Below are 43,866 nucleotides of genomic sequence, written 5' to 3' on the forward strand. Positions count from 1 at the left end.
GCCCCCGACCTCAGGACACCGTGAACCCTCAGGACACCGCGAAAGCCCCCGCCTTCCCCTGGATCGGCCTGCTCACGCTCGCCGGCGCCGTCTTCGTCTCCGTGACGAGCGAGTTCCTCCCGACCGGGCTCATCCCCGACATGTCGCGCGACCTCGGGGTGAGCATCTCGCTCACCGGCCAGCTCGTCACGATCTTCGCCGCGACCGTCGTCGTCGCGACGACTCCGCTGACCCTGGTGACCCAGCGCTTCTCGCGCAAGAGCCTCCTCCTCGTGGCGCTGTGCACCATCGCGGTCGCCAACGTCCTCGCCGCGCTCGCCCCCACCTTCGGGCTGCTCATCGGCGCGCGCATCCTCGGCGGGCTCGCCCACGGCCTCTTCTGGGCGATCGTCGCCGCCTACTCCGCGCACCTCGTCGCTCCGGAGCAGCTCGGCCGCGCGACCGCGATCACGGCGGGCGGCGGATCCGCGGCCTTCGTCCTCGGCGTCCCCCTGGGCACGGCGCTCGGGCACGCGTTCGGCTGGCGGCCCACCTTCGCGATCCTCGGCGGCGTCGTGCTCGTGCTCGCGCTGATCGTGGTGAAGTTCCTGCCCGCGGTCGACCACCACATCCCGCTGCGGACCGGCGAGATCCGCCTGCCGGCGCGGAAGGACCGGACGCTCCCCCGCATCATCGGGGTCTGCGTCGTCATCCTGCTGGTGCTGATCGGCCAGAACACCCTCTCGACCTACATCACGCCCTGGCTCGAGAACGCCTCCTTCGCCCCCGACACGGTGCCGCTCGTGCTCTTCGCGTTCGGCGGCGCGGGGGCGGTCGGACTCGTCCTGGCCGGCTTCGCGACCGACCGGTTCCCCCGCTCGGGCTTCGTGGTCGCCGCGATCGCGGTCGTGCTGGCGCTCGCGGGCCTGGCCGTCGCCGCGGGCACCGGCGCCGCCACGGCCGTGGTCGTCGCCGCCGTGGTCTGGAACATCGCGTTCGGCGGCATCCCGGCGATGCTGCAGACCCGGATGCTGCGCACCTCCTCCTTCCAGCTGCGGAGCCTCGCCGCGGCGCTCCAGACGACGGCGTTCAACATCGGCATCGGCGGCGGCGCGGTCGTCGGCGGACTGGCGATCGACGCGAGCGGGCTCGACGTGCTGCCGTGGGTCGCGATCGTCATCGTCGCGGTGGGGCTCGTCGTCAGCCTGATCGTCGACGCCCGGGCGACGGCGGCGGTGCGGGCGGAGGCGGTTCCTACCCGCTGATCGTGTTGATGACGGAGGAAGAAAGTGCTCCGGCGCATGCCGATCCGCGCGTTCACGCTCGAGCTGGAACGATCTTCCTCCGTTGTGAAGACGGCGGCCTCCGGCTTCGTGGACACGGCGGCGTTCCTCCGGCGCGAACACCGGGATGTCGTCCGCACGGCCGACGCGGCGGCGCGGGGAGCAGGGGATACGGTCGAGGGATGAGAGACGGAACCCGATGAGCCCGAGCACCCTCGAGCCGCCGCTGACCCTCCCCTACTACGGGGCTCCGCCGATGGCGGCGCTCCGCCGCTTCTTCGGCAACTACCTCCGCTTCCGCGGGAGGGCGAGCCGGGCCGAGTACTGGTGGATCATCCTCCTCGGCAGCGTCCTCACAGGGCTGCTGCAGCTGGCCGACGGCGGTCCGTGGCGCCTCGACTTCACACTGACGCCGTACCCGAGCGGCGCGCCGTTCCAGACCTTCTGGGTGTCGCTCGCCGCAAGCGCGATCGCCCTGGCGACGTTCCTCCCGTCGCTCTCGCTGATCTGGCGGCGACTGCACGACGTGAACCGCAGCGGGCTGTGGATCCTCGCGATCCTCGTGCCGATCGCCGGCTACGTGTTCTTGCTGATCCTGTTCGTGCTGCCGCCGCGGCCGGAGGGCGCGCGGTTCGACTGAGCGGCGGACGCCTCGGCGGTGGAGTGCCGGACCCGGCCGACGAGTCGGCAGTGCGGCTCGCCTGCCGCCCGCAGGACGACGCCCGTTCTCGCATCAACCGCAGGAACCGTGATGCGCCCGAGCCCCAGGGTCGTGTAACCGGCTTCCTTCTCACCGGTGACCCTGGACGTGCCGATCGCGAGACAGATCACTGACCAAGCGAGAGCGGCGAAGAACAGCACCAGCTGCACGAAAAGGGGCAGACGCGATCCCGGAGGAAGGACCGCGAACCCGACGAAGAGCCAGATACAGGCGATCGCCTGGGCGAGAGTTCCCCACCCGGTGCTGAGAACACGTGTAAGCGCAGACCAACCGGGCAGCACTTCCACCCTCTCCGGCACCAGCGCAGGTACCCTCTCCGCCCCCGACATCATGCGCCCTCCGTCGGCGGCGCCAGGGCGACAGCGCCAGCGGCGCGCGCATCAGCCCGCTGCACCGCCCGATAGACCGTCGACCGCGCGACCTTGAACTCCGCCGCGAACTCGGCGACGGTGCAGTTCCCGGCACGATGCTCTGCGACCAGATGCGCCTCGATCTTCGGCGACAGCTTCGGCTGACGGCCACGCAGACGCCCCTTGGCCTTCGCGACCTTCATCCCCTCACGAGTGCGGGCACGAATCAGATCCCCCTCGAACTCCGCGACCATCGCGAGCACGTCGAACAGCAGCCGGCCGATCGGATCCTCCGGATCGTGGACCAATCCCCCGATGCTGAGCTTCACCCCGCGGCGGGTCAGCTCATCAACGATGTCGCGAGGGTCTGTGATGGACCGCGCGAGCCGGTCGAGCTTCGTCACGAGCAGAGTCGATCCGGCGTTACACGCAGCCAGCGCCTCTCGTAGCGCGGGACGCTCGCGGTTCCGGCCGGTCAGACCCAAGTCGACGTAGATCCGATCGGATGGGACGCCGGCCGCCCGGAGCGCGTCGCGCTACGCGGTCGCATCCTGCTTGTCGGTTGAGACGCGGGCGTATCCCACGAGCGACCGTGCGCTCAGTGTGTCAGTTGACGCCCCACCATCGGGCATCTCATCGGGCGGGTCTATTGCGACAAACAGCGCCGCGAGATTCCGGTCTCATGCGCAGCCATCCTGGGCGGCCGGATGACGACCCCTCATCGGACGCCGGACGCATCGACGCACTAGCCCTCCGAGGCTCGCGCCGCACTACCGTCGAATGCGCCCGCCCAAGGCACCCCTAATCCAGTAAGGGGGTGTCCTGCCCGCAGCACGGTGAGGGTGGCAGCCCGTTCGAGCCGGGCCGGGTCAGAGGAGCCTCGCGCTGCGGGCGCGAGGCTCCCGCTCGACGCGGAGAGCGATTCCCTATCGGTACGCATGTCCAAATCCTCGCGCATCGAACAGGGGCCGGAGAGGCTCCTCGACGCCGGAGCGGCTGTCCTCATCTACTCCGGAGGTGTCCGTTAGGGGGACTTGGGTTCAGCCGGTCGTTGCAATACCACCGTGAGTCGGAGTGTTGGCGATGGGATCGAAGTTGAAGCAGCGTGCCCGGGGTGGCGCGGTTCTGGGAGCTGCCGAGGGAAGGGTCGAGTCGGTCGGCGGCCCGTGATGCTGTCGGCGTGCCGGTGAAGAGCCGCTCAACGGAGCAATCAGCTGCTTTCCGTCCGTCGCCTCGCAGGGGGTGTCTGCTCGGATCTTATGCTTGATTCGTCACATTGTTTAGTGGTTCAGTATCGCGTCGACGTTTTCGGTCGTTCCGTATCCCACCATTCGATGAGGTTGGCGTGCAAGATTAGCGCGAAGGCTTCGACTGCAAGGTCGCCTCCGGTGGTCAGGGAATCGATTGCGGCAGGGTCCCACTGGTCGAGATTCACTACCTCGTCAGTGGAGGTGGGTGTAGCTCGAATGGTTGTGTCAACGCTCCATCCGTTTGAGCTGTGGGTTGCGGTAGCCGCGATGACGTCGTACGGGGTGGAGTAGTGGCGGCGCATCCACCCCACGACGTCGGCGAGGTCGCGGGTGTCGGTCAATCGTTCTCGATCGGGGTGTAGACGGGGCATCCGGTCCCGTAGGGCGGTTGGATGATGGGTGCGGCGGTGGTGCTGCTGGTAGATCGGGTGATTATGGTGCTGTCGATTTTGTAGGCGTTGACGATGCCGATGGGGTTAGCGAGGGGATCGGAGCCGTTGTAGGCGTTATATCCGAAGAGAACGAAGTAGACGGGTGTGCAGTTCGCGTCGTAGAGCGTCTTAGAGCCTGAGCTCCCGGGTGCGTAGAGGCCGTAGCTGAGTGTCTGCTGAATATCGAAGTTGGTGTCCGCGTCAAAGTGGCCGCGAGCGATGATGTGATTCAGTCCGAACCGGGAATTTCCGCAACGCATCGGCAAGTCCCCCTGGTCGTTGCTGTAGCTGCCGAGCGAGTGGTCGTACGTCTGTCCGTCGCAGGAATGAGTGTTCAGTCCTGGTACGTCAGCCTGAGCGGCAGGTGCGACAACCGTACCCAGGACGAGCGCAACGAACACCGTGGCGATTTTGCCAGCGGACCGATTTCGTGAGGTGTGCATGACTATTACGACCTTCATCCAAGTCCCCGCGCTCACCCCTTGTGAGCGGTCGTCGTGCACGTCTAGGTCTACTCCGCATAGCTCGGCAATACAACCCTGGGTGTTGCCGACACCCGGGCTTGGCAGCGGGACACGCATGCCCTTCGAAGATCATCAGTGGGACAGTGTTCGTGGCAGCGAGCTGCAAGTTGGCGTCTGCGGGAGGGCCGTTCCCCGCACCAGCCCGGCGCGCGGGATGCGCCGCGCGCGGGCGCGGGCGGCAGCGTTCCGCAGGACAGCCGCTCGCGGCCATCACTGCTACTGCAGCGACCAGCGCCAGTTCCGAGCGCAGTAGGAACATCCCGCGCTGATGTCCTCCGGCCCGAACGTCGGAGTAATGATCGACGGTGCGAGCTTCACCGCCACAGGCTTCGCGGGACGATACCGCTGCCCGCAGACGTCTAGGCGCCCGGCCAACCATCCCCATGCGGGACGGTTGGATTACCGGGGTTGATCCGCCCCTCCGAGCCGCGGAAGCACGCCCTCTACGCGCGTGTCCCGTCAAGCAGTCTTATGTGCTCCTCCTCGCTGGCCCTCCGCCAGCCGTAGGGCGCGACAACCAGGTACGTCACGCCGCCCTCCTCAACTCGGAGTCGTCCGCCGGAAAGCCCACCGGTCCCCACCTCTTCATCGATCCACACGAGCAGCTGCGAAGTCCAGTCCGCAGCATCTCGCGGGGTGGCATAGATCCAGGGCTGATCATTTCCCGACGACGGCAACGCGATCCTGATCCGAGCCGTGTGACCGCCGACCTGCACAAGCCGAAAGTCGAGCAGACCAGCGACCAGCCGCACGTCATCGATCCGGTAGTCGTACTCCGAAACCGGATGACGCCGCCGCATCCCGACAGCCTCGAGCGCTGCGGCAAGCTCGGCGTCCAGCAACATGCGCTGATCCTCCCAGACGCCCGGCCAGCGATCCCAAACGGAACACCAGAGGCGGAGCGGATAAGGCGCCGCGCGCGACTACTTGCTGGCGCGCTCGCTACGCTCACGGGATGGTCGGCCTTCCGCGGTGGCACCGGCGAGCTGACGCTCGCCGTTCGCGCCGCGCCCGGTTCCGGGTCTTACTCGCTGAGGCCTGCGGTGAGTGCTCGCACCCCTGGGTAGAGCACCTCGCGGACGCCGGCGCGGTCGGCAGCTCCGTCTGCTCGGAGTGCGTCTACGAGCTCGAGCATGAGTTCAGTAGCGGGCCGATTTGTCATCGACCGATTCCGATCGACGTGTTGAGTCGCGCTGACGCCGCTGCCCCGAACGTCTGACCAGCCGCCCGTTCTGCGATCTCTCAGTGAGACGCTTGATCGGCAGCAACGATACTCTGCAAAATAGAGTATGGTGCCACCGTGGAGGAAATACGAGAGCCGAGACTATGGATCATGACGGTCCTGGCGCAGGGGCGAGCGCATGGCTATGGAATTGTCTCCGAGGTGCAACGCCTGTCAGACGGCACCATGCTCTTGAAGATCCCCACTCTCTATGCCGCACTAGACCGCTTGGAGCGCCAGGGACTCGTTCGTCCAGACGGGGATGAGGAAGTGAACGGTCGTACGCGGCGCTACTTCCGACTCACCGATGCCGGTTCCGCGCGACTCGCCATAGATGCGGAGCGGCTCGCCGTGATGGAGAGAGCCGCCGCTCGCGCCGTGCGCGGTCTCGGGCGAAGCGCGACCGCATGAATGGCGCAACCGCCTACCGGCGTTCCCTGCGCTGGTATCGGTCTGAGTGGCGGGAACGGAACGCAGAGTCGGCGATCAGCGCCTACCTCGACCGAGACGACGCGTTGGGTCGATTCGGCCCTTCTCGAGTCGACCGCGCAACGCTCGCATGGTCCGGCGTCCTCGAGACGGCCGTCGCGCCGTTCCGACGAGCGCGCCTGCCGACCACAGCGACCGGCATCACATTCGCCATCGCGGCAGTTCTGTACATTGCCGTGCTCGACGTGCCAGCACGCTTCGCATTGCTGGCGGCCCGAACAGGCAACGTCGCAACCATCGCGCTGGGTTGGTCAGGAGCTGTCGCTTTCGTCGGTGTGATCGTCGCCATCGGATGGATCGTCGCCGCGGCGATCGCGCTGCGCCGCGGGCATCGCGTCGCTTCTCTCGCCCTCATCGCCGTTGCGTGCGGAGCGTCGGTAACGACGTATCTCCTGTCATGGCCAAAAGTGCAGGTCTTCACTCCTACGACACTCGCGCTCATAGTCCTGATTGCCGCTACCGCAGGACCGTTCGCCGGTGCGATTGCCGCTACGCGCGCAGGACTCCTCCGACAATCTGCCCTGTGGATCATCGGAGTATCGCTCCTCGCGCAGCTCCTCGGGGCCGCGATAATCGCTGAACTCGCTGATACGCCGACGCGCGCGGAAATCGTCGCCATCGTCGCCTGTGCCTACTTGCCACCCCTCGCGCAGGTTGCTTCCGCCATCTGCTTCGTCTTCCAAGGACGCGGCACCCAGTCACGAACGACGTCAGCCCCGTCCCAGCCGAGTGCCCTCACGGGCTTCCATCACCGCTCGCGGACGTCTCGCTGAACGATCCCCTACCGGACACCACATCCTCTCAGGCCGCTGTTCTGGGAGAGTGGACTGAATCGTGAGGGGCACCAATGATTGATGCGCGGCGGACCGTAGAGATGGATCGGCTGCCCGGAGGGTTCCGATGAACGGTCCGCGCGAAGGGCTCGGCCTTCCGCCCTTCGCGCTGTTCTGGAGCGCAACGACCATCCGCTCTTTCGGCAGTGCGATCGCGGGTGTCGCGTTCCAGGTGCTGATCGTCTCGGTACTGAACGCAACGCCTGCGGAGATCAGCATTCTCGCGGCGCTCGGCGTAGTGCCGTACCTGCTGTTCGGTCTGATCGTGGGCGCGCTCATGGATCGGTGGCGGCGCCAGCGGACGTTGGTCGTCACCAGCATCGGGCGTGCGCTGATTCTGGGAATGATCCCCGTCCTTCTCCTTCTCGATGCGCTCACCTTCTGGTCACTCGCCGCGGCAGTCCTGCTGCTCGGTGTCCTGACCTTGTTCGCGGACTCCGCCGCGCAGCCGTTCCTCCCGCAGATCGTTCCCCGGTCGTCCTTGGTGATGGCCAACGCGCGACTGGGCCAGAGCGAGACCCTGGCGGGAACGGCAGGACCCGCGCTCGGCGGAGCACTGCTCAACCTGATCGGCTCACCACTCCTGCTCGCCTTCGACGCTGCCATCAACGCGGTGTCGGCGGTGCTGCAATCACGCATCAAGGTGGAGGAGCGCCGGCCCGATCGCCGCGCACCAGGCCGTCACATCGGTCACGACATCCTCGACGGAATGCGATTCACCTACCGGCACCGCACCCTCCGGCCGCTCGCGCTCTCCGTCCACGCCTGGTTCCTCGGCAACAGCATCGTGACGACGGTGTTCGCGGTGTTCGTTCTCCGAGAGCTGTCCCTGCCCGCTTGGGCGTTCGGCGTCTCGCTCGCGTTCGGCGGCGTCGGTGGCCTCCTCGGAGCTCTCGTCGCACCTGCTGTCGGGGCGCGGGTCGGAGCGGGTCGTGCGATCCTGCTGGGCCGTGCGCTCGTCATCCTGCCCTGGCTGGCACTCGCCGTTCTTCCCCTCGACGTGGACAGCGGCCTCGGTCTCCTGCTTCCCGTCGTCTGCGCCGTGCAGTTCGTCTACGGGCTGTCGATGGGTATTGAGGATGCCAACGACACGGGATACCGGCAAGCGATCGCGCCCGACGAGATCCAGGGCCGCATGAACTCCACCATCCGCACAGCGAATCGCGTCGTGTTTCTCTTCGGTGCGCTGTTGACCGGCGTCCTCGTAACGGCTTGGGGCTACAACCTGACGATCGGAGCGGCGGCGATCGCCTTCACCGCAGCCGCGCTCATCGTCGCACTCTCCCCCCTGCGCAATGCCCGCCACGAAGACGCAGAGATCTCTCCCGAGCAGGCTCCCGACTCGATGGACGAGACAACTCGCTAAGCGAGCCCGCCTGACGCCAAGTTGAGGTGTGCTCCAAACGAGCGCTCTCTGCCGCCATAATGCGATCGCAGAACACCGCCACAGAGCGATCATCTCTACATTTCGCGGCGGTCGGTGTCGCTCATGCGTGTACCGGTGAACGATCCCCATACGGGACGTCGGCCGCGCGGCGGAAGCCAACCATTTAGAACTTGGACGGCGTTCCTGAGACGTTCCGCGCCCGACCGGCCATGTCCATAGTGAAGAGCAAGGTCTGCTCGAGGAGGAAACGATGGACGACGACGGATTCGATGAGTTCCTGGCCCGCTCGGGACGTAGTCCGATAGGTGGGCTCGCGTCTCGCACTGTTATTGAGGACCTGGTGTCCGCCACCGCGGAGAGCGCGACACCACGGCGTCCGTGGTGGCGTCGCCCGCTTCTAATCCTCCCCGTGATCGGTGTCCTCGCCGCGACGACAGCCGGGGCCGTCGTCTTCACCGTGGGATTCGATGCGGACGCGATCGTCCCGATCAACTACACGACCGACTCGGGTCGACAGGTCAGCTGTCACTACGCGGTCGAGGCCGGCATCGGCGGCACGAGCGACCCGGCAGCGGTAAAGGACTTCATCGCTGAGCACGACTGGTCAGGGATCGGCCAGCGCGTCTACGAAGAAGCCCTCGCACATCCCTACATCCCACGGAACAGCGAAGAGGCCGCCGGCCTCACGCAGGCCAACCTCGACAAGTTCTCGTTCGGGGCGGCTCTGACCACGGTGATCTGGGCCGAAGTCCCCGACGAACTGGTGCCCGAGGACCTGCTGAGCGGAGCCGAATCCGACTGCGAAGGAGAACTGCGGTGACCCTGGACGACCAGCTGTCATCGAAAGCCTCCTCGACGCGGCGAGGCGACGACGAGCGCGCCAGACGGGTGGAGCTCCTGCTTCTCGCCCAGGCGGAACCGCTACTGCGCTACTTCTCCCGCCGAGCTCCCCTGGATGACGCCCCCGACCTCCTCAGCGAGACCATGCTCACCGTCTGGCGCCGCGCGAAAGACGTACCCGCCGGCAACGAAGGGACGCTCTGGATCTACGGGGTCGCACGCCGAGTCCTCGCTACTCACCACCGCTCGAATCGCCGCCGAACCAGCCTCGTTGACCGCCTCCGAGACCAGATTGTCGTTCACAACCCGGCCCACGACCAGCTGGACGACATCAGCGCGCACCTCCACCACCTCATCGAGAGGTTGCCCGCCGTTGATCGCGACATCATCGGCTTGGTCCACTGGGAAGGCTTCACCCTCGAAGAAGCCGCACGCATCCTCGAGAAAAACCCCTCCACGATCCGGACCCGATACGCGCGACTTCGACAACAGCTGAAGTCGGAACTCCAAGCCGAGGTCTAGCTCCGTCAGATGGCCATCCCCTTACGGGACAGACTCTCGACTGATTCCATCGTCGCGTCGTCAATTCGGGGTCCTGCCGGACATGTACAGAGTGAAGGCCACTCGAGCGCACAGGAGCAGATCATGACCACCGAACCTCACGACGCGGGCAGCGATCGGGCGATGAACGCGCTCCTGGACGAATCGGCGCCGCCGACCCCACTGGCGGAAGCCGTCTCCGACTCCTCTCTTCGAGAGATGATTCGCGGAGCGGAGTGGAACGCGCGACGCGGCAGGCGACAGGCGACGCCTCGTGCGCTCGTGATCGGGACCGTCGTCGCTCTCACGCTGGGCGGCACGGGTGCAGCAGCGGCAGCGACGCTCTCGGGGTGGGAGCCGTGGGTGGCGAATCCGGATTCCGTTGTCCACTTCACCCTGCCCAGCGGAAGAGAATGCGAGCTCCGAAGCGTCGCCAAGGAAGGCGACCCGGAGGACATCAAGGAGATGCAGGACGTGCTTCGCACCACCGACGTGCTCGCCCTCGCGGACGTCGACGGCGAGCTTGCTCGGATCGTCGCCCGGGACGTGACCGTCCGCGGCGACGACGGCGACACCGTGGTGCCCGCGACCGAGTTGTACTCCGAAGATGAGCTGTACCGCCAAGCCGTGGAGGGCGCGATCATCAACGTCGTCTGGGACGAGCTCGAAGATCGAGGAGTGGTCGATCCCGTCACCGGATCGGATCTCTCCTTCGGAAGCCAGGACGACTGCGCAGACCTCACCCAGGCAGACCGCACCCAGTGAGCCGCCGCGACACCCGAGCCGATCGCGTGGTCACGATCCTCGACGCCACAGCCCGTGACCTTCTGAACTACCTCGAACGCCGAGTCGGCGCCGACGACGCTCCCGACGCGCTCTCCGAGACAATGACGATCGCGTGGCGCCGATCGTCATCCATGCCCCTGCCAGACGAGGACGCCCGCCTCTGGCTGTTCGGGGTCGCGCGGAACGTCGTCCTGAACACCAGCAGGACCCGCCGGCGCCAAGACCTCCTCGCCGAGAAGCTCCGCGGCACCATCGACCCCACCGTCGTGATCGCAGAACCCTCCGACATCGCCCTCGACGTACGGGCAGCTCTGGACAAGCTCGCTCCAGAGCTCGCAGAGCTCGTGCGACTGGTGCACTGGGACGGCTTCTCTCTCAGCGAGGCAGCTCAGATCGTCTCCGTCCCGCCGTCAACGGCGCGCAGTCGGTACCAGAAGGCGAAGCGCGAGCTCGGTGACCTGCTGTCCCCGCAGCCCTCGGAACGAGCACTTAGGTCTGCAGAGAAACGCTGGGTCTGACGCGCTAGCCCATCGGCTATCGAGACAAGTTCCGGCAGCGGCGGGGGTGTCGGACCACGCGGCCGTTGGCGAGAACCGCACATTGCGAGCCGTATTTCCTGAGTCCGACGACCCACGTCTGAGCGATCCGTCCGACCAGGCTGTGACCATGACTGAATCGCCCATCACTCGATCAACTCTTCTCCACCAGTCGCTTGCAGGCGGCATGGACGTGTCCCACGTCGAGGTGCGCCGAATCTCAATCGCAGCTGGCACGAAGGGCGGTGCTCACGTTCACAACGGCCCTGTCTTCGGAGCCATCGAAAGGGGGTCGGTCACCTTCCAGATCGGTGAGGAGGCCGAGACCACCCTTCGCGCGGGCGACGTCTTCTACGAGCCTGCCGGGGTCATCGTCTCCAAGTTCGACACCACGAGCGAAGACGTCGTGTTCATCGGCTACTTCCTCCTGGCGGACGGGGCAGCACCCGAGATCGAGTTCACTGCGCAGGACTGACCGCTAGCCCGTCCCCGTACGGGCGGCCTCCCGCGACGGATCGCACGCGCACATAACGCTGGTCGAGTGGTCGGAACGTGGAATCCTCGTCCCATGATCGTGAGCGACGGACAGGCCTGCGCCCCAGGGGACCTCGACGTGCTCACCGACCGACTCCGACTGTGCCGGCCCGCCGAAACCGACCTCCACGAGCTGTCCCGCCTCTACACCGATCCGCGGATCGCGGAAGAAGATCCGCTCCTCCTCCATCTCTCCGCCGATCAGACCCGGGCCGTCATCGCGTACCGGAGGACCCAGTGGACACAAGACGGACTCAGCAGCTGGGTGATCCGCCGGCGCGACTCCCCCACCGACAACCATGATCTGATCGGAATGGGCGGATGCACCCTCCTCTCCGACGCGGCCTGGAACGTGGCGTTCACCCTCCACCCCGACCACTGGGGAAAGGGCTACGCGCAGGAAGTCGCCCTCACCGGCATCGAACTCGCCCACTTACTCCGACCGGAGCTGCCCGTCACCGCGGTCGTCGCAGAACGCAACGCACGCTCCCGCCGCACGATTGAGCGACTCGGCCTCCAGCGGAGGTGGGAAGGTCCGGATGCGCACAGCCCAGACCCGACCGCTCGAATCGTCCTCTACGCCGACCGCCAGCTCTCCATCGAACAAGTCCGCCAACTCACCAGCTAAATCCGGCCACAGCACGACCTCATCAGCCGGCCAGGGATCCCTCACGGGACCGTCAATGGTGATGAGGCGATGAGTGAGCACGTTCGTGCCTGCGTCAAGACAGTGGATCTGTCGCGGTGGAGCATCCCCTACCGGACGCATGGTTGACGGTCCCATGGAGGGCGGCCGCCTCCACTAGACCTCTTTATCCGACTGGGGTAGCTACCCTCGAGCCCATGACCGACCAGCAGAACGATGCACGGTTGCGCGCGAGGCGGATCGCCGGTGCGACGGCGATTGTTCTCACCGTTGTCGCCGCGCTTCTCGTTCAGGCCGGCGCGAGCTTGCTGACCCTCGCCTCACCAGCCATGACGGACTGCCGGCCGCGCGAGATCCCGCTGAGCGCAGCAGCCTGGTACCTCGGCGCCCTGCTCGTTATCGGAGGATCCGTCTATGCGGCGGCGAAGACCGCGCGTGCGCTCACATCGACCGCGCTCCCCTACGCCCTCCTCCTCACAGCGATCCTCGGAATCGTGACGTTCTCGGGACTAGCGATCCTCATCGCCGGGCTGATGGGCTTCGCGGAGATGGATGACCCTGGACCGCCTCCGACAGGCGGACCCGTCCTGCTCCTCATCGCCGCACTCAGCACACCTGCCTGGGCGCTCGGCGCATCCAGCATCCTCATGCTGTCCAAGAGACGCAGAGTGCCGTCTCGTCCGGCGGCGTCGCTCATCGCGTTCGCTGCCATCACTGCGACGAGCGTTGGTCTCCAGCTCGTCAGGTTCACCCTGACCTGCTGACGGTGATCACAGAGGTCCTCTACGAAAGGGGCAACGACGGTACCGCCACACGGCACCGATCATCGGCACCGCGGGACTCGAGAAGTTCCTGCTCAGCGACCCCCTTACGGGACGCCAGAAGCGATGGAAGCACGGCGGAGCGCGCGACGGCGTGGCGATGCGCTCGCTACGCTCACGGGATGTTCGGCCTCTCGCGTTGGCGCCCGCGAGCTGACGCGCGCCGTTCGCGCCGCGCTCGGTTCCGCTCCCTGCTCGCTGAGGCCTGTTGCGCGTGCTCTCACCCGTGGGTGGAGCACGTCGCGGATGCCGGACCGGCCGGCGGTCACGTCTGCTCGGAATGCGTCTACGAGCTCGAGCACGGGTTCAGCCACGGGCCGACCTGTCACCGACCGGTTCCGATCGACGTGTCGAGTCGCGCTGACGCCGCCGCCGCGACAGCAGCGCGGGGCGGCAGCGAGCGACTGGTCGGAGGAGGTCGGATGCGAGACGATGCAGAAGACCGTGATGACCCTTCGATCCCGACCCTGCGCGAAACGACAGCCGCTCTCTTCTTCGGGCTGGTCCAGCCCCGAGACGTGATCGCTCTGGCAGCGAATCTCGTCGCAGCAGGGAGTGACAGCGAGTCCCTTGTCGCTCTCGCGTCCCTCTACTCCAGCGCCACTCCCGCCGACGTCTTCGACCTCAGCTCGGCGGCACTCATCGAAGCGGGCGCGCGGCCATTGGATCGGGACGGTGAGGAGATCCCGCTTCTCGCGCTGCGCGTCGCATGCCGTCGTTTCCTCACCGGCGACTGGGATCTCCGCTCCTTCTCATCCTGGGTGCACGACCGGATCGGTCACGACGGACCGGCAGCTGCGCAGCCGCTTGTCGAGGTCGATGACGAGCTCGACGCGCGAGGCATCGGAGCCGGCGAGCGATACCGCCAGAAGGTCGCTCGACTCGCCGCCGCCTTCCTCGCTGACACAGAAGGGCCGGCGAGCGAGAACCCCTAACGAATCCGTCCGGTGCACGATCGGCTATCGAGACTGAAACTCCTACCGCCTTGGTACGGGACTGGTTCCCCCGCATCGACCGCGACGCCTGCTGACATGATCGTGGTCATGCCCTCAATTCGTTCGGCAAAGTTTCGGGCAGAGTCGTCGGTGGACGCTGTGCTCCTGCGGGCACTCGCCGGGCACGAGTCGAAACAGGTGCGCATCGCTGTTGCCGAGAACGCCGCTGCGGATGACCTGACGATCGGGCGTCTCCTCGCTGATGACGTCGACGCCGTGCGCCTCGCCGCCGCCAGCAGCCTTCGTGAACGCCCGCAACTCCACGAGATCGCGGCGAAATCAACGGACAAGTGGGTCCGTGCGATCCTTGCCCACCTGTACGCGGACGACGACCAAAGGTCGCTCGCCCTTGCGGTACAGAGAACACTCGCGGCGGATCCCTTCGGGGAGACTCGTGGCCGGACGGCTCAGACCACCGACGACTTGGAGATCTTCGAGTCGCTTCTCACCGACCCGTCACCGGTTGTCCGCGGCATGTGCGCGCGCAACCCCCGCATCTCCCTGACACAGATGGAGCGTCTCATCACCGACCGCGATCGCGCCGTCCGCGCCGGAGCCGCAGAGGGCGGACTCCAGTACCCCAATGACGAGCAGTTGCTCCGGCTGGCGCGCGACCGGTCGGTCGAGGTGCGCTGGGCAGTACTATTCCGCGCCGACCGACCCAGACGAGCAATCGAACTCATCGCAGAGGACAGCGACGAGATTAACCGACACCACGCGCGGATCGCCCTCCACGACGAGCACGACATCATCGCGCCAGCGGTGACGCACCGTGCACGCGCAGAACGTCGACGGGCACAGCTTGTTCGCTCATTCGGTGAGTGAACGGCGGGGAGTGAAGAGCGCCTTGTACGGCACGCGGTCTCGTTAGCCGATCCCCATATGGGACGGAGCTGAGCGGGTAGCGTCACCGGCATGACCTCGGGTTCGCGTCACCGCATTCGAGTTGCTGCCGCACTCACAACCGGAGCGGCGCTGCTCACCGCCGCCGGCTGCGCGCCGGCGGTGCAGACGTCGGGATGCCCGGGCTGGGCGTATTTTGGATCCGCGGAAGCCCGCTACGAGGTCGCCGAAGCGGTCATCACGACCGCCTCCCCTCGCGCCTCGGGAACTCAGAGCGTCTTCAGCGTCGCAGCATCCGCATACATGGTCACCGTGGATGAGACAGAGAAGGGACCGTTCATTGCAGGAGAGACAATCCGCGTCGTGTCGATGCCTGATGCGTGCAGCGGCACCGACCTCTACCCGGACGGAGACCCGATGGACACCGACCAGCCCCTCCGCCTGTACCTCAGTTCCGGGAACGGATTCTGGGCGACGCTGACTCCGCTCGAGGGCGCTGAACCGATCGAGGAATAGCCCGCCAGTCGATCCTCTTACGGGACGTAACGCCTTCCGTGGGATGGCTCAGTCGGCAGATGCCGCGAGTGCCGGCGCTGCCAGGCCGAGTCCTTCGCAGAAGGGGCCAGTGGGCTGGCCCGCTCTGTTCGGGAAGACGCCGAGCCTGGTGTCCGCGAGGACGCAGACCGTCGGGTTAGGTACGTTGATGGGTCCGCTTCCCGGGTAGGGCTCGTCGGGGACGGCGCTCCAGCTCGCTTCGCATCGTTCGAGGGCGGCGGCGACCCGCTCGGACAGTGGAAGCAGCTCGAATGCGTTGCGGTCGTCGTCCACGAGGATGCTCGTGGTGTGGTCCGCGCGGACGTCGGCGACGGAGTAGCAGTCGAAACTCGTGTTGGCTTCGTCGTTGCTAGCCTGCGTTACGGTGATCGCGGCGGCGCTGGTGCCGATCGCGACGACGGCCGCGAGGCCGAGCCCGACGAGGCGGCGGCGCTTGGTGGAGCGGTGGCGGGCAGCGATGTCGGTGAGGATGGTGGCGCGCATCCTGGTGAGCTGTCCCGTGGTCGGGCCGAGGTCGTGGGTCATCAGTTCTCCCTTTCAAAGGGGCGCAGGGTGGTGCGGAGCGCGGTCCGCAGCCGGCTGAGCCGGTTGCGGATAACGCCGTGGGTGGAGCCGAGTGCTTTCGCGGCGTCGGCGTAGCTGCTGCCCTGCTCGATACACAGGTAGTACAGCGCTTGATCGGTGTCGGAGAGCTCGGAGACGGCTTCCTCGATCGCCGCGGCGAGCTGGCGCCTCGCAACTTCTTCGTCAGGGGTGCCACGTCGATCCGGGTGCAGGGACAGGTCCGCGTCCTCGGTGCGGTTCCGTGCACGGGTCTTGGTTCGGACGAGGTTCAGCGCGGTGAACCGGGCGGTGGTGAGCAGCCACGGAAGGGCGGATGCGTCCACGATCGCGACGTCGTTGATCCGCGTCCACGTGGTGAGGAATACGTCTTGCACGACGTCTTCGGCGTCGCTGGGCGTGCGAACGATGCTGAGGGCGTAGCGGTAGGTCGTCGCCGCGTGCCGGTCGTAGAGCCGGCCGAACGCAGCCCGGTCGCCTCGCCTCGCGCCGTCCATCAGGGCGGCGTCATCAGTGCGCGCCGCAGCGTCTCGCGCGGGTGCTGCTGCTTCCGGTGGCGTGCTCATGCCTAGTGGTGTCCGATCCGAGCCGATCGTCTCAGACGAGATCCGCTTTGCAACTCTCCGCTCGAGGATCCCCAAACGGGACTGGCTGACGTCTCCTCAACGCCCTGCCGGTTTCACGTCGAGTTGTATCACTTGAGTTTGATTTGGAACCAACTCGATCAAGCGGACACTTCTAGGCATGGGTGTGGGATGGGAGACGGATCGCGAGGTCTGGCGGCGCGCGACGGGGGCTGATCCGCGGGCATTCGCGCTGATCTTCGACCGGTATCACCTGCGCGTTCGGGCCTACTGCCGTCAACTGCTCGGGGAGTCCGTCGACGCGGAGGATGCCGCGGCCGTCGTGTTCCTTGAGGCGTGGCGTAAGCGCGCCGACGTCCGCTTCGTCAACGACTCGCTCGCCGCGTGGCTGCTCGTCGTCGCCCTGAACGTCACCCGGAACATCGGTCGCGGTCGACGCCGATACGAGCGGATGCTGCGCACTCTTCCACCTCCTGTCAACGCGCCCGATCCAGCAGTGACGGTGGCAGCCGCAGCGGCATCCGCCGAACGCAGCCGCACCATCAGAGCTGCACTGACGATGCTGCGGCCGGCGGATCAGCAGATCCTCGCGCTCTGCGTCATTGAGCAGCTCACCCTCGAGGAAGCAGCCGCCGTGCTGCGCATTCCGGTCGGGACGGTGAAGTCCCGACTGTCCCGCGCCCGAGGTCGCCTACGCGATGAGTTCACACGCAGGCGGACACTTCCCCACACCTTCCGACCCGCGGAGTACTGACATGACAGCACCAGAGCACGACCGTACCCTCGCCCTCCGAACGGTGATCGCGCAGGCCGCAGAGAATGACCCAGGCAGCGGGCGCCACCGACGTCACCGGATCGCGATCGCCGCGGTTCCCGCGGCCGTCATCCTCGCCGCGGTCTCGGGCGGACTCTTCTTCGCCCAAGCGCCGGTGTCCGACACCATGACGGTCGCTTGCTTCGCGCGAGCAGAACGCAATGGGTCCGAGTTCCCCGGCACCACAGGAGCCCTCGCAACACCAGACGGAATACCCGGAAGCGGCGATCAGGTGCCGATCCCGGACGCGATCGCGTTCTGCTCCGACCTGTGGAGGCAGGGCGCACTTGACGTCGGCACGGCGAATGGCTCACCATTCGACCTTCGACCAGGACAGATTCCTTCCGAACTGACCGTCTGCGTCATGCCCGACGGCATTGCAGCTGTCATTCCCGGTACCTCCGACGTCTGCGGGCAGCTCGGCCTCGCCAACCGCGTCAAGTGACTACCAGCGCACCCGATGAACCATCCCGTTACGGGACGCGCACAAGGGGCTCGGGTTCCGACACTAGACCGGTGTCGAAGCAGAAGAAGATCCGGGAAGTGCTGCTCTCAGCTTGGGCCGGTACGACACGTGGGAGCACCGCTTCTCTCGAACACGGCCCGAGTGGCCGCCGCGGCCGCCGTCAGGGATGCCGGCGATCGATCTGGACAGCACCTCAGGCATGTTGGCGACCTTCCTCGAGCCGGGCGTCCTGCTCTCCATCGAACGCAGGAAGCCGCGGAACGTGCTCTGGGTGGGCGTGCCGAACGAGCTCACCCGGAACTGGTTCTACCTCTGGGAGGTCAACTCGAAAGCCGTGTGGGACCCTGCACCAAAGGGCTACAGACCTCGAACCATCACACTCGTCCGAACCGGCGACCGCTACCTCCAGGGACTAACCGTTGTCGCGGACCCTCCTCCGTCCGAGGATCTCCCCCACCACTGGACAGCCCGTTCGAAGACCGGGAGTCGGCAGCAGTGAAGTGGCCCGCTCAGCGATTCCATACGGGGCAGGGATCTTCGCACCGCTATGGCGGGCAGCGCCCCAGGCGAGCGAGGGCGTTCTGACGACGGCGGTCCCGGTGGGATGATCGGCGCATGGCGCCGATTTTGAGGGAAGTGCATCTCTGGCCGCACACGGGTCACCCGGATGTCCGATGGTCTCCACCGCGCCCCCCGGACGAATCGGGCTGGCCCCTGCTCGAGATGGACGCCATTCTTCGAGGGTCGAGGAAGATCTCCGAACCGCTCGGAGAACGCCTGGCGGAGCAGCGCATAGAGATGCCGCGGGCGAGCATCCGACTTCTCCCAGGAGGAGCATCCGCGAGTACCGATCTCGAGGTCGAGATCTCTCGCATCGTGATCGACGGTGAGAACTCGGTCCACTTCGCGGTACCGGCGGGATTCCACAACCTCGATGTGCGGGCGCGGGACGAACTGGTGCTGACGATGTGGACGGAGACGCTGCGAAGGCTGGTGAGCAACCATGGCGGCGATCCGGCCGCGGTGAGTCGAGCGACTGACGCTCTGAAAGGAATCGACTACGAGGAACCGCGTCGCGGGCCCTGTAAGCAGAACCCGGCTCGATCGCATCGCATGCGGCTGATCGGCGTACTCAAGGACGACGGCTACTTCCGTCTACGTGTCGAAGTCGAGCACCTGGACGGAGGTCGGCCGCCGGTGCTGTCCGAGACGATAGTCGGCGACTCCACCTTCTGGTCGTTCGATCGCGCTGCATGAGACCTGCGGTGGACGTCGAGCTCCTCCGTTGAAGGCGTATCGATTCCCGGCATCCTGCTCGGCGACCGAGGACGGTTCACCCTCGACGTCGCCACCGGTGCGGTCCACCCAGCGGAGGATTCAAGACGCCGCTGCCGATCGAGTCGACCGGTCCCGCCGTCGGGGCGGGCTTCCGTTTCATCGAGCAGCCCGCTGACGACGTCTACGTCGGGTGGGGAGGAGGAGGCCCGGTGAACGATGTTCCCGCGGAATATCTCGCCGAGGTCGACCAGCTTGCTGACCGGCTCTGCTCACCCGAGTGGAAACCGTGGTGGCGCCTCGTCGGCGTGGACCACGTGAGTGGGTACGTCAACTACGAGCCACCGCGCGAGACGCCGATCATCCGACTCGTGAACAAGACACTGACGATGATCGTCAGGCGTTCTGTCGCAACGATTCCCACCGGACCGGAAGCAGAACAGCTAGCTCGGCAAGACGTAGAAGCCGCCCTCACCCGTCTGGCCGCACGCAAGAACGTCGAGCTTCCTCCGCTCTGAACCAGCCGCGAAAGGCGCGCACACATCCCCACCTCAGCCGCCGAACACAGCTGGGCGCTGCAAGCACACCGCTACGGAAGACGTCGACCGCGACCGTCGCATCTCGTGACCGGTCAACCATCCCCCGTACGGGTACCTAGCCGCACAACACGGGGAGGCGTGGCTTGTTTCGTAGGCTGAGCCCATGAGGTCAGCACTTCGGAGCGCAGCCGGCGGTGCCCTCATGCTGATGGCCCTCGCCGGAGGTCTGGTCTCGCTCGGTGCCGGGTGGATCATCGATGGACGTGAGCCTCCAGCCGTTCAGTGCGAGAGCGGCCCGTACCCGCGAACAGGCGGACCGTTCCACGAAACGACCCGTATCACCGGATCGGTGACGATCTTGCCCCTCGGGGTGGACTGCACCTACGACGTCGACGGAGACGAGGTCGGCCCGCAGACAGTCCGGCACCCGAACATGCCCGCCACTGCAGGTTTCCTGGGCAGTGCGCTCACTTTCGCTGCTGGAGCAGCGCTCCTCGTCGTCCGGTCCGGTCGGGCAGGACCCGTCTCTGCCGACTGATGCGCCCGACCCCGGCGACTCGCTCAGCCATCCCCCGCCGGGACGTGCGTGGTGGGTAGCGTCCGCCCTACTCTGACGGGATGGAACTGCGGACCGCGAAGACCCTCGGCATCCTCGCGATGGTGATCGGCACCCCAGTCGCCCTCCTCACCCACACGATCGGCTGGATCCAGACCGGCTGGGAACCCGCCGCCGTGCAGTGCCAGCACAGCGACTACCCCGACGGGATCGACCTCTACTCCAGCCGCGTATCGGGCGAGAAGATCCTCTACCCGCTCGGCCTGTCCTGCACCTACGCAGCCAGCGAGACCTCACCAGGCATCACCATCCGTCACCACAGGTGGGACGCCACCGCCCTCTTCACCGCAGCCGCCGCACTCGCTCTCGCGGGAACCGTCGTCGCGCTCAGAGCCGAACGCAAGCAGGAGCTCATCACCGAGTCGAAGGAAGAACGAGCGACGACATAGCGCAGCGCCCCTCTGCCGGTCAACGATCCCCTTACGGGACGGCCGGTACGCCGACTCTCTCCCCGACAGAATCGTGCATCCGTGTCATGCCATCAGGGGTGCAGGGTTGAGCCAGACTGGCCGAGTGTCAGCACTGCGCCATTGGGCGCCATTCCCCTTCGTCGCAGTCGCCATCGTCGCAACGGTAATTCTCACCGCTCTCCACCTGGTCGAGCTGTATGTGCTGACTACCCAGCAGCTCGCGCAGGTCGGGACTGGGCAAAATACCGCGGGAATAGTCGCGTTCTTCGCGGTCTACCTCATTCCGTCCGCCCTGATCGAAGGTGTGCTCATCGGGCTTGCTGCGTTCGCTGCCGCTCGGCTCCTGAAGCGCGGACGTCGAGTCTCGCAACGCGCGATCGCACCGCTCGTCGGTCTGGTCGCGGCGGTCGTCGCCCTCTGCCTAATGGTGGTGCCGTTGATCGGGTACGCCACAGGTGGGCTTCTCCAGCTGGGCGCCGGGATCGCGGCCCTCCTCTCGGGCGAAGCCGGAAGCGGCCCGGCGAACCTGATGGAAGCCATCGCGCTCGCCCTCCTCCTATACGTCGGAGCCTTCACCCTGAGTGCACGCCGCCTCTTCAATACCGCTGCGGCCGCGGACGCTCACGCCCGCTGACATCTACAGCTCCTCGGATGGACCCGCTGGACGATCCCCGTACGGGACAGCAGGGCCGAGACGCGCTTGAGGACAACACCGACCGAGCGCGTCGAGAAGTCCCGCCGATGTCAGGAGGGGGCGCGGTCTCCGCGCACTGTGAGGAACCAGGCGGTGTCATTGTCCGCGTTCGATGCGATGGCGTCGACACTCGATATCGGCTTCTCGCCAAGCGACGCGGGATCGATCTCGTGTGGGCCATCGGCGCAGTCGATCGCGTCGAGGGTGGTCGTCGTCCTCGTCGCCGGTCCCCCAGCCGTGGAAAGCGATCCGATTTCGAGGTCGATCACTCCTTCGCCGAGGCAATCGAAGGTGATCGCGGTCGGCAGCGCCGGCCTCTCGAGGGTGACTTCGACGCGGCCGCCGTCATCGTCGGCCTCGACGTTCAGCGAGAGGACCGCTACGACGTCGCGATCCGTTGCCACGTCCGCCTGGCGCTCTTCGCGCCACTGCGTGATTCGAGGATCTTCACCGGGTACCGGTGTGCAGCCGGCGAGAGCCGCCACAAGAACAAGACCAGCTGCTGTGTGGATCGGACGGGGCCTCATTGCTACACAGTAGAGGCACAGGACGCCGAAGAAGACCCATCATCACAGCGCCAGCGCTCGTCTCCTTCGCAGCGCGATACGGTGTGCTGACGAGGCACAGGGGGATGCGGTGGAATCGACGACGCGCCTGAGGCGGGTGGCCGGAGCGGCAGTGGCGGCGCTCACGATGACGCTCATGGCCGGGTGTTCCGGCCCCGACACCGAGGCGTACACCGATTTCGAGCGGGCGCAGGACGAGCGGGACACTCTTCCCGACGTCGGCACCGTAGGAGACGGCTACGACCCCGCCTCGATCCGTTACGTCGGCTCAGCCGACGGACTGGACGTCTGGATCGGGTCGCAGACCACGACCGGAGGCCGGTGCGTCATCGTGGACGGAGACGGCGACAACGAAGACGGAAGCGGCTGCGGGGATGAGCTGTCGCTGAACGGAGCATGGGCCGTCCAGATTCACACCGATGGCGCCGGTCCAGACGACCCCACTGGCCTCGACTGGACGAGCCTCGGCGAGAACGTGTCCATCCGCCGGTACTAACCACCCTGTTCCTCACGTCGACCGCGCGGACGAGCACGTGCGAACGACCCCTACCGGCCGCCCGGTCGACCATCCCCATACGGGACGCCGCGCTCGGAGCATCTCGCCTTGCTCGCGCAGCGTCGTGCGGAGGATCATCTCGAAGGTGGCAGATGATTGGTACCGCGATCCTGGGTGGGATGCCGCTGACCGTGACGAGTTCGAGCGTCGTCTCAGCCGAGCACGACCGCACAACCGTCAGCAGTACCTCAAGCTCAAGGCCATAGCTCTTCGTGACGCGGGCCTGATCGACGCCGCTCGATCCCTGCTCATCCGCGCAGTGGACTACCCCGAGCCGGATCTCGCCGTTGAACGCGCGCATAGTCGCGAGTTGCTCGGAAACATTGCTGTGCAGACCGGCGACGTGGAGGAGGCCCTGCACCAGTACCGGACGGTGATCCAGGAGAATCCGACCTTGAACGGCACATCGGGGTCGATACGCATCGCTGCCGCCGAGGTGCTCCTCACCCGAAAGGGGCCAGGAGACGTCGAGGAGGCCATCGCCCACCTCGACTCGTGGCCGGCTGAAGTCGGCTTCCAACTCTCGTCCGAGATCTTCCGGTGGCATCTAGCGCGCATCAGCGCGGCCACGATCAAGCGCGACGTCGACGCCGTACGAGAGTCTGCACGCGCTGCTCTGCAACTGGTCGAGGCCCCACCTCAATTCCGGTTCCACCCGACCGTCGGCCTCGTTCACACGGACCGCAAGACGCTGCGCCAGCTGCGTCGCTGGGCGAGGTGAACCCAAGCCACCTGCTCCAACAGCAGATGATGCTCTCAGCATCTCTCTAAGCCATCCCCCGACGGAACGCCCATGCGCTCTCTTCGGCACTGCTCTGGTAAGCGCCGAACTACAGCTGGGGAGAGACTTGGGGCATGTGGTTAGAGGGAATCGCGCTTGAGCGGCGGTTACGCGAGCTGGACACCCCTGGGCCCGGCGATGAGCCGGTTGACTTCGACGGTCAGCGACTGGCAGCAAAGGTGGACGCCCTCGTCGCACTGCTCGATGAGAGCTTTCCCAGGGCTGTAACGGCGGATCGTCCCTGGGAATGGCAGGACTCCGCGACCTTCACGCACGTCACGGTCGACGGTGCAGCAAACCGCACTTCGGCGAACCTCGTCATCTGCATCAGCCGACACGGAGACCTTTGCTTCATTGCCCTCGAAGCCCAGGAAGCGTATACACGCGAGGAGTTCGATGCGCTGGTCGAACCAGAGGACTTGTCATCGATACTGGCAGCCCTCGACACCGTGAACTTCACAGTCACTGCCGAAGAAACGCTCTGGGCCCGATACGACGGACCGCGCGTGATGAGCAACTCGAGCTGGATCGAACGCTACTTCGGGTATCCGATTTGAGCGCGCCCGGCGAGCAGGTCCGCGCGCCGAAGCTGCGTTGAGCGGTAACCCATCCCCTTACGGGACGAACCAGCTTGCCCCGCGGGAGCCGACATGAGCAGTGAACCGTCAGGGCGTGCTCTGCGCCCCACGTACGGTCAGGAACCAAGCCGTGTCGCGATCGGCGTCAGTTGTAGCCGCGCCGACGAGATTGATGGGGTCGGTGCCGAGGGAGGCCGGATCGATGTCGAGCGGGCCATCGCCGCAGTCCACGGTCCGGACAGTGGTCTTGCCTGTCGTGACCGTGCCGGTCTTGGAGTCGGAGTCGAGCTGCAGTTCGACTGTGCCATCCCCGAAGCATTCGAAGGTAATGGCGCCGGGCAGCACCGGTTGGTCGAAGGCAGATACCAGCCGATCCCCCTCCCGTCCCGCGCTCGAATCGGACGACAGCACAGCGAGGAAGGGACCTCCCGCGTCGATGTCAGCCTGACGATCCGAGCGCCACTGGGTGAGCTGTGCGCGATCAACGGGCTCCGGCGCGCATGCGGTCATGGTGCCCACGACAGCCAGTAGGAGTGTGAGTGCAACAGAACGACGACTCATCTGCCCACCCTAGGTCCGACCGGATTAGGTCGAGCGAGTCTCATCGTCCGGCATGGCGGAAAGTGTCGCACTGGGCGATCCCCTTACGGGACGCTCTCGGTCGCGAGTCGGTTGCTCCTCGTGGTGAGAGCCGCGTCACGCCTACTGTTCTCCCGTGGGAGAACTCAAGGGAACGAGCGCGGCGGCGGTCGAGGCCGCTTCTCGTCGCGCCGAGGGGTGGATACGCCGTGGTTGAACGTCTGGACAGTTGGGATCCGAGTGGACTCTCGCCGGACCGGCAGACATCACCCCGCCAACGACGGTTGTTAAGACTGTCGCTCGTGCTGGGCGCTCTAGCCGTCGTGGCGGCCGCGGTTCTGTGGGTGGGTGATCTGCTGTTCGGAGTGCATGGCCCTTCGCACTACGTCAGCATCACCAACGACACCGCAGCCTCACTCACCTGGTCCTGCTCCTGGTCCGATCTTCACCTCGCCGCCGGGGAGACAGGTCAGCTGCGCATCCTCGACCAGCCCGACCAGGACTACGGCTGCGTCCCACAAGCAGCCACCCCCTTCGTGTCGGCACACAACAACGACATCTGCCCGTCGCTGAACTCGATGACCGAGGGAAGGCAGTTCACGGCAACCGACTTCGCGAAGACCTACCGCTGCCCATAGCTGCATACGCGACCGGTGAACGATCCCCAAACGGGACGCCTGTAAGACGGTCCGTCAAATGGGTCGAGTGCAGGCTTCGTCAATCGCTTCTTGCTCGTCGTCGGTCAGCCACGCTTCGCTCGTGCTGGGGAACCATCCCTGGTTCGGCCACTGGTCGATGAAGTCGGTGCGGCTGGGCGCGTCGGGGTTCTCGATGCCGTTCGCTTCGTAGCAGGGCACGAGGTACTCGGTCAGGTAGCTGTAGAGGTAGTCGATCTGCTCGGACGTCATGGGCACCACGGGGGTCGTGGGATAGCTCGACCAGCAGGTGAACGCGGCGACCGATTCGGCTTCCGTCGAGGCGGACGTCATGATGCTGACGGGTCCGCCGCCGGCGGCGTTCGAGCCGAGGTCGACCGTTAGGCCGGCCGCGGTGAGGCAGCCCAGGAGTGCTGTCGAATCGTTCGGGTCGCGGTATTCCTGGAACGGGTCGGCGGGTCTCGTCGCGTCAGGGAAGCCTGCCAGGACTCCTTCCCATTGGCGGTCCTGCTCCTGGATGCGCAGCTGCTCCTGCTCGTCGGGCGCGAGAGGTGTTGGGGCGGGAGAGGGACCAAGATCGGGCATCGGGTAGGCGACGACAGAGGAACTGGTCGCCTCAGGGGTGGGGCCAGGTGCGAGAGCCCACGTCGAAACCAGGGCGACCGCGAGGACGATGACGGCTCCGGCGGCGACGATCCAGATCACCCTCGCGCGGCCGGCTGGCGTGGGGTGGGTGCGGCTCTCGCCCAGGGCGGCGGCCGCGATGGATTCCGGTTCGTCGAAGGACCGCACGCGCTCGATGGCTTCTGCCGGCTCGAGGCCGGCCAGCTCCTCATCTATCCCGTCTCGGATCGCGGAGGCGACGTCACGAGGGACGGGCCTTAGCGCCCGATCGAGCCGCTTCAAGTAGGTCTGGACCTCGCGGGGTGCGCTGGTCGGGGTCATGTGTCGTCTCCTGCCACGATCGCTTGGACGGAACGGGTGAAGGGCTCCCACTGGCGGCGGAACTCGCCCAGCTCGGCCTGTCCGGAGGGGGTGAGCTTGTAGTACTTCCGGACCGGGCCCGAACCGCTCTCCCCTGCGTAGGAGGTGATCAAACCGCGATCCTTCAACCGCCCGAGCACCGGGTAGAGCGTGCCGATGCTGGCGATCATGCCCAGCGACACCAGCTCCTCCGACAGGCGCCAGCCGTACATCGGCTCCCGCGATAGGAGCCCGAGGGCGCAGTACTCCACCACGCCCTTCCGGATCTGGGCCCCCACGTCGACTGTCATGCTTTGCATGTTAGCGTGCGATGCATACTAGCGGTGGTGGGAATCTGTCGGTCCGACTACCGCGCAACAACCAACGAAGGTGTCCCACGATGCCGACTGCTTCCACCGCGTCACGTCTCTCGACTTCAGCATCCGATGGATCTGTGAACGCGTTCATCGGCTGGACCGCCGCCGGCGTGGTCACTGTGCTCGCCGCCCTGGTTCTGGTGTTCAGCAGCTTCATGGTGGCTCTGGGGATCACGGACGCGGATCCATCCGAGGGAGCCATCGCGATCGGCGCCGGCGGTGTAGGTGTCATCATCTGGATCGTCGTTGCCGCTGTCGGAGGTTACGTCGCTCCCCGGAGGCTCTCGCGTCGTCCTGTTCTCGTCGCGTGGCTTCCAGCTGTGGTGAGTGCCCTCTGATGCGGGATCGCTATCGGCCTGTTTCCCGTCCTGCTCGAGAACGTCGTCTTTCCGATGTCGTTGACCCCCGTGCCGATGAGCCAGCCGCTCCTTTTCCAAGCGTTGATTCTTACGGCCGGTGCCATCCCGGCTGGAGCGGGGTTGCTGGTGATCAATCTCGTGTTGCGCGTGATCAGAGCGCGCCGGGGCCGAGTCGCGACGCATACGAGAGGTGATGCGCCTGACGTCGGGAGTCAGAGCTCCTCGTGATCCATGGCGAGAGAGGACTGGACATCAACTAGATGAGGCACGGCGTCGGCTCAGCGCCCAGACCAGCGCGCCCGCGAGGAGCACCGCGCAGGTCAGCCCGGCGACGTGCAGGACGAGCGAGAGCGTCCCGTTCTCGGGGAGCAGGAAGCCGTAGGGCACCCACCCGTCGGTCGCTCCGCGGACGAGCAGGACGGCGCTGACCCAGGGCGGGGCCGTGCCGGTACCGGGGACGAGGGTGTTGTAGATCACGGCGACGACGATCAGGTAGGCCGTCGCCGCGCCGCGGACGTAGCTCAGCCACACCGGCGTCGGACGGCGGGCGAGCGCGACCGATCCGGCGACGATGAGCACCGCGCTCGCGAGGAGGCTGGTCTGGTTCGTGAAGTAGCCGAAGTAGTCGAACGGATTCGGGTCGCCGGCCACGATGCTCAGCGCGTAGGTGTGGAGGATCACCGCGACCGCGGCTGCACCGACGGCGATGCGCGCTACACCCACGAATGGGCGGGTCGGTGCCGGGGAACTCATCGGGTCAGCCTAGGAGCCGTTGGGCTTCCTGCTGGCCCGCGACAGACGTTCCCCTTTCCGAACCGTGCTGAGCATTTCAGGCCGAGACGCGACCACGAGGAAAGCGGTGACGTCGCTTGGCCTGAGCCGGTGGGGACGTTCTCGAAAGTGCGCAGCACGGTCGCGGTCGCGGCATGCCTGGCGGTCGTGACGGGATGCACCGCGCAGCCTGCACCGTCGGCCCCGCCTCTGGCGACGAACTCGGACGACGGCTTCACCTCCCCGCTGACCGGCGACCTAGGCGTAGCGACGTTCACCGGGAGCGACGGGACCACCGGCGCCGTCCAGTTGAGCGCGGCGGACGGCCGGCTGGCCCTGACATCCGACGAGCTCGTCATCCCCACCGCGTCTTCCGGTTCCGTAGCGGTCATGGGAGCGCTCGATCCGATCGACGCGGATACCACCTGTTTCGACGTCGATTTCCCGATGCGTCTCGCGGACGCGGAGTCAGGGAAGCCCTACAAAGCGTGGCGGAACCTCGCAGAGTTCCATGGCGACCCGACAGCGATCAATCAACTCGTTCTCACGACCCGCCCGCAGGACGACCCCGACTGCTCAACCAAAATCCTCGCCATCGCTGACGTCCAGTGGAACGTGGAGCCGCAGCGCAGCACCCTCGTGGCCCGGGACGCCGGCCCACGTGCAGCAGCGCGTGGCGAGGTGTCATCCACGGACGGAGTGCCGACGTCGTACACGGTCGCTCGCAACGACCTCGCAGAGGACGTCGCGGCACGATTCGGCATGACGGCCGATGACCTGTTCTACCTCAACCCGTTCCGCTTCCCTTCGGACGAGATTCTGCGCGTCGGTGAAGAGCTGAACCTCACTGTCGCGGCGCGATGACCTCCCCCCCGCGGGTACTCGATACCGGGCCTGGCGTTCCGGCTCTTGATCAATCCTTCGGAGTGCAGTGCATGATGTCCCGATGAACGTTGGAGAGCCCCCGCAACCGAGTGCAGCGACGCCCATCGTTCTCGCCTTGGTCTTCGGCGGTCTTGCAGCCGCCCTGGGAGCCGTAGCCTCCATTTACATGTGGGACCCGAGCGAGACGTGCAGGACCCGCGGCGGAGGCAGCCTGACGGGAGAGGGGTTCCTCTGGAACCCGCTGTGCTCAGATGGTTCAACCGTTCAGCCGATATGGATGACGTTGTCGACTGCTGCGGCGTTGATCGTGGCCGTGACATGCGTCGTCATTGCGGCCAGCCGTCAAGTTGAACGTGACGGACAGGAAATTGCGTCGCCCGACGTTCTGCACGACTACTCGCGCCAGACCCTGCCGGAGGACAACGGGCTCCGCAAGCTGGGCGATGAGTGGTGAGAGATGGCAACTCCGGGGGGGGGGGGGCACCCTCCCGATGAGCGTTAGACAGTCTCCTCGGCCGGATCACGCGATCCCCCTCGTTTTCACCGTGATCTTCACCGTTTTCGCCGCCGCTCTCGGGTTGATGTCCTCTCTCTACATGTGGGATCCGGCAGAGGCGTGCGAGGTTCGTGGAAGCTACTCCAGCTCCGAGAGCTTCCTGTGGAATCCGCTGTGCGTGGACGGTTCGGCTGTCCAACCGCTGTGGATGACGGTGGCTGGCGCTGCCGCATTGATCGGTGCCGGCGTCTGCGTCGTCCTCGCGATCGCTTTTCGAGTGCTCAACCACGAGCGGGAAGTCCCGCCGCCCGTCGTCTCGCACTGGGAGTGAGCAGTCAAAGGTAGATTCGCCGGATGACGACGACTCGGACCTCCCACTCGACTCTCGCCCTGCTGCTCGCCGTTCCGGTGTTCGCGCTCGTCGGTTGCGCCGGTTCGACGGCGGGGGCTCCGGCATCGACGTCGGCCGCCGCGCCGGCGTCGACCGCGACCGCCGCCCCGACGTCCGCCCCCGCTACTCCGGCGGCGACCGCGACTGCGGGTGCGGCGGCGGCTGGTCCGGTGTGGCCGGCGGACCCATGCCGGGACACGCAGCTCACGGTCACGGTGGAGGACCGGCCCGAGCTTTCCGGGGCGGGCCAGGAAGGGTTCGCGATCGTGCTCACGAACGCCTCGGATCAGGCGTGCTCGTACTTCGGGTGGCCGGGCGTTCTGATGCTCGGCGCCGATGGGACGCAGCTCACCACCGCCGGCACGTCGGGTGCGGAAGCGTTCCCGGGGGCTCTCGCTCCGGGTGAGTCGGCGCAGGCGGAGGGCCAGCTCTCGGCGGTCGGCGCATACGACTGCACGCCGACGACCGCGACGACCGTCCGGGTGCTCGTCACCTCGGACGGCGCCGGACCGGGAATCGACACGCCCTCCGATTTCCAGGTCTGCGGCGGGGACGGTCGCAGTGACTTCACGACCGGGCCGCTCATGCCGGTGTCCTGACTCTTCTGAGTCCCGGCTGCAGTCATGGATGGGTTCGAGGGTGGAGACAGCTTCGTGCTGTTCCTGGTTCTAGGTGCCCTTCCCTTCCTCCTTCTGGTCGCCGTGGTTTCGGTCGTCACGATCGGCATCCTTCAATGGATCGGAGGGCGGGGGCGGCCCCGTCCGTAGACTGAGTGCAACCACCCCTTCGGCACGGCGCCGACCGGAACTCAAATGAGTAAATGAAGCAATGAGCACATGGGTGTGGAGTTGATCGCTTTGTGGCGGCAGTCTTTGATCGCTCCTTGACGTCGCGCTACGCGTGCGTCGGATCACCGAGGATTTCAGCGAGTCAGGAATTTCGCGAGAAACGTGCGGTAAATCACTGTGAGCTGCTGCAGATCGCTTACCACGACGTGTTCGTCGATCTGATGGATTGTGCTGCTGATGAGGCCGAATTCGGCGACCTCGCCATAGTGGGCGATGAATCGCGCATCGGAAGTTCCTCCGCCGGTATCCAACGAGGGAGTTCGCCCGGTCACGGATGTTACCGCCTCGGATAACAGCGCGACGTGGCTCGATCCAGCAGTGATGAAGGGGTCGCCACTTACCTCGACTAAGAGGGTGAAGTCGGTTGCGAACTCTTCTGCCGCCCGGCGGATCAAGCCCTCGAGGCTCTCGGCTGAATGAAGGTCGTTAAAGCGAATGTTCAGATGCGCGGTTGCTTCGGCGGGCACCATGTTGTTCGCCGCATTGCCGACGTCGATCGTGGTGATCTGGAGACTCGACGGCTCGAAGCACTCGGACCCCTCGTCGAGTGGTGTTGTGGCGAGTCGGTTGAGAACGCGGATGAGGCGGTGCACCGGGTTGTCGACGAGGTGGGGGTAGGCAACGTGCCCCTGGAACCCGCGCACCGTCAGGTTGGCGTTAAGGCTTCCGCGCCGTCCGATCTTGATCACGTCGCCGATCCGCTCCGGGTTCGTCGCTTCGCCGACAAGGGTGAAGTCCGGCATGTCGCCGCGATCGGCGAGCCACTCGAGCACACGCACGGTGCCACCCGTGGCCGGCCCCTCTTCGTCTCCGGTGATCAGGAGGCTGACCGACCCAAGGTCGAGCACTTCGGGCTGCGTCTGCGAGACCGCTGCGAGGAAAGCGGCGATGGCGCCCTTCATATCGCTGGCACCTCGACCGATGATCGTCCCGTCGCGGAGTGTCGCATCGAAGGGGTCGGAGCTCCACTCGTTAGAGCCTGGGGGAACGACATCGGTGTGACCGGCGAAGCACAGGTGCGGTCCGTCGATTCCTCGGCGGGCGTAGAGATTCGGGGTGCCATCGAAGTCCAGCCGATGAACGATGAAGCCAAGGCTCTCAAGTACGCCTGCCACGACATCGAGGGCTCCGTCGTCGCTCGGGGTGACCGAAGCACATCGGATCAAAGACTGCGCGAGCGCGACGGGGTCCACGGGAGCGAAACTATTCGGCACGGAGACACCGTACCTGCAACATCAACTGCATCTCGGAAAACAACAGCTTTCTGAGACGCCCGGTCGGCATCGCTGTCGCGGTGTCGGCTCCGCGCGATTCCGAGGTCGCAGATGTCTCGAAAATGCGTCTCAACAGAAACCGTCTCAGGGTCATGACTGCGAGGGGTTTGTGAGTCACACTGGTCGAGTGAGACTTCTTGGATACACCCGCGTGAGCACATCGAGTCAGGATGCGCAGTTGCAGCTCGACGCGCTGGTGGCTGTCGGCGTTCAAAAGCGCGACGTGTTCGCTGATGTCACCTCCGGGAGCAAGACCGCGATCGAGCGCCGAGGGATGAAGAAGCTCCTCGAGCATGCAGAGTCCGGTGACACCGTGGTCGTGTGGCGAGTTGATCGGCTTGGCCGCTCCTTGATGGACGTCCTGAACACGGTGAACCTGCTGCGTGACCGCGGCATCCACGTCCGGTCTATCTCTGATGGCATCGATCCGGCGGCGTCGACGGGCCGGCTGATGCTCGACATGCTGGCCACCCTCGCCGAGTACGAGCGCGAACTGATCGTCGAGCGGGTGAATGCGGGGATCGCAGCGGCGCGGCAGAACGGCACACGCTTCGGCCGCCCACTGTCCGATCCTGCAGTAATCGCCGACAAGCTCGCCATCGCCTCCGATGCTCGAGCGAAGGGCCGCACCGCCGAAGACGCAGCACGACTCGTTGGCTGGAGTCGCGCCACCCTCTACCGTCACCAGCAAGCCCTCGCCGGCCGCGAGAGCACCGCCATGTAGCAAATGCCATGGACGGTGACGAGCGGTGGCGAATTCTCCGACTTCACGTCGAAGATCAGATACCCCTCGCCGCCCTCGCACGAGACATCGGCATCGGCCTCCGCACACTACAGCGCTGGCATCAGCTCTACCGAGAAAGCGGCGTCACTGCTCTCGATCCGCACCAGCGATCGGACGCTGGTGTACGTCGAACGCCGCCTGAGCTCGTGGCGTTCATCGAACGACTGGCTTTGAGCAGGCCGCGACCAGCGCTGACCACGCTGCACCGCCTAGCAAGCGCTGAAGCAGATCATCATGGCCTGTCGGCGCCGAGCTACGCCACCGTCAGGGAAATCGTGCAAGCTCTAGACCCGGCGCTCGTAACACTCGCGTTGGAAGGACCGGCCGCCTATCGAGACAAGCACGAGCTGGTGTTTCGCCGACGCGCCGAACGTCCCAACCACATGTGGCAGGCGGATCACACCGAACTCGACATCCTCATCATGGGCACCGGGGGCGCGCCCGATCGGCCGTGGCTGACGATCGTGATGGACGACTATTCGCGCGCGATCTGCGGCTACATCGTCTTCGCCGGGGCACCGTCCGCGATGAACACAGCACTTGCTCTCCGTCAGGCGATCTGGAGAAAGCCCGACCCGACGTGGGCTATGTGCGGGATACCTGACGTTCTCCACGTCGACCACGGCTCCGACTTCACCAGCCACCACCTCGAGCGCACCGCCATCGAGCTGCGCATCCGCATCATCCATTCCATCGTCGGCAGACCCCAGGGCCGCGGCAAGATCGAACGCTTCTTCCGCACCATCAACACCGAACTCCTCGCTACCCTCCCGGGGCACCTCGGGCCCGGCAGCAGAAGCCCCCACCCAGTACTTGATCTGGCGGCCCTCGACCAGGCGATCGGCGCCTTCGTCAGGACCTACAACGAGCGCCCGCATCGCGAGCTCGAAGCCTCTCCGCGAGACGCATGGGTTGCTGACGGCTGGCTCCCGCGTATGCCTGACGGCCTCGAACAGCTCGATGGGCTTCTTCTCACTGTTCCGAAGAATCGCGTCGTGCAGCGCGATGGCGTTCACTTCCAGGGCCAGCGCTACCTCGCCCCGACGCTCGCACCCTTCGTCGGGCACACCGTCACGATTCGATATGACCCACGTGACGTCTCAGAGATCCGGGTCTACGACCGCGACACCTTCGTCTGTGTTGCCGTCGACGAAGCTCACCCCAACCTCCGACTCAGCCTCCGCGACATCGAAGCCGCCCGCCGCGCCCGCCGACGACAACTCCGGCACGTCATCAACGACCGCATTCCCACCGCCACCGTCCGGGAGGAGCCGCACAGCGTCGCGCCCGTTCCCCATCGGCGCCGGCTGCGCACCTATGAAGAGGACGAGTGATGAACCAGGCCTTCATCGTGACCAAAGAGCACCGACGCTTCACCGAGTTCGCCAACGCCGTCCGCAAGGAACGAACCATCGGCATCTGTCACGGTGATGCTGGTGTCGGCAAGACCAACTCCGCCCGCCGCTATGCGAACTGGGACGCTCTCGAGCCCTACATCAACGAATGGGGCCCGCGAGGAGATCACGACGCCAAGCACTACGCCCTCGCCAACCGATCCCGCACCGTGTTCTACACACCCGAAGTACTCTGCCGACCCAAAGACCTCATGCACGACATCGACCATTGGCAAATCAAAGTCGGCCTCTGCGCCGACGAACATCTGCGCTCCCTCGAACCTGACCCGCCTTTCAAAGCACGACCAGTGGCTCACCTCGTCGAGCTACTCATCATCGACGAAGCCGAACGACTCACACCCACCGCACTCGAGCTGCTCCGCGACCGACACGACCGCGAACACCTCTCCATAATTCTGATCGGCATGCCCGGCATCGACCAACGCTTCCGCCACTACCCGCAGCTCTACAGCCGCCTCGGCTTCTCCCACCATTACCGCGCCCTCGGTCGCGACGAACTCCTCTTCGTCCTCGACCGCCACTGGAAGCGCCTCGGCCGCACCCTCGACCCCGACGACTTCACCGACGCCCAAGCCATCGCCTCCATCGAACGCATCACCCGCGGCAACTTCCGCCTACTCGAACGACTCTTTCCGCAGATAGCCCGCGTGCTCAAGATCAACGACCTCGAAACCATCACCGACGACGTCATCGAAGCCGCTGCCAGCATCCTCGTCATCGGCAACCAGCGCCACGCAACGATCAAGAGACGCCGCCACTTAGCGATCAACTCCACAAACGCGGCGCGCCGAGCAGTGTTGTCCTATAACTTGTCACTCATTCTACGACTCGTGAAAGGGTCGGGTTCGGGGTTCTGTGACGACCGATGCTAGGCGAGGGACGATGATCTCCGTGACTTCGCTGGTGCCATTACCGGGTTTTGATTCCCAGGCCCACGTCTCCTTCATTCGAAGCAGCCCGGTTGGGTCGAGAACAATCTCGGAGACGCAGGATCCCGTCGAGGTCTCGCCGTCCTCGTTGAGCTGGCAGTAGCGGAACGCCACCGTGTCACCGGTTCGAGTGCCGACAAGGAATCCCCGCCGGACTGCGCCGCCGGCGTAGGTGGCCCACACCTCGCCGTCCGCTTCGTGGTAGTCGAAGACAGTCTCAGGTCCTACTTCGCCGCCGACTGTGTCGCGGACAGCCGCGAAGCGGTAACCGTCAAGAGAGGGCAATGAGCTCGATGCGTTCATAGGAAAAGACTAGGGACGAAGTGACGGCAACTCCGGGGCAGGGGATCTACCGCGTCCAGTGCAACATCTCCGGCGAGGAAGATCATGCGCGAGCCGGCGGGAACTGTCGCGGCGTACGCATACTGCGCTGCGCCGGAGAGGCTGTTGGAGCGGATGAGGCTCACTACTGAAGTCACTGGCGTCACGCTCCGCTGTCGTCGGCCCAACGAGTCTTCCACGGCCGGGCACCAGATCGGCCCGGTGAACCATCCCGATACGGGACGGTGCCGGCCCCGCCTGCCGGTTGCAAGTAGACAAAGGCGCGGTCTTGAGTACGGTGGCGCCGTGAAACGAACAGGCGAGGGAATGGCGGGACGGCATTGCGCCGCTACGGCGCTCATTGCTGCTGGCGCACTGATGCTCGCCGCGTGCTCAGGTTCACCAGCTCCGGAGGGTGATCCGATCCGGGCAGCTCGCGCGTTGCGCGACGCGCGACGCGCCGCTGATCGTGCAGGAAGGCAACGCTGCCGACACCTGCGGAGAGTTCGTGCTTGATCAAACCGAGCTCGTGCCCATCAACGCGGTCGCATGCCTCGACACGGCAGCAGCAGCGGGCGAGGAGGCGGAGCTCGCCTGGAGTTCTCTCACGGATGAAGGGGATCCCGTCGTCTCTTTCGCCTACACGGCACCCTGGAACGCAGGGATCGTCTTCTCTCTGACAAACGAATACAACTCCTACGCGGATGATCACGGTTGGACCACCGGCCTCTGCCCGGACGCAACCACCGCAACCTCCGATTTCAGCCCCGAGACGTGCCCCGGTCCTGTGGAGGGATGAGTCCACGCGGACGACGAAGATGGCCCGCTCAACGATCCCCTTACGGAACACATGATCGTGGAGTGCTGAACGTTCTGATTCATGGCGTGTTCACCGACGTGCCGGACCATGATGCTCATGGAAACACGAGAACTGGCATGGGGCATTCTGGCGTGGCCTGCCGTTGCGGTCCTTGCGCTGCTGCGAACTGTGGGCAGCTGGGATGTATCGGGCGGGTCCGCAGCAGGGCTCATCGCGGGCACGGCAGCTGCGTTCACTGTCGCGGGCGCACTCCTATGGCTTCCCTCGAGTCTCTGGCTCGACCGGCGGACACGCCGCACCCCGCGCGTCGGGCGGGCTGCCGCGTTCCTGGGTCTGGGACTCGTGATCGGCGCCGCCGCCTCCACCGCGCTGGTACTCGCGTCGGGAAACGCGACCTGGCCCTCCTCCGCGGGCCTCATCACGGAATACGCAGTCACGGCAGCAACCGCTTCCCTCCTCGGCTGGCTCCTCGCCGCCACCCTTCGTGCGAAGAAGCTGCCGATCGTTCAGACGGCGGCGAATCGCGTGAACCGCTGAATGATCCGGGTCGTCGATCGATCAGCGTGCCAGCAGCAGTCCGGCCAAGCCGATGACGACCGGCACCACGGCAAAGGCCAGGAAGAGGTAGGAGAGCACGAGTCCCACCGTCGACTCCCAGCGAGGACCGACGTGTCGTCGCGCCTGATGACCGACGAGGACGCCGGCCAGCGGGAGAAGGTACTGCAGCGTGGTCGCGACTCCGATGACCAGGGGATCGCCCACCCACAGGTGGGCCACCGCCAGGTATCCGACGGCGTAGGACACGACGGCGAGAACGCCCAGCACGAACGCAGCCCGCGTCCACCCTCGTCCGCTCCGCCGCGCGGTACCCGTCTCCTTCATCACACTCATACCTCCACTGTACGAATCGCTCCTCGCGCACGCCCGCCCCTCGGAGCATGTGCCGGTCCTTCGCCCGACGTCTCGTTCGGTGACACGACCACGCCTCGGCGAGCTGCTGTCCAGCGTCAGCCGGCGAGCCGGCGTCCACAACGAGGACGCGACTCGGATTCGGAACATGTCCGATGGCTGCCTCGATAGCCTCAGCGCATGAAGATCCGAGCCGGTTCGCCTGACGATCGCGGGCCCTGCATCGACCTCTGGCTGGAGGCACTCAGAGCACGAGACGGATGCAGTCAGGACGACGCGGTCGCCGAGAGGGCTCGAGCGAAGTTCCACCGGCCTCTCGTTCGGTTCGCCGTCATCGGCTCGGATCCCCTCGGGTTCGCTCTCACCGTCGACACGGGTGATGGTCCGGGCCGACACAGTGCGCTGCTCGAACTGCTCGCCGTCGCACCGAGCGAGACAGGGCGCGGGCTCGGCCGGACACTGCTCGACGACGCGGTCCAGTCCGCCTCTCAGCTCGGCTACCTCGTCCTGAAGCTGCACGTCCGCGCCGGAAACGATCGGGCGGAAGGGCTTTACAAGGCGTCCGGCTTCGAGCCTCACGGGGATCCCGCGCCGCATCCGCTCGGTGGTCATCCGATGATCGAGTACGCGCGGACTCTGACTCACGTCAGCAACTGAGGACCTCCGGCCACCGATCCCCGTACGTGCCATCTCGCGCGACCGGATCACATGCGCACTCAACGCTGGTCGAGCGGTCGGGTCATGGCAACCTCGTCCCATGATCGTGAGCGACGGACAGGCCTGTGCCCCAGGGGACCTCGACGTGCTCACCGACCGGCTCCGACTGTGCCGGCCCGCCGAGACCGACCTGGACGAGCTGTTCCGCCTCTACACCGATCCGCGGATCGCGGAAGAGGATCCGCTCCTCCTCCATCTCTCCGCCGATCAGACCCGGGCCGTGATCGCGTATCGGAGGACCCAGTGGACACGGGACGGACTCAGCAGCTGGGTGATCCGCCGGCGCGACTCCCCCATCGACAGCCAGGATCTGATCGGAATGGGCGGATGCACTCTGCTCTCCGACGCGGCCTGGAACGTGGCGTTCACCCTCCACCCCGACCACTGGGGAAAGGGCTACGCGCAGGAAGTCGCCCTCACCGGCATCGAACTCGCCCACTTACTCCGACCGGAGCTGCCCGTCACCGCGGTCGTCGCAGAACGCAACGCACGCTCCCGCCGCACGATTGAGCGACTCGGCCTCGCGCTCAGATGGGAGGGTCCGGACGCGCACAGCCCAGACCCGACCGCACGAGTCGTGCTCTTCGCCGACCGCCAGCTCTCCGCTGAACAGGTCCGCCGGCTCACCGGCTGAACCCGATCGCCGATCGGCTCATCCGCCAGCTCAGCGAGAGCTCCCCTCACGGGCAGCGAGTCGGCACCGCCGGTGAGCATGGCGATCCTCGGCTGCGGGAACTGCAAGCGAAGCCGACCTGTCGGTCCACCAGCCGGCGCCTCCCCCTCCCCGCTCCTCGATCCCCGACCGCAGGGCAACGAGACACGACGACGCTGCGCTCGGGAGTCCACCGGCAATTCCTTGAGGGGGCACGGCCGTCCGTCGCCGGACGGATTCACGTCCACCTCTTGTTCATTCCGGCTTCGTTGTCCAGCGCCGTCGGCTGCCCTAGCGTTCGGCAGGTGGACACCAGGAGATCGACCTCGACCGGCTCTAGCTCCGTTGTGTCCTGGGTCGCTCTCGCGTCAACCGGCGTCGCCGCCGCGACACTCTGGATCGCGGACGCCGTCTGGTACGGGATCCCCGAGTCGGGTGGCCCGGGAGTCAGTCTGCTCTTCATCGGCGGATGGGGTCTTCTCACGTGCGCCGCCCTGCTCACGGTCGGCGTGCTCATCCATCTGGCGCCCTCCGCGCTGAGCCGCCACGGAAAACGCCCCGTCGAGTTCGTGCTGCCGAGCGCCGCACTCGTCCTCATCGCGGGGATCCTGCTCGCGCATCCGCTGGCGGGCAGCGCTTTCGCCTGACCCTCACCGGCATCGACCCTCGAAAATGTCTCGGCGCCTCCGGGCCCTCTCGTCAACGGGCTCTGGTGGCTTCACAATTACAGCGAGGGGTGCAACCGTTCGGGTCGGTGCACCCCTCGCTGCCGGTTGGCCGAACGCGCGCCAACCTCGAACGACCAGCAGCCAGGGATCGCCGATCGAGCGGTCACAGCCTAGATTTTCTAGACGGTCTAACTAAGTCCCCTTTCCGGGTGAGGTGGATCGTGCAGGCGATGCTGGTGCTTCGGCTGACCGCGGGCGCCGAGTTGGGAGCGGAGCGATCCGATTTCGAGGTCGATCACTCCTGGTACGGGTCGAAGCGGTGGGCGGGGCGGGGTGCGGTGGTCGTGGTGGTCATGGTCGGGCCTTCCTGTGCAGCAGTGGGAGAAGAGGAGGGGGCGGGGACCGGCGCGAGCCGGTCCCCGCCGGGTGGGCTAGCTGAGCCCTGCGGCGTCGGCGGGGGTGCTGTCGCCGGTGACGACCTGCTCGACCGGGGAGAGCGCGTATGCCCAGGCCGCGAGCTGGCGGAAGTGCTCGGCCGTGCGCTCGTCGCCGCGGCGCCAGGACTCCTTGCTCGTGTGCGCCTCCTGACCTCCGAGCACGACGGCCAGCGCGACCAGGCGGGCCTTCGCGGGGTTCGCCTCGACCAGCGCAGCGAGAGCGTCCGCGCGGTAGCCGGAGGGGCGCTCGATGCGCAGCAGCGCGTGCGCGAGGTCGCTGCCGCCCGTCATCCCGGAGGACACCGCGAACCGGTGAGCGGTGAGACCGAGAGCGATGACGCGATCCGCATCCTTCGGGAGGGTCTTGCGAGCGAGGAACGTCGCGATCCACTCGCGGCGCACCTTCTCGGCCGCCTTCCACGCCTTGTTGTTGGCGATGAGCACCTTCCGCTCCGCGGACTTCTCGGCCCGCTCCTCCTCGGCCTCCTCCTCGGTCTGCGGCTGCTCGGGGGTTCCGTAGGCGTAGGTGAATCCGGCGGCGGTCGGGTCCTGAACCAGGAGCATGACCTCGACCTCACCGCGCCAGCTGGTGTCGATGAGCACTCCGCGGCCGGGAGCGGCCGCGACCTGCTCGGGGGTGACGCTCTTCCCGTCCTCGCCGCGCAGCTGCCGCACCGGCGTCCACGTCGCCTGGTCGCCGTAGGCGTCGGAACGGGTGAGGATCTGGAAGCCGTTGCCGGTGTACTCGGCGGCGGTCGCCGCGAGGAGCCCCTGGTGCGCGGCCTCGTCGCGGAGGGTCTGCGCGGTGTGCTCGAACCGGGCCGGGTCGTGGGTGGCGACCTCGATCAGGGTCGCGCGGGCGTCGGCGTCGTCCTCGAACTCCAACAGCACCGCCGCCTGGTCAAGGGTCAGCTCGTGCTCGTGCAGAACGGACGTGACGGTCGCGGACTCCGCGACCGCAAGCCCCTTCTTAACCGCGTCGGTCTTGGTGCCGGTGCGCTTGGCGATCGCTGCAGCGGACACGCCCTCGAACGCGAGCTGCGCCCACGCGGCGGTGCGGTCCGCGACCGAAAGCTCGGCGCGCTGGTCGTTCTCGATGATCTGCTGAACGATCCGGTACTTCCGGGCCGCCAGCAATCAGTCAGGTGGACGAGCCGGTCGTCAGGTCGGCCCCCTACGCGCACCAGTCGCGCGAGCGCCCGTTGACACTGCGCGCGGTGTCGCCGGTGCCGAGGTCGACGAGCACGGTCGAGGTCGCGCTGAAGCCCGGCTCGCCCGGGTAGTCGTCCGGCCGGCCCTCGACCGAGACGGTCTCGACGGCGAGGTACTGCCCGTTCGGCGAGAGGCAGACGCCGCGGATGCGGCCCGTCGGCGAGGTGCGGAACACCTCCGAGGTGCCGGACGCGTCGACGCGGACGACGGAGTATTGGGTCGCGCCCGTCTCCGGTGCGTACTCGGCCTCGAGCTCGACGTAGCTCCCGGAGTCGAGGAGCAGGATCTGCACGGGCGACGCGGTCGCGCTCACGTCGGCCGGCGGGAGGGCGAGCGTCTCGACCGAGCCGTCGGCCAGGTCGATCAGCGAGCCCGACTCCGGATCGGCGACCACGAGCCGGTTCGCGCCGGGCACGAATCCGCGCAGCTCCGCGTGCTGCCCGAGCGGGCTGATCGAGCCGGGCGTCAGCAGGTCGAGCAGGAGCACCGTGTCGTCGAGCGAGTGGGTGACGACCGAGGTGGTGCCGGGCACGAACATCCAGTCGCGCGCCCGCAGCGGCCCGCCGTCGATCCCGACCACGGGGACCGCCTCGGCCTTCTGGTCGGTGAGGTCGTAGGAGTAGAGGGCGCGGTCGAGCGGGCCCGACGGCGCCTGCCCCGTGAAGGTCCAGCCGAGCACGCCCTTCTCGGGCGAGGAGTGCAGCTCGCGCACGGTCCCGGGGCCGGGGAGCGGGATCACGCCCTCGGAGCCGGTGTCGAGCGTGACCGTGCGGAGGAGGTTCGTGTCGTCCGGCTCGATGGTCACGACGACCAGCACCGGGCCGACGACGGCGTAGTCCTGGATCCGGTCGGCCGTGACGAGGACCCGGGCGTCGCCTCCGGAGAGCGGGCGGACGCGGACGGCGTCGGGCTGCGAGGGGTCGTCGGCGGTGCGGTCGAGGGTGAAGAGGTCGGGGTCCTTCGTGGTGAAGGAGGCGGAGACGTCGGCGGCCGAGCCGGTCGCGGCGCTGCGGGCGTCGTCGATCCCGATCTCGTAGCGGGTGGCGTAGCGGAGGGTGTCGGTGAAGGTGACGGTGAGCACGCCGCCGTCGAGCTCGGCGGTGTGCGGGGCGTCCGGAGCGACGCGGACGCGGTCGAGCGCATCCGGCTCGAGCGCCTGGTCGAGGTGCAGGCGGGCTCGGGAGCCGTCGCGCTCGACCACGCCGTCGGTGCTGACCTCGAGGGACGCGACCCGGGGCCCCTTCGCGACGGTGGCGGCGGTCAGGCCTCCGACCGCGAGGACGAGCACCGCAACGACCGCCCAGAACAGGCGGGGGAAGCGGGAGGCGCCTGCGGAGTCGAGGCCGGGAGCCCGCCGCGCGCCGCCATCGGACCGTCGCCCGCTCTGCGCCGACGTGCCGCCGCCGGGAGACGCGCCGGGCTCGGGAGACGCGCCGGGCTCAAGCGACGGGCCGGGCTCGGGAGACGCGCCGCGCTCAGGATTCGCGCCGCGCTCAGTAGACATACGGCATCGCCGGCTCGTCGATCGGAGTGAGCGCCTCCGGCTCCAGCACGACCGCCTCGGCGCTGGTGACGCTCGGGTTCGCGCCGAAGCCGCCGCTCGCCTCCAGCCACTGCCCCTCCGACCAGGTGTCGGCCCAGCCGGCCTGATACACCGGCACGCCCACCGGCTGGGCGTCCACCGCGCAGCAGGTGACGACGAAGCGGGCGATGTAGAAGACGTTCTCGGGGTCGGACGCGTCGGGGGTCACGAATCCGCTCACCGTGGCCGTGCGGCCGGCGAGGAACTGCTCGCTCGCGCCCTGGCGCAGCAGGGTCGCCCAGTCGCGCACGCTGAAGGAGGCCGTGTCGCCGGTGGGCGCAACGGCGGTCACGGAGGCGTCGACGGCGCTGGTGTTGACCTCGCGCTGCGTCGCGGTCGAGGCGGTGAGGGCGGCCGGCGGGAGCACGAGCAGGGCGACGGCGGCGGAGGCGATCACCGCGACTCCGGCCGCGACCGCGACCACCCGGCGCCAGGGGCGGGCGGGTGCGGGGGCGTGGAGGTGCTCGACGTCGTCCTCGTGCTCGTGGGCGTCCTCCTCCGCGCCCGGCACGACCGCGAACGCCGCGATCAGCAGCACTCCGGCGATCACCGCGAGCACCACCGAGAACTCGAAGTAGCGGGGGTGGATGTAGAGGCCGAGCCGACCGGTCGCCGCGAGCCACAGGGTCGAGACGACGCCGATCAGGCTGAGGACGACGCCCTTCCAGCGGGCGAGGAGGCGCTCAGAGCGCATAGTTCACCGCCAGTCCCAGCACGGCCGCGGCGAGGGCGACCAGCACGGTGACGCGCACCAGCGTCGCGGCCGAGAACGTGGTGCGCAGCAGCGCGAGCATCTTGACGTCGATCATCGGACCGAAGACGAGGAACGCGATGATGCCTCCCGGCAGGAACGTGGAGCCGAACGAGAGCACGAAGAACGCGTCGACGTTCGAGCAGATCGAGATGACGAAGGCGAGCACCATCAGCGCCAGCACCGACCAGAGCGGGTCGCCGCCGAGCGTGGTCAGCACGTCGCGCGAGACGCCGACCTGGATCAGCCCCGCGATGGCGGCGCCGACGAACAGCGCCGGCATCATCGCCCCGGTCTCCTCGGCGAACAGCAGCACGCTGCGCCGGGAGCGGTCGCGGAGGGAGCGGGACGGCCGCTCGCCCGCCTCGCACGCCGCGCGGAAGCGGTCGGTGAGCAGGCTCATCGGCTCGGAGTGGCGGCTGAAGATCCAGCCGACGAGGTTCGCGATCGCGAAGCCGCCGACGACGCGCCAGACGAGGATCCCGTCGGCCCAGCCGAAGGCCTGGTAGGTCGTGACGATGGTGATCGGATTCACGATCGGCGCGGCGAGGAGGAACGTCATCGACTCCGATACCGAGAGGCCCTTGACGATCAGCCCGCGCGCGAGCGGCACGTTGCCGCACTCGCAGACCGGGAGGAGCACGCCGAGCAGCGAGATCACGAGCCGCCGCGGGAGCGCCCGCTTCGGCAGGATCCTCAGCAGCACGGCCTCGGGCACCCACAGCTGCACCGCGATCGAGAGGACGATGCCGAGGAACACGAACGGCAGCGATTCGATGACGACGCTGATCGAGAGGGTGAGGAAGTCGCGCACCGCGTCCGAGAGGGCGTCTCCCGCCGCGTCCGGGGCGAGCAGGCGCGTCGCCACGAGGACGGCGACCAGGGCGAGCCCGAGGAGCGGCCCGCGCCGCGACCGCCGGGCGCCCGGGGACGCGCGGGTCGGGGCGGCGAGCGCGGATTCGGGGGACATCCCGACCCATCGTAGGCGGGGGTCCTGCGGGGGCCGGCGCGGGGCGCGGGCCCCCGCAGGACCCCCGCCTACGATGGGTCGGGATGTCCCCCGAA

54 protein-coding genes and 2 pseudogenes are annotated in these 43,866 nt (G+C 66.8%); 39 read left to right on the top strand and 17 right to left on the bottom strand.

What is annotated here, in order from left to right:
- Window positions 1–1,244: MFS transporter (locus C5C29_RS14970; RefSeq protein WP_219813009.1), on the top strand; the 1,244-nt coding region annotated here is incomplete at its 5' end.
- 217 nt (window positions 1,245–1,461) lie between these two features.
- Entirely contained in the window at window positions 1,462–1,902 is a 441-nt protein-coding gene (locus tag C5C29_RS14975; RefSeq protein WP_181074926.1) for a DUF805 domain-containing protein, read from the top strand.
- A gap of 409 nt (window positions 1,903–2,311) precedes the next feature.
- Here the strand turns inward: C5C29_RS14975 and C5C29_RS14985 are convergent.
- The 3 genes and pseudogenes from C5C29_RS14985 to C5C29_RS14995 form a co-directional block, all read right to left on the bottom strand.
- A pseudogene (locus tag C5C29_RS14985) lies at window positions 2,312–2,965 on the bottom strand (recombinase family protein).
- A gap of 955 nt (window positions 2,966–3,920) precedes the next feature.
- Window positions 3,921–4,517, bottom strand: coding sequence for a hypothetical protein (locus tag C5C29_RS14990; RefSeq protein WP_146082234.1), 597 nt, complete (start codon window positions 4,515–4,517; stop codon window positions 3,921–3,923).
- A 464-nt stretch (window positions 4,518–4,981) separates the two neighbouring features.
- Window positions 4,982–5,383, bottom strand: a complete 402-nt coding sequence (locus tag C5C29_RS14995) for a hypothetical protein (protein WP_104223337.1) — start codon at window positions 5,381–5,383, stop codon at window positions 4,982–4,984.
- A 488-nt stretch (window positions 5,384–5,871) separates the two neighbouring features.
- Here C5C29_RS14995 and C5C29_RS17610 point away from each other — a divergent pair, with 488 nt between their 5' ends.
- The 13 genes from C5C29_RS17610 (at window position 5,872) to C5C29_RS16890 (ending at window position 15,526) form a co-directional block, all read left to right on the top strand.
- Entirely contained in the window at window positions 5,872–6,171 is a 300-nt protein-coding gene (locus C5C29_RS17610) for a PadR family transcriptional regulator (protein WP_104223338.1), read from the top strand.
- Window positions 6,168–7,022 (top strand): NAD(P)(+) transhydrogenase (Re/Si-specific) subunit beta, encoded by an 855-nt coding sequence (locus C5C29_RS16885; RefSeq protein ID WP_146082235.1) that lies wholly within the window; start codon window positions 6,168–6,170, stop codon window positions 7,020–7,022. The genes C5C29_RS17610 and C5C29_RS16885 overlap by 4 nt, the downstream gene beginning before the upstream one ends.
- 127 nt (window positions 7,023–7,149) lie before the next feature.
- Entirely contained in the window at window positions 7,150–8,448 is a 1,299-nt protein-coding gene (locus tag C5C29_RS15010) for an MFS transporter (protein ID WP_104223340.1), read from the top strand.
- 430 nt (window positions 8,449–8,878) lie between these two features.
- Window positions 8,879–9,289 (top strand): hypothetical protein, encoded by a 411-nt coding sequence (locus C5C29_RS17250; protein WP_181074927.1) that lies wholly within the window; start codon window positions 8,879–8,881, stop codon window positions 9,287–9,289.
- Window positions 9,286–9,831, top strand: a complete 546-nt coding sequence (locus tag C5C29_RS15015) for an RNA polymerase sigma factor (RefSeq protein WP_181065503.1) — start codon at window positions 9,286–9,288, stop codon at window positions 9,829–9,831. Before C5C29_RS17250 ends, C5C29_RS15015 begins: the two co-directional genes overlap by 4 nt.
- Window positions 9,832–9,993: 162 nt before the next feature.
- The gene (locus tag C5C29_RS15020; RefSeq protein WP_146076921.1) at window positions 9,994–10,614 is read left to right on the top strand and encodes a hypothetical protein; all 621 of its coding nucleotides are present in this window, start codon (window positions 9,994–9,996) and stop codon (window positions 10,612–10,614) included.
- A 26-nt stretch (window positions 10,615–10,640) separates the two neighbouring features.
- The gene (locus C5C29_RS15025) at window positions 10,641–11,153 is read left to right on the top strand and encodes an RNA polymerase sigma factor (protein WP_146078957.1); all 513 of its coding nucleotides are present in this window, start codon (window positions 10,641–10,643) and stop codon (window positions 11,151–11,153) included.
- 148 nt (window positions 11,154–11,301) lie between these two features.
- Complete coding sequence (locus C5C29_RS15030; RefSeq protein WP_146082236.1) at window positions 11,302–11,646, top strand: cupin domain-containing protein; 345 nt, start codon at window positions 11,302–11,304, stop codon at window positions 11,644–11,646.
- Between the two features lie 93 nt (window positions 11,647–11,739).
- Entirely contained in the window at window positions 11,740–12,333 is a 594-nt protein-coding gene (locus C5C29_RS15035) for a GNAT family N-acetyltransferase (RefSeq protein ID WP_104223344.1), read from the top strand.
- A 215-nt stretch (window positions 12,334–12,548) separates the two neighbouring features.
- On the top strand, window positions 12,549–13,115 hold the full coding sequence (locus C5C29_RS15040; RefSeq protein ID WP_104223345.1) for a hypothetical protein: 567 nt from the start codon (window positions 12,549–12,551) through the stop codon (window positions 13,113–13,115).
- A 479-nt stretch (window positions 13,116–13,594) separates the two neighbouring features.
- Window positions 13,595–14,107, top strand: a complete 513-nt coding sequence (locus C5C29_RS15045; protein WP_104223346.1) for a hypothetical protein — start codon at window positions 13,595–13,597, stop codon at window positions 14,105–14,107.
- A 96-nt stretch (window positions 14,108–14,203) separates the two neighbouring features.
- Entirely contained in the window at window positions 14,204–14,992 is a 789-nt protein-coding gene (locus C5C29_RS15050) for a hypothetical protein (RefSeq protein WP_104308778.1), read from the top strand.
- Between the two features lie 90 nt (window positions 14,993–15,082).
- Window positions 15,083–15,526, top strand: coding sequence for a hypothetical protein (locus C5C29_RS16890; RefSeq protein ID WP_146076925.1), 444 nt, complete (start codon window positions 15,083–15,085; stop codon window positions 15,524–15,526).
- Between the two features lie 48 nt (window positions 15,527–15,574).
- On the opposite strand, the gene C5C29_RS15055 is transcribed toward C5C29_RS16890, so the two are convergent.
- Together C5C29_RS15055 and C5C29_RS15060 are read right to left on the bottom strand one after the other, a co-directional pair.
- Window positions 15,575–16,090 (bottom strand): hypothetical protein, encoded by a 516-nt coding sequence (locus tag C5C29_RS15055; RefSeq protein ID WP_104223349.1) that lies wholly within the window; start codon window positions 16,088–16,090, stop codon window positions 15,575–15,577.
- Entirely contained in the window at window positions 16,090–16,692 is a 603-nt protein-coding gene (locus C5C29_RS15060) for an RNA polymerase sigma factor (RefSeq protein ID WP_104223350.1), read from the bottom strand. The genes C5C29_RS15055 and C5C29_RS15060 overlap by 1 nt, the downstream gene beginning before the upstream one ends.
- Before the next feature lie 178 nt (window positions 16,693–16,870).
- On the opposite strand from C5C29_RS15060, the gene C5C29_RS15065 reads away from it, so the two are divergent.
- The 7 genes from C5C29_RS15065 (at window position 16,871) to C5C29_RS15085 (ending at window position 21,464) form a co-directional block, all read left to right on the top strand.
- On the top strand, window positions 16,871–17,464 hold the full coding sequence (locus C5C29_RS15065) for an RNA polymerase sigma factor (protein WP_104223351.1): 594 nt from the start codon (window positions 16,871–16,873) through the stop codon (window positions 17,462–17,464).
- 43 nt (window positions 17,465–17,507) lie between these two features.
- Window positions 17,508–17,969 carry a hypothetical protein gene (locus C5C29_RS16895; RefSeq protein WP_146076926.1) on the top strand — a complete coding sequence of 154 codons (462 nt, stop codon included), beginning with the start codon at window positions 17,508–17,510 and terminating at the stop codon, window positions 17,967–17,969.
- Between the two features lie 220 nt (window positions 17,970–18,189).
- Entirely contained in the window at window positions 18,190–18,489 is a 300-nt protein-coding gene (locus C5C29_RS15070; protein WP_146076927.1) for a hypothetical protein, read from the top strand.
- Window positions 18,490–18,605: 116 nt separating this feature from the next.
- Complete coding sequence (locus C5C29_RS15075; RefSeq protein WP_146076928.1) at window positions 18,606–19,247, top strand: hypothetical protein; 642 nt, start codon at window positions 18,606–18,608, stop codon at window positions 19,245–19,247.
- A 230-nt stretch (window positions 19,248–19,477) separates the two neighbouring features.
- Entirely contained in the window at window positions 19,478–19,783 is a 306-nt protein-coding gene (locus C5C29_RS16900; RefSeq protein WP_146076929.1) for a hypothetical protein, read from the top strand.
- A gap of 639 nt (window positions 19,784–20,422) precedes the next feature.
- Complete coding sequence (locus tag C5C29_RS15080) at window positions 20,423–20,809, top strand: hypothetical protein (protein ID WP_104223354.1); 387 nt, start codon at window positions 20,423–20,425, stop codon at window positions 20,807–20,809.
- A gap of 124 nt (window positions 20,810–20,933) precedes the next feature.
- Window positions 20,934–21,464, top strand: coding sequence for a hypothetical protein (locus tag C5C29_RS15085; RefSeq protein ID WP_104223355.1), 531 nt, complete (start codon window positions 20,934–20,936; stop codon window positions 21,462–21,464).
- A gap of 110 nt (window positions 21,465–21,574) precedes the next feature.
- Here the strand turns inward: C5C29_RS15085 and C5C29_RS15090 are convergent, their stop codons facing one another.
- Complete coding sequence (locus tag C5C29_RS15090; RefSeq protein WP_146082237.1) at window positions 21,575–22,009, bottom strand: hypothetical protein; 435 nt, start codon at window positions 22,007–22,009, stop codon at window positions 21,575–21,577.
- Between the two features lie 193 nt (window positions 22,010–22,202).
- Between C5C29_RS15090 and C5C29_RS15095 the strand changes: the two genes are divergently transcribed.
- From C5C29_RS15095 to C5C29_RS15105, 3 genes are all read left to right on the top strand, one after another.
- Complete coding sequence (locus tag C5C29_RS15095) at window positions 22,203–22,586, top strand: hypothetical protein (protein ID WP_104223357.1); 384 nt, start codon at window positions 22,203–22,205, stop codon at window positions 22,584–22,586.
- A 145-nt stretch (window positions 22,587–22,731) separates the two neighbouring features.
- Entirely contained in the window at window positions 22,732–23,367 is a 636-nt protein-coding gene (locus C5C29_RS15100) for a tetratricopeptide repeat protein (RefSeq protein ID WP_146076931.1), read from the top strand.
- 134 nt (window positions 23,368–23,501) lie between these two features.
- Window positions 23,502–23,984, top strand: coding sequence for a hypothetical protein (locus tag C5C29_RS15105; RefSeq protein ID WP_104223359.1), 483 nt, complete (start codon window positions 23,502–23,504; stop codon window positions 23,982–23,984).
- Window positions 23,985–24,092: 108 nt separating this feature from the next.
- On the opposite strand, the gene C5C29_RS15110 is transcribed toward C5C29_RS15105, so the two are convergent.
- Window positions 24,093–24,524, bottom strand: a complete 432-nt coding sequence (locus C5C29_RS15110; RefSeq protein ID WP_146076932.1) for a hypothetical protein — start codon at window positions 24,522–24,524, stop codon at window positions 24,093–24,095.
- A 425-nt stretch (window positions 24,525–24,949) separates the two neighbouring features.
- On the opposite strand from C5C29_RS15110, the gene C5C29_RS15115 reads away from it, so the two are divergent.
- On the top strand, window positions 24,950–25,222 hold the full coding sequence (locus tag C5C29_RS15115; RefSeq protein WP_146078954.1) for a hypothetical protein: 273 nt from the start codon (window positions 24,950–24,952) through the stop codon (window positions 25,220–25,222).
- Between the two features lie 54 nt (window positions 25,223–25,276).
- Here the strand turns inward: C5C29_RS15115 and C5C29_RS15120 are convergent, their stop codons facing one another.
- A complete protein-coding gene (locus C5C29_RS15120; RefSeq protein WP_104223362.1) occupies window positions 25,277–26,185 on the bottom strand; it encodes a hypothetical protein in 909 nt (302 codons plus the stop codon).
- Window positions 26,182–26,514 carry a PadR family transcriptional regulator gene (locus C5C29_RS15125; protein WP_104223417.1) on the bottom strand — a complete coding sequence of 111 codons (333 nt, stop codon included), beginning with the start codon at window positions 26,512–26,514 and terminating at the stop codon, window positions 26,182–26,184. The genes C5C29_RS15120 and C5C29_RS15125 overlap by 4 nt, the downstream gene beginning before the upstream one ends.
- Before the next feature lie 143 nt (window positions 26,515–26,657).
- On the opposite strand from C5C29_RS15125, the gene C5C29_RS15130 reads away from it, so the two are divergent.
- Entirely contained in the window at window positions 26,658–26,918 is a 261-nt protein-coding gene (locus C5C29_RS15130) for a hypothetical protein (protein ID WP_104223363.1), read from the top strand.
- A 273-nt stretch (window positions 26,919–27,191) separates the two neighbouring features.
- On the opposite strand, the gene C5C29_RS15135 is transcribed toward C5C29_RS15130, so the two are convergent.
- Window positions 27,192–27,692, bottom strand: a complete 501-nt coding sequence (locus C5C29_RS15135; protein WP_104223364.1) for a hypothetical protein — start codon at window positions 27,690–27,692, stop codon at window positions 27,192–27,194.
- A 129-nt stretch (window positions 27,693–27,821) separates the two neighbouring features.
- Here C5C29_RS15135 and C5C29_RS15140 point away from each other — a divergent pair, with 129 nt between their 5' ends.
- The 4 genes from C5C29_RS15140 to C5C29_RS15155 all read left to right on the top strand — a co-directional run bounded on the left by C5C29_RS15140 (window position 27,822) and on the right by C5C29_RS15155 (window position 30,081).
- Window positions 27,822–28,574: a LysM domain-containing protein gene (locus C5C29_RS15140; RefSeq protein WP_104223365.1), complete on the top strand. Its 753-nt coding sequence runs from the start codon at window positions 27,822–27,824 to the stop codon at window positions 28,572–28,574.
- Between the two features lie 298 nt (window positions 28,575–28,872).
- Window positions 28,873–29,049 carry a hypothetical protein gene (locus tag C5C29_RS17255; RefSeq protein ID WP_181027276.1) on the top strand — a complete coding sequence of 59 codons (177 nt, stop codon included), beginning with the start codon at window positions 28,873–28,875 and terminating at the stop codon, window positions 29,047–29,049.
- Window positions 29,050–29,140: 91 nt separating this feature from the next.
- The gene (locus C5C29_RS15150) at window positions 29,141–29,422 is read left to right on the top strand and encodes a hypothetical protein (RefSeq protein WP_104223367.1); all 282 of its coding nucleotides are present in this window, start codon (window positions 29,141–29,143) and stop codon (window positions 29,420–29,422) included.
- 77 nt (window positions 29,423–29,499) lie between these two features.
- Window positions 29,500–30,081 carry a DUF4232 domain-containing protein gene (locus tag C5C29_RS15155; RefSeq protein WP_146076935.1) on the top strand — a complete coding sequence of 194 codons (582 nt, stop codon included), beginning with the start codon at window positions 29,500–29,502 and terminating at the stop codon, window positions 30,079–30,081.
- A gap of 323 nt (window positions 30,082–30,404) precedes the next feature.
- Here the strand turns inward: C5C29_RS15155 and dapE are convergent, their stop codons facing one another.
- Window positions 30,405–31,523, bottom strand: coding sequence for a succinyl-diaminopimelate desuccinylase (gene dapE, locus C5C29_RS15160; protein ID WP_219813010.1), 1,119 nt, complete (start codon window positions 31,521–31,523; stop codon window positions 30,405–30,407).
- Between the two features lie 208 nt (window positions 31,524–31,731).
- Here dapE and C5C29_RS15165 point away from each other — a divergent pair, with 208 nt between their 5' ends.
- From C5C29_RS15165 to C5C29_RS15175, 3 genes and pseudogenes are all read left to right on the top strand, one after another.
- On the top strand, window positions 31,732–32,328 hold the full coding sequence (locus tag C5C29_RS15165) for a recombinase family protein (RefSeq protein ID WP_104308525.1): 597 nt from the start codon (window positions 31,732–31,734) through the stop codon (window positions 32,326–32,328).
- An 8-nt stretch (window positions 32,329–32,336) separates the two neighbouring features.
- Window positions 32,337–33,722, top strand: coding sequence for a Mu transposase C-terminal domain-containing protein (locus C5C29_RS15170; protein WP_104308526.1), 1,386 nt, complete (start codon window positions 32,337–32,339; stop codon window positions 33,720–33,722).
- Window positions 33,722–34,528: pseudogene (locus C5C29_RS15175) on the top strand (AAA family ATPase); the annotation flags it as partial. The gene C5C29_RS15170 and the pseudogene C5C29_RS15175, both read left to right, overlap by 1 nt.
- A 96-nt stretch (window positions 34,529–34,624) precedes the next feature.
- Here C5C29_RS15175 and C5C29_RS15180 read toward each other — a convergent pair.
- Window positions 34,625–35,035, bottom strand: a complete 411-nt coding sequence (locus C5C29_RS15180; protein ID WP_104223373.1) for a hypothetical protein — start codon at window positions 35,033–35,035, stop codon at window positions 34,625–34,627.
- A gap of 433 nt (window positions 35,036–35,468) precedes the next feature.
- Between C5C29_RS15180 and C5C29_RS15190 the strand changes: the two genes are divergently transcribed.
- Together C5C29_RS15190 and C5C29_RS16905 are read left to right on the top strand one after the other, a co-directional pair.
- Complete coding sequence (locus tag C5C29_RS15190; RefSeq protein ID WP_104308528.1) at window positions 35,469–35,852, top strand: hypothetical protein; 384 nt, start codon at window positions 35,469–35,471, stop codon at window positions 35,850–35,852.
- Window positions 35,853–35,969: 117 nt separating this feature from the next.
- On the top strand, window positions 35,970–36,410 hold the full coding sequence (locus C5C29_RS16905; protein WP_146082238.1) for a hypothetical protein: 441 nt from the start codon (window positions 35,970–35,972) through the stop codon (window positions 36,408–36,410).
- Between the two features lie 21 nt (window positions 36,411–36,431).
- Here C5C29_RS16905 and C5C29_RS15200 read toward each other — a convergent pair whose 3' ends face one another.
- Window positions 36,432–36,764, bottom strand: coding sequence for a hypothetical protein (locus C5C29_RS15200; protein WP_104226378.1), 333 nt, complete (start codon window positions 36,762–36,764; stop codon window positions 36,432–36,434).
- Between the two features lie 198 nt (window positions 36,765–36,962).
- Here C5C29_RS15200 and C5C29_RS15205 point away from each other — a divergent pair, with 198 nt between their 5' ends.
- From C5C29_RS15205 to C5C29_RS15215, 3 genes are all read left to right on the top strand, one after another.
- Window positions 36,963–37,439 (top strand): GNAT family N-acetyltransferase, encoded by a 477-nt coding sequence (locus tag C5C29_RS15205; RefSeq protein ID WP_104223376.1) that lies wholly within the window; start codon window positions 36,963–36,965, stop codon window positions 37,437–37,439.
- A gap of 100 nt (window positions 37,440–37,539) precedes the next feature.
- The gene (locus C5C29_RS15210) at window positions 37,540–38,133 is read left to right on the top strand and encodes a GNAT family N-acetyltransferase (protein WP_104223377.1); all 594 of its coding nucleotides are present in this window, start codon (window positions 37,540–37,542) and stop codon (window positions 38,131–38,133) included.
- A gap of 365 nt (window positions 38,134–38,498) precedes the next feature.
- The gene (locus C5C29_RS15215; protein ID WP_104223378.1) at window positions 38,499–38,798 is read left to right on the top strand and encodes a hypothetical protein; all 300 of its coding nucleotides are present in this window, start codon (window positions 38,499–38,501) and stop codon (window positions 38,796–38,798) included.
- 452 nt (window positions 38,799–39,250) lie between these two features.
- On the opposite strand, the gene C5C29_RS15220 is transcribed toward C5C29_RS15215, so the two are convergent.
- The 4 genes from C5C29_RS15220 to C5C29_RS15235 all read right to left on the bottom strand — a co-directional run bounded on the left by C5C29_RS15220 (window position 39,251) and on the right by C5C29_RS15235 (window position 43,771).
- The gene (locus tag C5C29_RS15220; RefSeq protein WP_104223379.1) at window positions 39,251–40,393 is read right to left on the bottom strand and encodes a hypothetical protein; all 1,143 of its coding nucleotides are present in this window, start codon (window positions 40,391–40,393) and stop codon (window positions 39,251–39,253) included.
- A 37-nt stretch (window positions 40,394–40,430) separates the two neighbouring features.
- Entirely contained in the window at window positions 40,431–41,756 is a 1,326-nt protein-coding gene (locus tag C5C29_RS15225) for a hypothetical protein (protein ID WP_104308529.1), read from the bottom strand.
- Window positions 41,757–41,961: 205 nt separating this feature from the next.
- Window positions 41,962–42,744, bottom strand: a complete 783-nt coding sequence (locus C5C29_RS15230) for a TIGR03943 family putative permease subunit (protein ID WP_104308530.1) — start codon at window positions 42,742–42,744, stop codon at window positions 41,962–41,964.
- Entirely contained in the window at window positions 42,734–43,771 is a 1,038-nt protein-coding gene (locus C5C29_RS15235; RefSeq protein WP_104308531.1) for a permease, read from the bottom strand. The genes C5C29_RS15230 and C5C29_RS15235 overlap by 11 nt, the downstream gene beginning before the upstream one ends.
- Between the last annotated feature and the right edge of the window lie 95 nt (window positions 43,772–43,866).

The sequence above is a fragment of the Rathayibacter sp. AY1H2 genome, assembly GCF_002931985.1.
Taxonomy (GTDB): domain Bacteria; phylum Actinomycetota; class Actinomycetes; order Actinomycetales; family Microbacteriaceae; genus Rathayibacter.

Excerpts from the sequence above, each read along its gene's own strand:
- C5C29_RS15230 (WP_104308530.1), bottom strand. The coding sequence starts at position 42,744 with ATGCGCTCTGAGCGCCTCCTCGCCCGCTGGAAGGGCGTCGTCCTCAGC.
- C5C29_RS15075 (WP_146076928.1), top strand. The coding sequence starts at position 18,606 with ATGGCGCCGATTTTGAGGGAAGTGCATCTCTGGCCGCACACGGGTCAC.
- C5C29_RS15040 (WP_104223345.1), top strand. The coding sequence starts at position 12,549 with ATGACCGACCAGCAGAACGATGCACGGTTGCGCGCGAGGCGGATCGCC.
- C5C29_RS15205 (WP_104223376.1), top strand. The coding sequence starts at position 36,963 with ATGAAGATCCGAGCCGGTTCGCCTGACGATCGCGGGCCCTGCATCGAC.
- C5C29_RS16885 (WP_146082235.1), top strand. The coding sequence starts at position 6,168 with ATGAATGGCGCAACCGCCTACCGGCGTTCCCTGCGCTGGTATCGGTCT.
- C5C29_RS15060 (WP_104223350.1), bottom strand. The coding sequence starts at position 16,692 with ATGAGCACGCCACCGGAAGCAGCAGCACCCGCGCGAGACGCTGCGGCG.
- C5C29_RS14995 (WP_104223337.1), bottom strand. The coding sequence starts at position 5,383 with ATGTTGCTGGACGCCGAGCTTGCCGCAGCGCTCGAGGCTGTCGGGATG.
- C5C29_RS15080 (WP_104223354.1), top strand. The coding sequence starts at position 20,423 with ATGGAACTGCGGACCGCGAAGACCCTCGGCATCCTCGCGATGGTGATC.
- C5C29_RS15010 (WP_104223340.1), top strand. The coding sequence starts at position 7,150 with ATGAACGGTCCGCGCGAAGGGCTCGGCCTTCCGCCCTTCGCGCTGTTC.
- C5C29_RS16905 (WP_146082238.1), top strand. The coding sequence starts at position 35,970 with ATGGAAACACGAGAACTGGCATGGGGCATTCTGGCGTGGCCTGCCGTT.
- C5C29_RS15235 (WP_104308531.1), bottom strand. The coding sequence starts at position 43,771 with ATGTCCCCCGAATCCGCGCTCGCCGCCCCGACCCGCGCGTCCCCGGGC.
- C5C29_RS15180 (WP_104223373.1), bottom strand. The coding sequence starts at position 35,035 with ATGAACGCATCGAGCTCATTGCCCTCTCTTGACGGTTACCGCTTCGCG.
- C5C29_RS15170 (WP_104308526.1), top strand. The coding sequence starts at position 32,337 with ATGGACGGTGACGAGCGGTGGCGAATTCTCCGACTTCACGTCGAAGAT.
- C5C29_RS15050 (WP_104308778.1), top strand. The coding sequence starts at position 14,204 with ATGATCGTGGTCATGCCCTCAATTCGTTCGGCAAAGTTTCGGGCAGAG.
- C5C29_RS15120 (WP_104223362.1), bottom strand. The coding sequence starts at position 26,185 with ATGACCCCGACCAGCGCACCCCGCGAGGTCCAGACCTACTTGAAGCGG.
- C5C29_RS15200 (WP_104226378.1), bottom strand. The coding sequence starts at position 36,764 with ATGAGTGTGATGAAGGAGACGGGTACCGCGCGGCGGAGCGGACGAGGG.
- C5C29_RS15125 (WP_104223417.1), bottom strand. The coding sequence starts at position 26,514 with ATGACAGTCGACGTGGGGGCCCAGATCCGGAAGGGCGTGGTGGAGTAC.
- C5C29_RS15030 (WP_146082236.1), top strand. The coding sequence starts at position 11,302 with ATGACTGAATCGCCCATCACTCGATCAACTCTTCTCCACCAGTCGCTT.
- C5C29_RS15105 (WP_104223359.1), top strand. The coding sequence starts at position 23,502 with ATGTGGTTAGAGGGAATCGCGCTTGAGCGGCGGTTACGCGAGCTGGAC.
- C5C29_RS16890 (WP_146076925.1), top strand. The coding sequence starts at position 15,083 with ATGACCTCGGGTTCGCGTCACCGCATTCGAGTTGCTGCCGCACTCACA.
- C5C29_RS15020 (WP_146076921.1), top strand. The coding sequence starts at position 9,994 with ATGAACGCGCTCCTGGACGAATCGGCGCCGCCGACCCCACTGGCGGAA.
- C5C29_RS15210 (WP_104223377.1), top strand. The coding sequence starts at position 37,540 with ATGATCGTGAGCGACGGACAGGCCTGTGCCCCAGGGGACCTCGACGTG.
- C5C29_RS15035 (WP_104223344.1), top strand. The coding sequence starts at position 11,740 with ATGATCGTGAGCGACGGACAGGCCTGCGCCCCAGGGGACCTCGACGTG.
- C5C29_RS15135 (WP_104223364.1), bottom strand. The coding sequence starts at position 27,692 with ATGAGTTCCCCGGCACCGACCCGCCCATTCGTGGGTGTAGCGCGCATC.
- C5C29_RS15045 (WP_104223346.1), top strand. The coding sequence starts at position 13,595 with ATGCGAGACGATGCAGAAGACCGTGATGACCCTTCGATCCCGACCCTG.
- C5C29_RS15070 (WP_146076927.1), top strand. The coding sequence starts at position 18,190 with ATGTTGGCGACCTTCCTCGAGCCGGGCGTCCTGCTCTCCATCGAACGC.
- C5C29_RS15065 (WP_104223351.1), top strand. The coding sequence starts at position 16,871 with ATGGGTGTGGGATGGGAGACGGATCGCGAGGTCTGGCGGCGCGCGACG.
- C5C29_RS17255 (WP_181027276.1), top strand. The coding sequence starts at position 28,873 with ATGACGTTGTCGACTGCTGCGGCGTTGATCGTGGCCGTGACATGCGTC.
- C5C29_RS14975 (WP_181074926.1), top strand. The coding sequence starts at position 1,462 with ATGAGCCCGAGCACCCTCGAGCCGCCGCTGACCCTCCCCTACTACGGG.
- C5C29_RS15055 (WP_104223349.1), bottom strand. The coding sequence starts at position 16,090 with ATGACCCACGACCTCGGCCCGACCACGGGACAGCTCACCAGGATGCGC.
- C5C29_RS17610 (WP_104223338.1), top strand. The coding sequence starts at position 5,872 with ATGACGGTCCTGGCGCAGGGGCGAGCGCATGGCTATGGAATTGTCTCC.